Annotated in this window: 52 protein-coding genes and 2 pseudogenes (1 of these 54 running past the window's edge); 48 read left to right on the forward strand and 6 right to left on the reverse strand. The window is 40.9% G+C overall.

Annotated features, from left to right (window positions below):
- Positions 1 to 204 precede the first annotated feature (204 nt).
- Together CVD23_RS19095 and CVD23_RS19100 are read left to right on the forward strand one after the other, a co-directional pair.
- Positions 205 to 1,074: a proline iminopeptidase-family hydrolase gene (locus CVD23_RS19095; protein WP_101666868.1), complete on the forward strand. Its 870-nt coding sequence runs from the start codon at positions 205 to 207 to the stop codon at positions 1,072 to 1,074.
- A gap of 240 nt (positions 1,075 to 1,314) precedes the next feature.
- On the forward strand, positions 1,315 to 5,052 hold the full coding sequence (locus CVD23_RS19100) for an AAA domain-containing protein (RefSeq protein WP_101666869.1): 3,738 nt from the start codon (positions 1,315 to 1,317) through the stop codon (positions 5,050 to 5,052).
- Between the two features lie 165 nt (positions 5,053 to 5,217).
- Here the strand turns inward: CVD23_RS19100 and CVD23_RS19105 are convergent, their stop codons facing one another.
- A complete protein-coding gene (locus tag CVD23_RS19105) occupies positions 5,218 to 6,207 on the reverse strand; it encodes a DUF4003 family protein (protein WP_101666870.1) in 990 nt (329 codons plus the stop codon).
- A 398-nt stretch (positions 6,208 to 6,605) separates the two neighbouring features.
- Between CVD23_RS19105 and CVD23_RS19110 the strand changes: the two genes are divergently transcribed.
- Positions 6,606 to 7,457 (forward strand): DegV family protein, encoded by an 852-nt coding sequence (locus tag CVD23_RS19110; protein ID WP_101666871.1) that lies wholly within the window; start codon positions 6,606 to 6,608, stop codon positions 7,455 to 7,457.
- An 804-nt stretch (positions 7,458 to 8,261) separates the two neighbouring features.
- Here the strand turns inward: CVD23_RS19110 and lsrB are convergent.
- Genes lsrB through CVD23_RS19130 form a run of 4 tightly spaced genes read right to left on the reverse strand, consistent with a single transcriptional unit; the run spans position 8,262 to position 12,878 of the window.
- Positions 8,262 to 9,338 carry an autoinducer 2 ABC transporter substrate-binding protein LsrB gene (gene lsrB / locus CVD23_RS19115; protein ID WP_101579340.1) on the reverse strand — a complete coding sequence of 359 codons (1,077 nt, stop codon included), beginning with the start codon at positions 9,336 to 9,338 and terminating at the stop codon, positions 8,262 to 8,264.
- 18 nt (positions 9,339 to 9,356) lie between these two features.
- Positions 9,357 to 10,346, reverse strand: a complete 990-nt coding sequence (locus tag CVD23_RS19120; protein WP_374702651.1) for an ABC transporter permease — start codon at positions 10,344 to 10,346, stop codon at positions 9,357 to 9,359.
- Positions 10,330 to 11,364, reverse strand: coding sequence for an ABC transporter permease subunit (locus CVD23_RS19125; protein ID WP_101666872.1), 1,035 nt, complete (start codon positions 11,362 to 11,364; stop codon positions 10,330 to 10,332). The genes CVD23_RS19120 and CVD23_RS19125 overlap by 17 nt, the downstream gene beginning before the upstream one ends.
- Positions 11,364 to 12,878, reverse strand: a complete 1,515-nt coding sequence (locus CVD23_RS19130) for a sugar ABC transporter ATP-binding protein (protein ID WP_101666873.1) — start codon at positions 12,876 to 12,878, stop codon at positions 11,364 to 11,366. The genes CVD23_RS19125 and CVD23_RS19130 overlap by 1 nt, the downstream gene beginning before the upstream one ends.
- A 260-nt stretch (positions 12,879 to 13,138) precedes the next feature.
- Here CVD23_RS19130 and CVD23_RS19135 point away from each other — a divergent pair, with 260 nt between their 5' ends.
- From CVD23_RS19135 to CVD23_RS19155, 5 genes are all read left to right on the forward strand, one after another.
- Complete coding sequence (locus CVD23_RS19135; protein ID WP_101666874.1) at positions 13,139 to 14,104, forward strand: sugar-binding transcriptional regulator; 966 nt, start codon at positions 13,139 to 13,141, stop codon at positions 14,102 to 14,104.
- Positions 14,082 to 15,644: an autoinducer-2 kinase gene (lsrK, locus tag CVD23_RS19140; protein WP_101666875.1), complete on the forward strand. Its 1,563-nt coding sequence runs from the start codon at positions 14,082 to 14,084 to the stop codon at positions 15,642 to 15,644. The genes CVD23_RS19135 and lsrK overlap by 23 nt, the downstream gene beginning before the upstream one ends.
- A 19-nt stretch (positions 15,645 to 15,663) precedes the next feature.
- Positions 15,664 to 16,020 carry a cupin domain-containing protein gene (locus tag CVD23_RS19145; RefSeq protein ID WP_101579345.1) on the forward strand — a complete coding sequence of 119 codons (357 nt, stop codon included), beginning with the start codon at positions 15,664 to 15,666 and terminating at the stop codon, positions 16,018 to 16,020.
- A gap of 16 nt (positions 16,021 to 16,036) precedes the next feature.
- Positions 16,037 to 16,828, forward strand: coding sequence for a 3-hydroxy-5-phosphonooxypentane-2,4-dione thiolase (gene lsrF / locus CVD23_RS19150; RefSeq protein ID WP_101666922.1), 792 nt, complete (start codon positions 16,037 to 16,039; stop codon positions 16,826 to 16,828).
- 781 nt (positions 16,829 to 17,609) lie between these two features.
- On the forward strand, positions 17,610 to 19,388 hold the full coding sequence (locus CVD23_RS19155) for an adenine deaminase C-terminal domain-containing protein (protein WP_101666876.1): 1,779 nt from the start codon (positions 17,610 to 17,612) through the stop codon (positions 19,386 to 19,388).
- 100 nt (positions 19,389 to 19,488) lie between these two features.
- On the opposite strand, the gene CVD23_RS19160 is transcribed toward CVD23_RS19155, so the two are convergent.
- Complete coding sequence (locus CVD23_RS19160) at positions 19,489 to 20,466, reverse strand: MBL fold metallo-hydrolase (RefSeq protein WP_101666877.1); 978 nt, start codon at positions 20,464 to 20,466, stop codon at positions 19,489 to 19,491.
- A gap of 418 nt (positions 20,467 to 20,884) precedes the next feature.
- Between CVD23_RS19160 and CVD23_RS19165 the strand changes: the two genes are divergently transcribed.
- The 40 genes and pseudogenes from CVD23_RS19165 to CVD23_RS19355 form a co-directional block, all read left to right on the forward strand.
- A complete protein-coding gene (locus tag CVD23_RS19165) occupies positions 20,885 to 21,679 on the forward strand; it encodes an enoyl-CoA hydratase/isomerase family protein (RefSeq protein ID WP_101666878.1) in 795 nt (264 codons plus the stop codon).
- A 123-nt stretch (positions 21,680 to 21,802) separates the two neighbouring features.
- On the forward strand, positions 21,803 to 22,252 hold the full coding sequence (locus CVD23_RS19170) for an acyl-CoA thioesterase (protein ID WP_101666879.1): 450 nt from the start codon (positions 21,803 to 21,805) through the stop codon (positions 22,250 to 22,252).
- Positions 22,253 to 22,330: 78 nt separating this feature from the next.
- Positions 22,331 to 23,209 (forward strand): PaaX family transcriptional regulator, encoded by an 879-nt coding sequence (locus CVD23_RS19175; protein WP_101666880.1) that lies wholly within the window; start codon positions 22,331 to 22,333, stop codon positions 23,207 to 23,209.
- A 186-nt stretch (positions 23,210 to 23,395) separates the two neighbouring features.
- Positions 23,396 to 24,172 (forward strand): enoyl-CoA hydratase-related protein, encoded by a 777-nt coding sequence (locus tag CVD23_RS19180; RefSeq protein ID WP_101666881.1) that lies wholly within the window; start codon positions 23,396 to 23,398, stop codon positions 24,170 to 24,172.
- Between the two features lie 54 nt (positions 24,173 to 24,226).
- The gene (locus CVD23_RS19185; protein WP_101666882.1) at positions 24,227 to 25,192 is read left to right on the forward strand and encodes an MBL fold metallo-hydrolase; all 966 of its coding nucleotides are present in this window, start codon (positions 24,227 to 24,229) and stop codon (positions 25,190 to 25,192) included.
- Between the two features lie 224 nt (positions 25,193 to 25,416).
- Positions 25,417 to 26,355 (forward strand): Phenylacetic acid catabolic protein, encoded by a 939-nt coding sequence (locus CVD23_RS19190; protein WP_101666883.1) that lies wholly within the window; start codon positions 25,417 to 25,419, stop codon positions 26,353 to 26,355.
- Positions 26,356 to 26,691, forward strand: a complete 336-nt coding sequence (locus tag CVD23_RS19195; protein WP_257988608.1) for a metal-sulfur cluster assembly factor — start codon at positions 26,356 to 26,358, stop codon at positions 26,689 to 26,691.
- Positions 26,688 to 26,921, forward strand: coding sequence for a hypothetical protein (locus CVD23_RS19200; RefSeq protein WP_101666884.1), 234 nt, complete (start codon positions 26,688 to 26,690; stop codon positions 26,919 to 26,921). The genes CVD23_RS19195 and CVD23_RS19200 overlap by 4 nt, the downstream gene beginning before the upstream one ends.
- A complete protein-coding gene (locus CVD23_RS19205) occupies positions 26,922 to 27,560 on the forward strand; it encodes a Phenylacetic acid catabolic protein (protein ID WP_101666885.1) in 639 nt (212 codons plus the stop codon).
- Positions 27,553 to 27,717 carry a PaaD-like zinc ribbon domain-containing protein gene (locus tag CVD23_RS23005; protein ID WP_441296845.1) on the forward strand — a complete coding sequence of 55 codons (165 nt, stop codon included), beginning with the start codon at positions 27,553 to 27,555 and terminating at the stop codon, positions 27,715 to 27,717. The genes CVD23_RS19205 and CVD23_RS23005 overlap by 8 nt, the downstream gene beginning before the upstream one ends.
- 24 nt (positions 27,718 to 27,741) lie before the next feature.
- Positions 27,742 to 28,605: a 3-hydroxyacyl-CoA dehydrogenase NAD-binding domain-containing protein gene (locus tag CVD23_RS19210; protein ID WP_101666886.1), complete on the forward strand. Its 864-nt coding sequence runs from the start codon at positions 27,742 to 27,744 to the stop codon at positions 28,603 to 28,605.
- On the forward strand, positions 28,592 to 29,338 hold the full coding sequence (locus CVD23_RS19215; protein WP_257988609.1) for a 3-hydroxyacyl-CoA dehydrogenase family protein: 747 nt from the start codon (positions 28,592 to 28,594) through the stop codon (positions 29,336 to 29,338). The genes CVD23_RS19210 and CVD23_RS19215 overlap by 14 nt, the downstream gene beginning before the upstream one ends.
- A 5-nt stretch (positions 29,339 to 29,343) precedes the next feature.
- A complete protein-coding gene (locus CVD23_RS19220) occupies positions 29,344 to 30,543 on the forward strand; it encodes a thiolase family protein (RefSeq protein ID WP_101666887.1) in 1,200 nt (399 codons plus the stop codon).
- A gap of 15 nt (positions 30,544 to 30,558) precedes the next feature.
- Positions 30,559 to 32,067 carry an aldehyde dehydrogenase family protein gene (locus CVD23_RS19225; RefSeq protein ID WP_101666888.1) on the forward strand — a complete coding sequence of 503 codons (1,509 nt, stop codon included), beginning with the start codon at positions 30,559 to 30,561 and terminating at the stop codon, positions 32,065 to 32,067.
- Between the two features lie 62 nt (positions 32,068 to 32,129).
- On the forward strand, positions 32,130 to 32,927 hold the full coding sequence (locus CVD23_RS19230) for an enoyl-CoA hydratase/isomerase family protein (protein ID WP_101666889.1): 798 nt from the start codon (positions 32,130 to 32,132) through the stop codon (positions 32,925 to 32,927).
- Positions 32,928 to 32,992: 65 nt separating this feature from the next.
- Positions 32,993 to 34,573, forward strand: coding sequence for a benzoate-CoA ligase family protein (locus tag CVD23_RS19235; protein ID WP_101666890.1), 1,581 nt, complete (start codon positions 32,993 to 32,995; stop codon positions 34,571 to 34,573).
- A gap of 468 nt (positions 34,574 to 35,041) precedes the next feature.
- On the forward strand, positions 35,042 to 36,253 hold the full coding sequence (locus tag CVD23_RS19240; protein ID WP_101666891.1) for an ABC transporter substrate-binding protein: 1,212 nt from the start codon (positions 35,042 to 35,044) through the stop codon (positions 36,251 to 36,253).
- Positions 36,254 to 36,337: 84 nt separating this feature from the next.
- Positions 36,338 to 37,201, forward strand: a complete 864-nt coding sequence (locus tag CVD23_RS19245; protein ID WP_101666892.1) for a branched-chain amino acid ABC transporter permease — start codon at positions 36,338 to 36,340, stop codon at positions 37,199 to 37,201.
- Positions 37,202 to 38,200 (forward strand): branched-chain amino acid ABC transporter permease, encoded by a 999-nt coding sequence (locus tag CVD23_RS19250; RefSeq protein ID WP_101666893.1) that lies wholly within the window; start codon positions 37,202 to 37,204, stop codon positions 38,198 to 38,200. It begins immediately after the preceding gene.
- A 4-nt stretch (positions 38,201 to 38,204) separates the two neighbouring features.
- A complete protein-coding gene (locus tag CVD23_RS19255; protein WP_308314951.1) occupies positions 38,205 to 38,981 on the forward strand; it encodes an ABC transporter ATP-binding protein in 777 nt (258 codons plus the stop codon).
- A complete protein-coding gene (locus tag CVD23_RS19260; RefSeq protein ID WP_101666894.1) occupies positions 38,974 to 39,672 on the forward strand; it encodes an ABC transporter ATP-binding protein in 699 nt (232 codons plus the stop codon). The genes CVD23_RS19255 and CVD23_RS19260 overlap by 8 nt, the downstream gene beginning before the upstream one ends.
- Positions 39,673 to 39,799: 127 nt before the next feature.
- Positions 39,800 to 40,183, forward strand: a complete 384-nt coding sequence (locus CVD23_RS19265; protein WP_101666895.1) for a PaaI family thioesterase — start codon at positions 39,800 to 39,802, stop codon at positions 40,181 to 40,183.
- A 26-nt stretch (positions 40,184 to 40,209) separates the two neighbouring features.
- Positions 40,210 to 40,353, forward strand: a pseudogene (locus tag CVD23_RS19270) (histidinol dehydrogenase); the annotation flags it as partial.
- Positions 40,354 to 40,367: 14 nt separating this feature from the next.
- A complete protein-coding gene (locus CVD23_RS19275) occupies positions 40,368 to 40,667 on the forward strand; it encodes a fumarylacetoacetate hydrolase family protein (protein WP_101666897.1) in 300 nt (99 codons plus the stop codon).
- A gap of 49 nt (positions 40,668 to 40,716) precedes the next feature.
- Positions 40,717 to 40,881 (forward strand): annotated as a pseudogene (locus tag CVD23_RS19280) (tautomerase family protein); the annotation flags it as partial.
- Positions 40,882 to 41,684: 803 nt separating this feature from the next.
- Entirely contained in the window at positions 41,685 to 42,608 is a 924-nt protein-coding gene (locus CVD23_RS19285; RefSeq protein ID WP_180955732.1) for an ABC transporter permease, read from the forward strand.
- A gap of 13 nt (positions 42,609 to 42,621) precedes the next feature.
- The gene (locus tag CVD23_RS19290; protein ID WP_101577635.1) at positions 42,622 to 43,461 is read left to right on the forward strand and encodes an ABC transporter permease; all 840 of its coding nucleotides are present in this window, start codon (positions 42,622 to 42,624) and stop codon (positions 43,459 to 43,461) included.
- A 51-nt stretch (positions 43,462 to 43,512) separates the two neighbouring features.
- Positions 43,513 to 44,499, forward strand: a complete 987-nt coding sequence (locus CVD23_RS19295; protein ID WP_180955733.1) for a succinylglutamate desuccinylase/aspartoacylase family protein — start codon at positions 43,513 to 43,515, stop codon at positions 44,497 to 44,499.
- A gap of 75 nt (positions 44,500 to 44,574) precedes the next feature.
- Complete coding sequence (locus tag CVD23_RS19300) at positions 44,575 to 46,131, forward strand: ABC transporter substrate-binding protein (RefSeq protein WP_101577637.1); 1,557 nt, start codon at positions 44,575 to 44,577, stop codon at positions 46,129 to 46,131.
- 123 nt (positions 46,132 to 46,254) lie between these two features.
- Positions 46,255 to 47,217, forward strand: a complete 963-nt coding sequence (locus CVD23_RS19305) for a succinylglutamate desuccinylase/aspartoacylase family protein (RefSeq protein WP_101666899.1) — start codon at positions 46,255 to 46,257, stop codon at positions 47,215 to 47,217.
- A gap of 102 nt (positions 47,218 to 47,319) precedes the next feature.
- Positions 47,320 to 48,294: a succinylglutamate desuccinylase/aspartoacylase family protein gene (locus CVD23_RS19310; RefSeq protein ID WP_180955734.1), complete on the forward strand. Its 975-nt coding sequence runs from the start codon at positions 47,320 to 47,322 to the stop codon at positions 48,292 to 48,294.
- Positions 48,295 to 48,335: 41 nt separating this feature from the next.
- Positions 48,336 to 49,328: a succinylglutamate desuccinylase/aspartoacylase family protein gene (locus CVD23_RS19315; RefSeq protein ID WP_101577640.1), complete on the forward strand. Its 993-nt coding sequence runs from the start codon at positions 48,336 to 48,338 to the stop codon at positions 49,326 to 49,328.
- Positions 49,325 to 50,335, forward strand: a complete 1,011-nt coding sequence (locus tag CVD23_RS19320; RefSeq protein WP_101577641.1) for an ABC transporter ATP-binding protein — start codon at positions 49,325 to 49,327, stop codon at positions 50,333 to 50,335. The genes CVD23_RS19315 and CVD23_RS19320 overlap by 4 nt, the downstream gene beginning before the upstream one ends.
- Entirely contained in the window at positions 50,319 to 51,320 is a 1,002-nt protein-coding gene (locus CVD23_RS19325; protein ID WP_308314952.1) for an ABC transporter ATP-binding protein, read from the forward strand. Before CVD23_RS19320 ends, CVD23_RS19325 begins: the two co-directional genes overlap by 17 nt.
- 279 nt (positions 51,321 to 51,599) lie before the next feature.
- A complete protein-coding gene (locus tag CVD23_RS19330; protein ID WP_101577643.1) occupies positions 51,600 to 52,229 on the forward strand; it encodes a helix-turn-helix domain-containing protein in 630 nt (209 codons plus the stop codon).
- Positions 52,230 to 52,537: 308 nt separating this feature from the next.
- Positions 52,538 to 53,107, forward strand: a complete 570-nt coding sequence (locus CVD23_RS19335; RefSeq protein WP_101577644.1) for a helix-turn-helix domain-containing protein — start codon at positions 52,538 to 52,540, stop codon at positions 53,105 to 53,107.
- A gap of 557 nt (positions 53,108 to 53,664) precedes the next feature.
- Positions 53,665 to 54,888, forward strand: coding sequence for an ROK family protein (locus CVD23_RS19340; protein WP_101666901.1), 1,224 nt, complete (start codon positions 53,665 to 53,667; stop codon positions 54,886 to 54,888).
- Positions 54,889 to 54,942: 54 nt separating this feature from the next.
- A complete protein-coding gene (locus CVD23_RS19345) occupies positions 54,943 to 56,460 on the forward strand; it encodes a sugar ABC transporter ATP-binding protein (RefSeq protein ID WP_101666902.1) in 1,518 nt (505 codons plus the stop codon).
- A gap of 2 nt (positions 56,461 to 56,462) precedes the next feature.
- Positions 56,463 to 57,497, forward strand: coding sequence for an ABC transporter permease (locus tag CVD23_RS19350; protein WP_101666903.1), 1,035 nt, complete (start codon positions 56,463 to 56,465; stop codon positions 57,495 to 57,497).
- Positions 57,498 to 57,590: 93 nt separating this feature from the next.
- Positions 57,591 to 57,671, forward strand: the 5' portion of a protein-coding gene (locus tag CVD23_RS19355; protein ID WP_101666904.1) for a substrate-binding domain-containing protein. It continues 978 nt past the right edge of the window; the window shows 81 of its 1,059 coding nt (coding positions 1-81); it begins with the start codon at positions 57,591 to 57,593; the stop codon falls past the right edge of the window.

Raw genomic sequence — 57,671 nt, forward strand, 5'->3', positions numbered from 1 at the left:
GGCTACGCCATTATCTGGATGAGAAGGGAAATAATTCTCCTACAAACATTTTACTCATACTATAGGTACTATATTTACCTAAAGTTTAGAATTAGTCCATTTTCTCTACCGCATTGGGTAAGCCAGTAAAGAATAGTTAAACTTAATTAATCAGTAATACATGCAATACAATCAATTAATTATATAAAATGAGGGTGAATTAAAATGTACGAACAAGGCTATGTAAATGTAAACGGGGGAAAGGTTTGGTACGAAATACATAATAAAGATGCGAGCGGTACCCCTGTGATTGTTCTCCACGGCGGCCCAGGTTCATCAAGCTATTCACTTCAAGGATTGAAGGAGCTTAGTAAAGACCGTCCTGTCATTTTGTATGACCAGCTTGGCTGCGGGAGATCTGATCGTCCAGAGGATGAGTCACTATGGAGAATTAATCGCTTTGTGGAGGAACTTGCTCAGATAAGAGAAGCGCTAAATCTGGATGAAGCCCATATTCTCGGTCATTCATGGGGTACCACACTTGCTGCTGCTTATGCTTTAACTCAGCCGGCTGGGATTAAAAGTGTGATCTTTTCAAGTCCATGCCTTAGCGCGCCACTATGGGAACAAGACCAAAAAAGGAATATTGAAAAACTGCCATTAAAGATTCAAGAAACGATTAAACGTTGTGAAGAAAATGGGACAACTGATTCAGAAGAATTTAAAGAGGCAATTGGCGAGTTTAATAAGAGATTTGTCTGCCGCTTGGACCCTTATCCACAATGGCTGAAAGAAGGCGCTCACTTTAAGAATCCAGAGGTATACCAGATCATGTGGGGTCCTTCTGAATTTTCAGTGATGGGGAATTTAAAAACCTTTGATTGTACATCTCAATTAAAGGAAATAACCTGTCCCACTATATTTACATGTGGCCGGTTTGATGAGGCTACTCCCGCATCAACTGAGTATTTTAGCAGCCTTGCTTCCAATTCAAGTTTTCATGTGTTTGAAAACAGTGCGCACCTGCCATATGTGGAGGAACCCGAGGAGTATTTGGAAGTCATTTATGAGTTTCTAAAAAGTGTCGATCAATGACCCAAAAATTAATAAGATTTTCCCAAACACGCCATATAGTAAAAGGCGTGTTTTCTTATTGGGCAACAAAAGTAGATATTAGGGGTAAAAATCTTTTTTTATTTTACCTATTGTCTAATATTGTTGAATGATGGAAAATAAATGTAAAGAACGGTAAAGGACGATACTACGAACCAGGTGTTGTATATTTAGTTCTAAATACCATCAATAGCGTTTTGACAAAAAGAAAGAGGGCTTAACATGAGAGTAAAGTTAATACATATGAGGGACAAATTGAACGACATCAGTCGACGTAATCGATCAATTCGATTATTAAAACTTTATAATAAGTGGAGTTTTGATTTAACAGAGCTAGATAAGTTATCTAGAGAAAATTCTAGTAAATCAATTGTAGAAAAAATTATTAAACAATCTAAAAGTGATATTACATTGCTGAAACCAACAGTCGATAATGAAGAATCGATCATTATCTCAAAGAAATTGACGGATTTATCAAGGAATTTAAAAGGGATTGAAGAAGAAACTGGGCTTCGTGATTTCTATCTAGGTTTTCCTTTTTTAACGGGAACTTTATCAGACGGCACATTTTTTCAGGCCCCCTTATTCCTATATCCAATAAAGTTAGAGAAGAACAACGTAAATAGCCAAAAATGGTTTTTAACTGTGGATGAGGGTGGACCGCAAATTAACCGAACCTTATTTTTAGCTTTTAAAAAATTGAATAACCTATTCTTTACTGAAGAATTTTTTGAAAAAGCAAGCGAGGTTGCATCAAAATACAGCTATACCGACTGGTTGTCTTTTCTAAAGGAATATGAAATGAATGTATCGTATAATCCTGCCGGTGTTGTAAAATTCAAAGAATATAAAAAAGAAGATATACCTGAGGTAGCAAGTCTTACTTTATTAGAATATGCCGTAATCGGGAACTTTCCACAAGGAAATTCTGCCTTAGTAAAGGATTACGAAGCTCTTATCGAACTTTCAGAGGAAGACAATCTTTCTTTAGTAGGCGAAATGATCGAACCACAAGATGTTGATTCAAATCAAGATGCCGTAGAATCAGATATTAGGGATGATCGGGAAAAAGAAGATCCTGAAATTTTAAATCTTCTAGAAGCAGATGGATCTCAAGAAGAGATCTTAAAGGAAGCTCGATATAAAAAAGGGATAGTAGTTCATGGCCCTCCTGGGACTGGAAAATCTCAAGTAATAGTTAATTTGGTTACGGATGCCTTGAAACAAGCTAAAAAGGTATTGGTAGTTTGTCAAAAACGGGCAGCTTTAGATGTTGTATATCAACGTCTTGACAGCATTGGTTTAAGCAATCATATAGCGCTTGTACATGATGAAAAACAAGACCGAAAAAAGCTCTATACAAAAATTGAGTCAGTACTTAGTCAAGATAATGAAATAAATCAACAGGCAGAAATAGTGTTATCTTCAACTACCAAGAAATTGTTAGCACAGGAGGAATTACTAAATAGCATCGCTAAAGCATTATACGAGTACCAAGAGTTTGGATATAGGCTTTATGATTTATATGGAGCTTCTAAACCAATACAAGATGTTCAAAAAATCATAGATATGAATGATATTCTAAATGAAATAGATAAAGACCTTCTTGAAGATACATTAGAAAAGTTATATACCTATGCTGAATGGTACAGAAATTTTGGGGAATCTGAATACCCATTAAAAGACCGTAAATCGTTTGCCCACTTAGAAATGAAAGATAAAATAGAGACAATTGAGCTTCTAAATGACTTGATTTTAAAGGCAAAAAATTCAGTGGATTTTCTAAATTCCCTAGATCAGAGTAAAATTACCCCAGCTTATACCTGGTTGGTGGAAAATAAATTGGATAGAATTTACCCAGACTTAGCCGAAGAAAATAAAAAAACCCTGCAAGGCCTAAGGCTTTGGTGGTGGACATCCGTAACGGGGAAACCTATTATAGAAGAATTAATCGAAGGGAACAAATTTAAGGGGACTAATTCGACAGAGTGGTTAAAAATTAAAAAGGCTCTTAAAACCATGCATCAGTTAGGTAAAGAAACCAAAATGATGGCACATGAAATTGAAAAGCTAAAAAAATTCTTTGTTGATGAAAAGGTTGATGAATACAGGACTCGTATTTCAGAAGGGGATATTCCTTTAAGTGATCTGGAAAAAGTAGCTGAATTTATCCATAGGGACTTTGAAGAATTACAACAAATGGATTCATTTTGGAATTCATGTTCTGATTTAGTTAAAAAGATTATTAATAAATTACAAGAAAAATCAATAGATGAAACAGAGTCTTTGCCGGAGCTTTGGGTTGACATAGTAAGAAATTCAACATTCGTCCATTGGATAGACAAAACCGAAAGGAAATACCCTCAGGTGCAAAAAGTTTCTACTAATGAATTTTCCAGGCTTCGAAAGTCGTTCTCGATATTAATAGAGGAAAAAAGAAAAGTAGCTGCCGAATATTTAATTTCATCACTCACAAAAAATGTTGAAAGGGTTAAAAGTTCAAATTTTAAGAATATCAAAGAACTTAAACATCAAGTTGGTAAGAAGAGAATGGTTTGGCCATTAAGGAAATTAGTAAATAGGTATGCAGGAGAAGGTCTTGTTGATATTATGCCAGTTTGGCTTGCTTCTCCCGAAACAGTATCTTCCATATTTCCATTAGAAGAAGGTCTGTTCGATCTAGTTATTTTTGATGAAGCATCACAGTGCACTGTAGAAAGTGGAATTCCATCTGTTTATCGTGCTAAACATCTGATTGTCGCTGGAGACGAAAAACAGCTGCCTCCTTTTAACGTGTTTCAGTCATCAATATCAGTTGACGAAGAGGATGAGGAACAATTCGATACTGAGGACTCAATCAGCCTTTTAAATCTAGCAAAAAGAAGGTTTCCTGAAAAAATTCTTCAATGGCATTACCGCTCTAAATATGAAGAACTTATTAATTTTTCCAATCATGCATTTTATAATGGAACCGTTCAAATAGCTCCAAACGTTATTCCTTTTAAAAGCCCCCCAGCCATCACTTGGAAAAAGATTGAAGGAAAATGGATTAATCAAGCGAATGAAGTTGAAGCTATAGAAGTGGTTAATACCCTAAGAGACGCTCTTATTCAATATCCTAATAAAACTATTGGGATTATAACATTTAATGCAAAACAACAGACTAAAATCTTGGATATGATTGATAAAAGGTCAAGTTATGATGAGGAATTTAATTCCGTTTATAATCAAATGATGTCCAGAGAACTAGATGAAAGAATCTTTGTTAAAAATATTGAAAATGTACAAGGTGATGAAAGGGATATCATTATTTTTTCAATCGGGTATGCAAAAAATGAGGAAGGAAGAGTATATAATCGATTTGGTATGCTTAATCAAAAAGGAGGCGAGAACCGCCTCAATGTTGCCGTGAGTCGAGCAAAAGAAGGTATTATAGTTGTATCAAGTCTCGAACCTGAAGAGCTGAATGTTGCAGGTACAGCACAATTAGGACCCAAATTATTAAAGTCTTACCTTAAGTATGTCAGAGCGGTTTCAAGTTCCCAACTTGAGAATATAAATGCGGTAGTTCAGGAAATAAATGAAAATGTAAGTACACATGTGCAAAAAACTTCATTGCATTTTGACTCACCGTTTGAAGAACAAGTATATCGTCAATTAAGTAATCTAGGATATGAAGTTGTAACACAAGTTGGTATGTCAGGCTATAGAATAGACATGGCAGTTATTCATCCTAAGGATTCTTCGAGATACCTACTTGGAATAGAGTGTGACGGGGCTATGTATCATAGTTCTGCCAATGCAAAAGAAAGAGATGTGTATCGTCAAAGATTCCTTGAAAATAGAGGATGGGTCATCGAACGAATATGGAGTAGGAACTGGTGGAAAAATCAATCCTCTGAAATTGAAAGAATTGATCAAAGAATAAGGGAAATATTGAGAACTGAAAACATACACTAAGAAGAGAAGGTATGGCACTGGATTAAACAGAGTCATACCTTTTTATGCTTAAAAAGAGTTTTGTGATTAAATTTCAAAGTCTTTCTCACACTATATTGTTTACTGAATGAGGAGAAGCAAAGCCGTTTTCTTTTTATAGGAAAACGGCTTTTCTATGAGAAAAGATCAGCTGTCACCAGAGGAGCTGCTCGCTGCAGCTGTAGCGGCTGTAATGCTTGCAGTCATTGCCGCTTGTTGAGCTTGTATCAGGATTTCGATGGTCGTGTTTAAACCAGCTCTTGCGGCATCACCCAATAGCGTTTTTTGGCTCATTAAAAATAATACGCTTAACATAAAATTAACATCCTTATTCCATTTAAATCGTTTATCATTGTTCAAATTCTCGTAGATCTCATTGAGGTTTTCGATTTCACTTTCGATGTTTTCCAAATAGGACAGCATTCCAATATAGGGATAATAGACCCTTTTTGATTTAAAATTTGCCTTTTCGAGCTGGTTTCTAATTTCCAGGCATCTTACCGCGCTTTCAACAGGCTTCTGGTTTGTATTTAATGCGAGGATGTGGCTTAAAAACTGCAGGTCATTCCCAATTGAAAAGCCTTTTTCGTTTAGGGCCTTGTAATGATCCTCTACATTGACAATGATTTCATCTTTATTTTTTTCGGATTGAGCAAGGATGGCCGCCAGCGTGTAATCACCAGAGTTCGTTAGGAAAGGATGATGATCTTTCATCCCATTATATACATCTACTGTTTTCTGAACATATTCTTCGATCCGACTTGGTTCCACTTTTAAAAGAGTTCCCGCTGCAATATAGGAATAAACGACTCGGCTATAGCCATTCTCGATAAGTTTTTCGTAGATGTTGATAAAATGATGAAAACTGTCTTTTGGGTCACCCGTTGTTGAATCTAATGTGGCCGCTGTGGTAAAACGGTGCGCAGATTTTAAATGTGAAAACATCCCAACTTCGTTCTTTATATAGTCGGCAAGTTCCAAAAAGCGTTTTAAATGAAAGTCCTTTGAGTTTGTCACATACATGACGGCAATCAGCATCAGGAACCGTTTATCCGTTTTCCATTTTAATGATGAATACAGCTGTGAATAGATATCCTTAAAAAGGGCCATTCTTTCCTTTAAAGTTTGCTCAAGCATAAGAAAAGTCCCACCTCTCTCAGTTTTCCTAATATTGTATACGAGAAAAAGTTTTATTAGGTTTCATTTAACTGTATGGGGGAGTTTCTAACGATCTAGTTTATTGCAAAAATGAAGCAACCAACGTATTGATTGCTATTATTGATAGGTTATCATAACTGAAATTAAGAAAACGGTAATGGTACCATTCCAAAACTGGGGGAGGTACCTTTCTTGTATTATCTTTTGGATTAAGATTATTATTGCAATTACTATTATAAATGAAATAATCGGCAAGGAATTTTTATCAAAGGCGTGATCATGTCGTTTTTAATGCCCTTTTTCATGTATAGTAGAGTAGAACGGAAAAACGCAGAACGAAGAATTACGGCTTTTTTTTATAGAAGTGGAGGCTATTTATGAGAAGACTTATTTTGTCGACAGAGAGTGGTGCGGATTTACCAGAAGAATTAGCTGACAAACATAATGTTCAAGTGGTCCCGATGCACGTCATCATGGATGGGCAGGATTTTTTAGACGGTTCGTTACCTGTAACGGATATTTATGATTATTATGAGCGGACAAAAAAAATACCCTCTACAACGTCCACGAATTCTCATGAATATCATGAATTTTTCACGAAGATAAAAATTGATTTTCCTGATTGCATCATCATACATATTGGGTATACCTCAAAGGCATCCTCTTCCTTCCAAAATGCTATAATCGCATCGGAAGAATTGGATGATATTTTTCTAATTGACGCTTTGAATGTTACTGGTGGATTAACTGCTCTTGTGATGTATGCGGTTTCCTTGTTAGAGAATGAACCTACGATTGACCCTGTTCGCTTAGTAGAGAAGATTGAATCAAAGGTTCCTAAATCAAGACTGGCTTTCGTTCCCGGAAGTTTAGAGTTTTTAAGAGCAGGTGGACGTGTAAGCAATCTAGCTTATCTTGGAGGGGCTTTGTTAAAAATAAAGCCGCGTATTGAACTAATTGATGGAAATCTTGTTTCAACAAAAAAATATCGTGGGAAAATGGATGGAGTATCAGAAAAACTGATGCGAGATTATTTAAATCAATACGATATTGATAGAGAACAACTTTATCTTATTTACTCAGTCGGACTTGATGAAAGGATCAAGCAGCGGATGGATGAAATCGCAAAAGAAACTGGTTTCAAAAATGTTAAATGGATGCAAGCAGGGGCTATGATATCTACTCACGCTGGACCTGGTGGCTTCGGAATCGCAGGGTTGGAAGTTTAGGAACGGGTCAAAAAACCGGTGAAAAAGACTCCTTATTATAATGGCAACAAGGGATTATGCACAGTCCCCTCCATTTTCCATTTTAATGATGAATACAGCTTTGAAAAGATATCCTTGAAAAGGGTCATTCTTTCCTAGAGTTTGCTCGAGCATAAGAAAAGTCCCACCATTCACCGATTTCCTAATATTATATACGAGAAAAAGTTTAATTAAGTTTCATTTTAACAGTATTAGAAGAAGTATGTATTACTAACAAAACTCACCAACAAACCGTGTTATGTATGCATTCTCTGTGGAGATGTGTATAAGCTGCGAATTTTAAAACACCAAAAAACAAACATACGTTCTTAAAATTCTTAACTATATGGTATAATAAGAGAACAATAGAATAGGTTTTCTCAAAGGTGGTCGGCACGCTCCCATTAGAAAGGGGGTGATGCTATATGACAGTTTTCGAATCATTAATGATTATGGTTGCTTTCGCAAGGGTTGCTTTCGCAAGCCTGTTCGTGGCAATTCTGTCATTTAACCAAAAAAAATAATCCACCCTTGAGTTAACGGCTCAGGTGGATTATTCCCCGTATTTAGTCGATCCCCTTTGTGGGAACCTACTATTGTTTGACCGGACATGTGTTACATGTCTGGTCTTTTTTATTCTATGTTGTTTCTTAGTTCTATTATACCGTAATCTCGTTCAAAGTGAAACAAAAGAGCAGTCAAAGATGTTCTTGGTTTTAGCGAACAGTGACAGTCATTGTTCGCTTTTTACAACTATATCAAACAAAACGGGGCCGTTTTCTTATTCTAAAAATCAAAATCATCAATGTTATCCTTTGTGAATACAACCCGGTCTGGCAGCAGGATGATGCCACTGCGATCGTCTGTGTAGTCATAGCCCTGAATGGTATTAGGTTCGATTTTAACTTTGCCTACGTTTGGCACTTCAAATTCATCGCCTACTTTGAGGTCTTTGCCTTCGACTGTCATTAAGTACGCGACATATGCGGCAAGGGCACCTTGCTTCTTGACATCCCATAAACCGAATTGCTTGACGGTATCGCGTTTCACATAATCTCTCATGACATTAGGAGTGGAGAATCCGGTAATAACGACCTTGCCGGCTTTACCAAGGTTTTCAGCAGCCTGGGCCATCGCCGGTAGGGCAGTGGCGTCGGGACAGATTACGGCATTGATGTCAGGATATGTCTGTAGGATACTTTCACCAACGGAAAGCGATTTTTGCGCGTCATTCTCTCCGTATTGGGTGGTGACGATTTCCCAGCCGGGATATTTATCAGCAATGATTTCCTTTGCTTTTTCTACCCATTGGTTTTGGTCGGTAACGGTTGGGCTGGAGTAGAAGAAGGCGACCTTTCCTTTGTCACCGATTTGATCAGAAGTCATTTTGATCAGGAGCTCAGCCAATTGATCCGGTGTTCCCTGGTTAATGTAGAAGGAACGGTCCTTAGGATTGACGTCGGAATCCCATGTTAAGATTTTTACGCCGCGGTCCTTGGCGCGTTTTAATGCCTGGCTTAGCCCGTCAACGGAGACGGATGAAATCATTAATGCTTTATATCCTTGATTCACGAAGTTATTAATGTATTTGACCTGGCCGGATACGGAGGCTTCACTAGGCCCATCGTATTTCAATTCAACATCCAGGGAATCTGCCATCTCCTTGGCGCCCTGGCCTCCAGATGTGAAGAAGCCGACACCAGTGAGCTTAGGTATGAAGGCAAGTTTCACGTCTTTCTTATCTGTCTTTCCTCCGCTATTTTTATCATCAGTACTGTTTTTTGTTCCGCTGCTGCAAGCAAGTAAAGATCCGGCCAACAAGAGAATTAACATCATCAACAAAATAGGTTTAAACTTCTTCATCAAGTATTTCCCCCTTATTCATTCTCGGTTAAATGATTGATTCCTTGCTCCAAAAATGCTTTTGAATGCCTGCCATTTTGTATTGCGCAGTAAAACTGCAAGAATTAACATAACACCAATAACGACACTGGTTTGTTCGCTGGTCATACTGGCCATTTGCAGTCCGTATTGCATCATACCGATCACAATACTAGCCACTGCCGTGCCAAGGACGCTGCCCTTTCCGCCAAAAATACTCGTTCCACCCAAGACGACAGCGGTGATAACAGGCAGGACTGCATCAGCACCAAGGTCTGATCTTGCGGAGCTAAAGTATGATGTAAGGATGATGCCGCTAATACCACCTCCGAAGCCGGATAACATATAGGTACTTAAAACCGTCCACTTTGTACGGATTCCGCTGTACCTTGCAGCTTTTATATTGATCCCCACTAAATATACGTTACGCCCATATCGAGTGAAGTGGAGCAACCCACCGAATAAACAGATAGACAACAGCAAAATCCAAATAGGATTGGGAATGCTTAGGAATAAACCATTGGCGATATTGACAAATGCATCAGGAAAACCGCTAATTCCTTCATAGCCGGAAGCACTGGATCCCCCTGATAAAACAAGGGCTATTCCCGAAAAAAGGAACATACCTCCCAAAGTGACAACTAGTGGCTGTACTGTTGTGAAAGCGACTAAAAGACCGTTGATCAACCCTGTAAAAACGGCCAGCAGAATGGTAATAAGCAGGGCCATCCAAATATTCATGCCATCCTTCCAGAGAACTCCGACGAGGATGGAGGAGAGTCCCATGATCGACCCGACTGAGACATCTATCCCGCCAGTAATAATCACAAACGTCATTGGAATGGCTGCAAGGGCAATATAAGCAAAATCATTCATGCTGTATAGAAGATTGTTCATGTTCAGAAATCCGGGAATGATATGCCCGAACATGATGAGTTCCAGCAGGAGGAACAATACAAGGACCGCTTCCCATTTAAGTAGAAGCGTTATTTTCGTTTTCAAGACCGGTACCTCCTTTTATGGAGATCGTCGCATTTTTCTTTTTGCTGGAAAAAGCCTGTTTTCTTAAATATAGCTGAAATTTGGAATCTCCAACTACAATTAATAGTAAAAGCAGCCCCGATATGGCATTGTTCCAGTAGGCCGGGATTTTCAAGTAAATGAGTGAAGTATTGATTACAGTAAAGAAAACGGCACCTAGACTTGCGCCGACAACGCTTCCTAGTCCACCTGTCAAACTGACACCTCCGAGAACAGCTGCTGCAATGACCTGGAGCTCGAGACCGCCGCCAGTCTGGTTTGGTACAAAACCGATGTTCATGACGAACACCATTCCGGCTATGGCTGCAGAAATACCAGAAAGCATAAAGGCGAGCAGCTGAACTCTTTCAACCGGGATTCCTACCTGTCGTGCTCCATCGCGGTTATCTCCAACTGCGTAAAAATAGCGGCCAAATTTAATTTTTGTCAAGAATAGATGGGTAAAGATGACCAGAATCACGGCAATCCAAACCGGAAAATTCAAGCCGAGAAGCTTTACCCCCGCCAATTTTTTATAAAAATTTGGGATATCCTCAATCCACATCCCTTCCGTATAAATCAGCATGCATCCCCGAATAATTCCAAGCATCCCAAGCGTCATGATGATAGACGGAACCTTTAAAAAGGCAACACCTACTCCGTTGATCAGGCCGATGATGGCTCCTGCGGTCAATACAATTGCCGTTACAGCCCAAATATTATAGCCCGATGTTAACAAGACTCCGCAGATGGCAGCCGACAGCCCCATGATGGAACCAACTGATACATCTATGTTCGAGGTGAAAAGGACAAACGATTGGCCGATCGCCATGACGAGCAGGATGACACTTGCTTTGATCAGGAGGGAAATCGTATCTCCCGTGACAAACTCGTGATTAAAGGCACCGACCAGGATAATGTAAGCAAACATTAACAAGAGGATCGAAAGTTCCCTTGCTTTGACCAATCGAACGAAAAGGGAAGGCATTACATAATCACCTCTTTATTCACACCAAACGCCCATTTAGTAATGGTATCTGAGTTGATTTCGGACTTGGTGAGGGTTTTGACAAGCTTTCCTTCATGCATGACCAGCACCCTGTCACTGAGTTTTTCGATTTCTTCAATATCAGAGGAAATCAGAAGTACAGCTAAGCCTTTGGATTTTAACTCATGAATGATCTTGTATATGTCATTGCGGGCGTTGGCATCGATTCCGCGTGTGGGCTCATCGAAAATGATCACCCTCGGGGTTGCTGCCAGGTATTTGGCAAGCACCACTTTTTGCTGGTTTCCTCCTGATAAATCCTTCAGTTCCTGATCCATGCTTGACGATTTCACCTTTAAGTCCTCTACGTATTTGGAGGCGATTTTCTTTTCCTGTTTGAATGGAAGAAAAAATCCTTTAAGGCGATATAGAATCGTTGAGGTGACATTTTTCTCAATCGTTGTAATCGAGAAAACACCGTGTGAATGGCGATCCTCCGGGACGTAGACCATGCCTTTGTTGATTCGCCTTCTTGCAGTCAATCCGTTCAATTCCAGACCGCCCATTTGAATGCTTCCTTGCTCAATCGGTATCAATCCAAAGATGGCTTCCGCCAGTTCTGTCCTACCAGCGCCAACTACCCCTGCAATTCCTACAACTTCTCCCTGATGAAGGGTGAAACTGATTGAGCTGAATCTTTTTCCGGAAAGCTCCTCAACGGAAAGAGCAGGATGATCAAAAACGGGAGCATCTGTCTCTCGTAGGACGTGTTTTTCCGGGTGAACAATGTTTTTACTCGCACCTCCAGGCATCAAGCCTTCGAGAATGCCTTCATAGGAGAAATTTGTGACAGGTCCCTGCGCTGAAACAACACCATCACGTAAAACGGATACGGAATGGGCGAGCGTAAAGATTTCGGTAATGCGATGTGTGATATAAAAAACGCCAAGTCCTTCCGCAGTCAGGTTCTTGATTGTCTTAAATAAAGACGCAATTTCTCCAAACGTCAGGGTGGAAGTCGGTTCATCAAGTATAAGAATCTCAGCTTCTCTCACTAATCCTCTAATAACTTCGACCAATTGCTGCTCGGCAATTGAAAGGGATAAAGCACTTTGGTTCAAATCGAGATTCCAGCCCAATCTTCGAATGATTTTTTGAACCTTTTCCTTCAAGACAGGCTTCTTCCCCGGCAATCCAATCAAGATGTTTTCTTCGACTGACATATTTGGAAAAATAAGCGGCTCCTGAGGGACGAGATACACTCCGTGCTGATGGGCCTCATTTGTGTTTGAGAAAGCGGCCTGCACTCCTTTTATGAAAATGGATCCGCTGTCGGCTTTGTATAATCCAGTAATGATTTTCATCAATGTTGATTTGCCGGCACCGTTCCCACCTACAATGGCATGAACTTCTCCCTTTTGCAGGGAAAGAGAGACACCGCGCAGGACGGGTACACCGGAAAATTGCTTAAAGACTTTTTCTACTTGAAGCAATGCCGCTGTTTCATTTTCCATCGAACATTTGTCACCACCCCTATAAGAAAGTGCAGTAAACGCTTACATAAAAAATAAAGATTTACAAGAGCGAAATTTCACATTGCTGTGCGAAAAGCTTGTTAATACATACACGGAAAGTAAACAAAATATGACCATTGAAAATAAAAAATGCTGAATACTCTGAAATTGTTCTTTTTCAGTCATTACGAGGATATATATTTTTTAGGAGTGTGAACAAAAAATTGCAGGGTGGACTTTTGTAGGGAGTGTAGCAGCAGATGAGCCATGACCTTTATATAGAAAATATGCTGATTAAAGTTGCCTGGTATTACTATAAGGAAAATATGACACAAAACGAGATAGCGGACTTGCTGGATTTGTCGCGTGCGAAGGTAGTCCGGCTGCTAGACAGGGCAAGGGCTGAAGGTGTTGTCCAATTCGAGGTTAAGGGGTTTGGCAAAAACGGGTTAAGTATCGAGAAGGAATTCAAAGAAGCCTTTTCGCTGCCAAACGCTTTCATCATTCCAACCCAGCAAAACCCTGATGCCTTGACCGATTCCTTATCAAAGGCTGCTGCGCAGTATCTTCAAAGCAAGCTTCAGCCAAACGATATGGTCGGGCTGGGCTGGGGCAGGGCGGTATCGAAAACGATTGATTACTTGTCGCTTGTGCCAGAAAGCAATATTTCCGTTGTTACTCTGACAGGTGGAGTCAATTACTATCTGCATAATCGGCGCCAAAAAGAAGGTGGCATGGAGAAATTCCAGGATATCCATGTAATACCCGCACCGTTTCTTGCTTCTACAGATGAGATGGCAGAAAGCTTTTTAACTGAACCTTCTATTAAAGAAATTCTCGATCTTGCCATGATTGCTAAATATATCATCATCGGGATTGGAGGAATTTATCCAGAAGCCACGATCATTCAAGAAGAGAAAATGACGATGAATGAATTGACTTTTATTAAGCATCAAAAGGCTGTTGGGGATATACTTGGCCAATTTTTTGACCGAAACGGAGAAATTCTCGAGCTCCCGCATCATAAACGTCTAATAGGAACAGAATTGTCGGTGTTAAAGGGGAAAAATGTTTTTGCCGTGGCAGGAGGAGAGAAGAAGGTGAAAGCTATTTACGGCGCTTTAAAAGGAGGATACATCCACACTCTTGTCACGGATGAGGCTACCGCGGTTGCTTTATTAAATATGGGGGTGAAGCATAAAAATGGAATGCATTCTGGCCATTGATGCCGGTACTGGGAGTATTCGGGCGGTTCTCTTTGATATAAAGGGAAACCAGCTCGGAGTATCCCAGGTGGAATGGAGTCATGTAACAGATGAACAGTACCCTGGCTCAATGGAATTTGATTGTGAAACGAACTGGACTTCAGCAGCAGGCTGTATCCGGGATGTCTTAAGTGTATCGGGAATCGAGCCAAAGGAAATCAAAGCAATTAGCGCAACGAGCATGAGGGAAGGGATTGTTCTATACGACAAGGAAGGCAGGGAAATATGGGCATGTGCGAATGTCGATTCGAGGGCCTCAGCAGAAGTTAAAGCATTGAAGGAAATCGATTCTGGAATAGAAGAAAGAATGTATCAGCTATCGGGGCAGACGTTTGCTTTAGGGGCTCTGCCAAGGCTTTTGTGGCTGAAAAATCATATGGCTGCCGCTTATGAAAAGGCCACAGTGATGACGATGATCAACGACTGGATTCTCTACAAGCTATCGGGAGTCCTGCAAGTGGATCCATCGAATGGATGCACGACAGGTATTTTTAACTTGAAGAAACGTGTATGGGAGAAAACAGCCGCCGAAGCTTGCGGAATAAAAAGCAATCTTCTCCCGCCAGTCAATGAAGCAGGGGTGGTTATTGGGTATGTGACCGAGGAAGCAGCATGCGTAACTGGGCTGGAAAAAGGAACACCAGTTGTTTCCGGCGGAGGTGATGCCCAAATGGCATCGGTTGGCGTTGGTGCAGTAGAGGAAGGGCAAACCGTTGTTTCAGGGGGTTCGTTCTGGCAGCAGGAAGTCAACGTGAAGCAGCCGCTTACTGATCCAGAGGGCAGGATAAGGGTAAATTGCCATGCGGTTCCCGAGTTATGGCAAATAGAAATGATTGCTTTTTTTCCAGGCCTTGTAATGAGATGGTTCCGCGATGTGTTCTGTGACCAGGAAAAAGAAGAAGGATTGGCTGCCGGGCGTGACCCTTATGAAATTTTAGAAGAAAAAGCAAAGGATGTTCCAGTCGGCTCGAACGGTATAATGCCGGTTTTCTCAGATACGATGAACTACCGATCCTGGCGGCATGCATCACCATCCTTGATTAATCTCACACTGGATCCGAAAAAAACAGGCAAAAAGGAAATATTCAAATCCCTCCAGGAAAACGCTGCGATCATCACTCTGGGAAACTTAAAACTCATTCAAACTGTGACAGGATTTTATCCTGAAGAAGTTATTTTTGCCGGTGGAGCATCAAAAGGAAAGCTGTGGAGCCAGACGCTTGCTGATGTTCTCGGAGTTCCTGTGAAAATTCCGGTTATTAAAGAGGCTGCTGCATTAGGGACTGCTTTGTTTGCTGGTATTGGAGCAGGTGTTTATAAAAATATCCACCAGGCTGTAAACTCGACTGTTAAGTGGGAACGCAAGCATATGCCAAACATGGAAAATCACGCTCTCTATCAAGTGATTTTTGAGAATTGGAGAAAGGTTTACAACGAGCAGCTCCGGATAGCCGACAGTGGATTAACCACCCATATGTGGAAAGCACCTGGACTTGATTAGCTTGAAAGGAGGTGGCGGAATGAAGAAAGTCAATGAGAAGGACTTTGCATACCGTTTTGGGGACAATGGACCAAAATACTTATCTAAAGGACCGAATGTTGATCTAGGTGTTGTTGTATTGAAGCCGGGACAGGACTTTCAAAACCATTATCATACTGTGTGCGAAGAAATCTTTTACATTCTTGAAGGTGAAATCGATTTTTATATTAATGGGGATAAAGTTCCTGCTAAGCCTGGTGATATGATTCAATGCCGGCCAGGTGACACTCATTACCTCATTAATCAATCTCAACAAAGCTTTAAATCCGTCTTCATCAAATCACCGCATATAACCGAAAGAGATTCTGTCAATGTGGAAAATCCAATTATTAAATAAGGGGAGTGGAAATGATATGAGCTGGGGATTTCAAAACCGATTAAATAAAATTTTGCCAAATAGAAGAGCGGTTATGCTTGCAATTGACCATGGTTATTTTTTAGGCCCGATTCGTGGCTTGGAAAAGCCCGGAGAAACAGTCAAGGATTTATTGGCTTATACGGATTCCTTGTATTTAACTAGAGGAGTGCTTGCGGCTTCGATCCCGGAAAATACGGAAAAACCAATGATTCTTAGGGTATCGGGTGGACCAACGACCGTCGGTAAAGACCTGGCTAATGAAACTATTGTTACATCTGTGAAGGAAGCGATTCGCCATAATGTGGTTGGAGTCGGCGTTTCCGTTTTTGTTGGATCAGACTATGAAACTCAGACAGTAACAAACCTAGCACATGTAGTAACTGAGGCACATGATTATGGGATCCCGGTATTGGGAATTACGGCCGTTGGAAAGGAACTGGAGAAGAGAGATGCGCGGTTCCTTGCATTAGCATCAAGAGTGGTTGCTGAAATGGGTGCGGATATTGTAAAAACCTATTACTGTGAAAACTTTGGGCAAGTTACAAGCAAGTGCCCGGTTCCGATCGTGATAGCGGGAGGGCCGAAATTCGATACGATACGCGAAGCGCTTGAGATTACTTATAATGCGATGGTTCAGGGAGCAGCAGGAGTAGATATGGGCCGAAATATCTGGCAATCCGAGCATCCTGCCGCCATGATTCAAGCAATCGAGTCGATTGTCCATAATAATTACAACGTTAACGAAGCCGTGGAATTATATGAATCGAATGCAAAGGTGAAGGCTTAACTAGAATAGTTTTTTTAGAAGACGATGATTGTAAAAGTTCATTATGAACAAAAGGAATATCAAGATAATGGTGTCCGTTCGAAACTGTAACAGTTTTCGAGTCAATAATGATTATGGTTGCTGCTTTCGCAATTCTAATCGTGGCAATTCTGTCATTAACGAACGAAAAGTGCAAGCGCCCTATTTAGCCCCGACAAGCAAATGTTTTTCGACAAAAAAGTCTGCTCTTTGATTTTATTGCCGAAGGTTATTTGACCTCGAGGGGCTGGGCGCTGGAGCTAGACAGTAATCCCAATTCAACGATATAGATTTTGGCAGTACAAAAAATAATCCACCCTTGAGTTAACGACTCAGGTGGATTATTCCCCATTTTTAGTCGATCCCCTTTGTGGGAACCTTCTATTGTTTGACCGGACATGCTCTAACATGTCTGGTCTTTTTTATTTTATGCTGTTTTATTGGTTAATTGTACATGACGCTCTTGAAAAAGAAACAAATTAGAACGTTGAAACAATAATACATATGGCTGTGACTATAAATTTGTTATATGAATTTTATTGACATATAAATTACTGCTGAATTAGTATTATGTTATACAAACGAAATTTGATAAAACGTAATAGGTTTTTATCAAGGGAACATCGTAAATGATGAATAGCATTTAATGAATAATCAAGTTCAAAATTTTTGAGAGTTAGAAAGTTTGCATCACATCAAAACATAAAGTCCATACATAAATCCTGTTTTGTAAAATTTATGACCTTGATGGGAGAGAAGGAAAGTGGAAATTAAAGCCCAGAGAATTGAATTGGTGGAAGTAGCAAAAGGGCAGCGTCCAGCTGATATTTTTATTAAAGGTGGAACAGTAATTAACGTTTATTCTGGAGAATTCTTGAAACAAAATGTGGCTGTGTATAAGGACTCAATTGCTTATATTGGTGAAAGTGAAGCTTCTATTGGTGAGGATACTAAAGTTATTGATGCAGAAGGAAAATTTATATCACCTGGTTTTATTGAAGCGCATGCTCATCCATGGGTTGTTTATAATCCGTTAAGTGTTACGAGTAAAATTTTGCCACTAGGCACGACTACAACCGTGAATGATAATCTATTCTTTTATCTGCATATGGGAGCCAGGGGCTTCAAGGACATGTTAACAGATTTAAAGCAATTACCCGGCAATTTTTTTTGGCTGGTGAGGTTAGTTTCACAGGCGGATTACCCTGGAGAAAGAGATTGGTATAATCAAAAAGATATCCAGGAACTTCTTCAGCTTGATGATGTTCTGGGTACTGCAGAAGTAACTCGTTGGCCATTATTATATCATGCTGATCCTTTTTTAATGGATACAATGGATTTTGTCAAGAAGTTAGGGAAAGTTTCAGATGGTCATACGGCGGGATGTTCCTATGATAAATTAAATGCTGTTGTGGCATCCGGGGTAAGTGCGTGTCATGAAGCGATAACAGCGAAAGAAGCATTTGACCGGCTAAGATTAGGAATGTGGACAACACTCCGAAATAGTTCGTTGCGCCCGGATTTGCCGGAGATTGTAAAGCTCATTACTGATGGCAATGTGAGCACAAACCGGATCATTATGACAACCGACGGTCCCCATCCTGCATTTATCGAAAAGGAAGGATTTGTAGATGGTCTGATTAGACAAGCTGTAGAACTTGGTGTTCCTGTGATGACTGCAATACAGATGGTAACGATTAATGCTGCAACATATCTTAAGCTTGATGATTATATTGGTGGCATTGCTCCTGGAAGACGTGCGGATATAAATATCCTTCCAAATCTTATTAATTTCCGGCCGGATACTGTTATTGCAAGCGGCGAAGTAGTAGCGGAAAGTGGAAAATTATCTGCTTCGCTGCCTGAAATAGACTGGAATAAATATATTGTTAGAGAACCATTTGCTTTTTCGAAATCTGTTTTGGAACAGCCTGACCTTTATCGCTATCCGCATTCTTCACAAAATGATCCTGTTCCCGTGATATACTTCCGCAGTAATGTGATTACTCAGAGAAAAGATACGGAACTACCTTCAAGAAATGGATTCGCTGATCTTTCAGGACATCAAGGTCTGTTACAGGCAGCATTAATTGATCGAAGCGGTGAGTGGGTCGCCAAAGGTATTTTAGAGAAATTTGCCTTAAATTTAGATGGGATGGCGTCCACCTACAACACAACAACAGAACTACTCGTCGTTGGAAGAAATCCTGATGCCATGGCAAAAGCAGCGTCACTCGTTCATGGCATGGGTGGAGGTGTTGCCATAGTTGATGGGAATGAAGCAGTCTTGGAAATTCCACTGCAGCTAACAGGTATGATGACAACTGATATATCTTTTGAAGCCGCAGTGGATTATCACAATAGGCTGCTATCAGTGTTGCAGGAACGTGGATTTCCATTCCATGACATCCTTTATACATTGCTATTTTTGACATGTGATTTTCTGCCTGGTCTTCGTTTAGTACCATACGGGCTCTATGAAGTTAAGACAGACGAGCTGCTGCTGCCTGCTGCTCCATTTAAAAACCTTGTAGTTAAATGAAAATAATAGCTTGATATTCCTGATTTGATATAGAGAAGAGTACGACTGACGATAAAACAAAAGAGCTGTTACTCACCAAATTGACAGCTCTTTGTTCTTTCTATTTCTTGCCAACGGAATAATGCCATACCCCATTTATTGATTCTTTCACTATCCGGCCATTCATTTCTAAATAATCTAAATGACCAATAATCTCTGACATCACAAGCGAAAATTGCTGAGAATATTTTTCTTTATAGTAGACTTGTGCAAGTTTACTGCCTGTCGATATGCCGGACTCTATTAAGGCAGCAAACTTAGCTGCTTTCGATTCAATGCCATCCAGTCTTTTTTTAATTAACTGCTGGGGATTCCTGATAAGTGTGCCGTGTCCGGGGAAAACGTGATCTATGTCTAAAGATAAACAATTGTCTAATGACTTTCTATGCTGGCTTAATGTCATCAGTCTTTTGCCATTTTCGTCAGGTTCCACCAGGGCATTGCTTGAAATGTGCTCTATTAATAGGTCTCCTGCAAATAGCCATTTTCTCTCTTTTTCAAAAAATGTAATTTGATCTGGTGCATGTCCCGGAACCTCAATGATTTCGAAATTCATCCATTGTTTTCCTGTTATTTCAAAAATTGGGCCTTCAATTTTATGCATCTTATTTTTGTTGATTGATGCTCTTAAATAGGCTGATTGTTTATGGCCTGCATCACCGCATCCCATCTCCTTATATAGCTGAGAAAAAAAGTCAGCTCTCATATTTAAAAAATCACTATCCCTTTTTAAACGGGGCTTAGATGCTCGATGAGCATACACTGGAACTTGAGTTTTTGAAACAATTCGGTTTACTAAGCCGACATGATCAATATGATGATGAGTTAAGATGATTTGCGATATGTCTTTTAGTGTGAACCCATTTTGCGCTAGAGCAAGCTCTAAAGCCTGCCAACATTCCTCATTATTGAGTCCTGCATCGATCAATATTAGGGTTTGATCCTTTCTGAATAAGAAAAAGTTAATACTATTCAAAGAGGATAAAACAGGAACAATAATAGGGAAAACTTCACATTTAGTGTCTTTCAATGAAATCAATTTTTATGCTCCTTTCACTTATTAAGAATAAATAAAAAAGGGTAGTAACCAGGACCGCATCAATACTGTTAACATATTATTTTTACGATAGTAATTAAAAGATAACACAATATCATGGGGAAAAGCTGATATTTTTACTCTGCTTAAATAAACCATTTATTAAAGAGACATATAGAAGCATTGAACAACGCTGAAGGGTGAACTTATCACTTATACAGTCGAAAATCTTACGATCGTTTTAAAAAAACAAAATAATTAGAAAAATGAAGATATTTAAAGAAAATGCAAGCATTAATATTATTTACCTTCTAAAAACGGTAAATTTCGAGGTTTGATAATAGTGAGAATATTATATATATTATGTTATAAGAACGAAAGAACTATTTTCGTAATAAACAACTATTGGGAGGTTTTTATTTTGACAACAGCATTAGATACTAAAACGCTTACAGTAACAAAAAACGGAGAAGTTGCTGAGGTTCATATTCACGTAAATAAAACGAATGCGTATGACTTGGAATATTACAAAGCCTTAAATGCTGCTATCGATGATATCCGCTTTGACAGTGACATTAAAGTTGCAGTATTAATGAGCGATATGCCAAAATTCTTCTCATCTGGTGCAAATATTAATTTCCTAAAAGCTGCAGAACCTCGCTTTAAAACACAATTCTGCCTGTTCTGTAATGAGACATTAGATAAAATAGCACGCTCACCGCAAATCTGGATTGCGTGTCTTGAAGGACATACGGTTGGCGGCGGCTTAGAAATGGCTTTAGCGTGCGACCTTCGGTTCATGGGTGACCAGGCAGGGAAAATCGGCCTTCCTGAAATTACACTCGGTGTACTTGCAGGTACGGGTGGAACTCAGCGTCTAGCTCGTCAAGTAGGCCATTCAAAAGCTTTGGACTTAAACTTAACTGGAGAAACCCTTACACCTCAAGAAGCATTAGGGATAAAATTAGTTGATCGTGTATTCCCTCAAGAGGAAACAAGAGCAAAAACGTTGGAATATGCGCATAAAGTTGCAAGCAGTGCTACATACGCTGCATCAAATATCAAACTATCAATCATGAATGGCAAGGAAATGCCTCTAAATGTTGCAATTCGTTACGAAGGAGAACTTCAAAATCTCTTATTCCGTTCACAGGACGCTCAAGAGGGATTAAGTGCTTTTATCGAAAAACGCGAGGCTAACTGGACAGGAAAGTAATCAAAAATGATAAATGGCGATATCGGATCTCGATATCGCCATTTTAAACAATAAATACCGGAAAGATGATTTTGATGAGTGTAAATTTTAAAAAACCAGTGAGGAAGAAACTGAGGGACAAACATGAGATCAAACGAAATTGAAGTTCTGGTAAATTGGGGAGATACAGATAAAGCTGGAATCGTTTATTATCCTAACTATTTTAAGTGGTTTGACATTGCAGGCCATCAATTTTTTCGAAGCTGTAAATTATCACCTCAAACACTGGAAAGAGAACGAAATATTATTCTTCCTATGCTTGATGTAAGATGTACTTTTGAAAAACCTTTATTATATGACGATATTATTACCGTTCACACAATAGTGGAGGATATTAATCAGAAAACGATCAAATTAAATCATCAAGTGTTTAAAGGGGAAATGCGCACAGGTTTTGGGTATGAGTTGAGAGGATGGGTAAAACAGACTCCGGCTGGAATTAAAGCCGTTACGATACCTGAAGATGTGAGAGAGATTCTTAAGGAAAATACTCATACAAATGAAAAAGAAAAAAGATCTAGGTTTAATGCATAACTTCTCACTATCCTCTATAATTAAAGTTACTCTTAAATCATGAATGTTATATCAAACGCATATTGGATGGTGAAAACTGTGAAACCAAGGTCATCAATGTTTACTTTGTATGGGGAGTATATTCAATATTATGGAGGAGAAATCTGGGTAGGTAGTTTAATACAGCTAATGAGCCAATTTGGGGTTTCTGAATCGTCTGTACGTGGAGCGATCTTGCGGATGGTGCAAAACAATTTACTTCAAGTAAGAAAGATAGGAAATAAAAGCTACTACTCTGTAACTCCGCAGGGTGGAAGAAGAGTGGAAGATGGTGTAAAAAGGGTATATGCTTCACCAAGCCAAACCTGGGATGGCCAGTGGAGGATTTTAACGTATTCTTTTCCAGAAGAAAAACGTGAACTGCGAAATGAAATCCGGAAAGAGTTAAACTGGACAGGGTTCGGTATGATTTCCAATAGTACATGGGTGAGTCCAAATCCATTGGAAGAACAAGTACTCGGTATGATACAAACTTATCAAATTGAAAAATATACGATGCTATTTAGTTCTTCCTCAGTTGTGTCACATGATAATCAAAGTGTAATTGACAAGGGATGGGACCTCCAAAGGATTTCTGATGAATATGGCATATTTATTGCAAAATATTTGCCCAAATTTGATGAATTGCGTGAAAAGGCCCTTAGCAATTCATTAACCGATAAAGAATGTTTTATTGAAAGAACTCAAATAGTTCATGAATACCGTAAATTCCTCTTTCAAGACCCGGGGTTTCCAAGAGATTTATTGCCGAAAGAATGGTCAGGTGCTAAGGCCAGAGAATTATTTTGGAATATCCATCAGTTGATTTCAATCCCTGCTGTAAGGTTTTTTGAATCAATCTATGAACCTGCACCGGATACAGACTTTGTTCCGAAACGTCACAAAGCGAGTAACCCATTTGAAGAGGTATATGTATAGAAAATGGCATATAGCATTTACCAAATAACCACAGGAATGGGCTCATTCAGCCCTTTTCCGCTGTAGTTCGATCTACTGTAGCAGGAGCACGGGTTGTATTGTGTGTAAAGAGAATGCTAATTAATGGTTAATAATCTTTTCAAATGACTGAAAATTCAAATCATTCGTGTTGATGAGGGATAACTTATGAAAAAAGTTGATTTGCAAGTGAAAGATTTATTGGCGATTATCACCATTAATCGTCCTGACCAATTAAATTGTTTTGATTATGAAACACTTAACCAGTTAGATCAAGTGGTTGAAGAAATAAAGTTAGATAAGAACATCCGTGCTGTTATTATCACTGGTGCCGGTGAAAAAGCGTTTAGTGCAGGGGCAGATCTTAAAGAAAGACGTACGTTGAACGAAAGAGAAGTACGGCGGAATGTAAATAAAATTCGCAGTGTGTTTAATAGGATCGAAGAGCTGCCACAGCCGACAATCGCCGCCATAAATGGCTATGCACTCGGCGGTGGGTTTGAGCTTGCATTAGTTTGTGATTTTCGTTTTGCTGTCGAAGAGGCTAAATTAGGATTGACTGAGGTAAGCTGGGCTATAATTCCGGGCGCCGGTGGAACCCAGCGGTTGAGCCGATTAATTGGTACTTCAAGAGCAAAGGAGTTAATACTCACTGCAAGAAGAATTACTGCGAACGACGCTTACGAACTAGGAGTCATCAACAAGGTAGTAAATAGGGAACAGTTAATGAGCAGTGCCATAGAACTGGCAGAAGAAATCATGAAAAATGGTCCATTGGCCGTAGCGCAGGCTAAATATGCAATTAATTACGGAAGCAATGTTGATTTGCAAACAGGGCTGGCAATTGAATCGAAAGCTTATGAAGTGATTATCCCTACTAAAGATAGAGTCGAAGCCTTGGAGGCTTTTAACGAAAAACGCCCGCCTCAGTTTACAGGGGAATAAAGCCCATCAGATGATCCCAATAAAGTAAATAGATATTAGTAAGGAGCTGGAAGTATGAACATAGAAAAAGTTGATTTCGGTGGTTATCGAATCGGTATTCCGGTCCCTTTTCCGATGAAGTATGTTTATTGTTACCTTTATCCGCATAAGGACCACTATATTTTAATAGATGCTGGGTTCAACTATAAAGAAGCCAGATCTGCGTGGCAAGAGGTACTTAAGGAGCTTGGCATTTCTCCAAGAGAAATCCAGACTATCTATTTGACGCATTTTCATCCTGATCATTCTGGGCTTGCCGGCTGGATGCAGCAATACACAGGTGCTGAGGTTTATATGCACGAGATTGATTTGCAAATGATGGAGCGAGTATGGGGAGAAGGAAGTTTACAAACGCAGCGTATTGAAGAAATGAACCTTAATCATGGAGTCCCACCGCAATTGAGTACAGATATATCCAGTCATATGGAACTGCTCGGCAATCACGTACTTCCGCTGCCAGAGGTAAAACCTATTAAAGGTGCAATGGTCGAATTCGGAGGGGAAACTTGGGAAATCATTCATACACCGGGGCATAGCAACGGCCACATTTGTTTTTATCTGGAAGAGGAGAAGCTTTTAATATCTGGCGATCATATTCTTGATAAAATCACTCCAAATATAAGCTTATGGCCGGGAGCAAGTCAAACGCCTTTACATGACTATGTTGCCTCTCTTTATAAGGTGAAGGCACTTCAAGTAAAGAGAGCATTATCTGCTCATGGGATCATCATCAATAAAGTAAATGAGCGTATCGATGAATTGATTCAGCATCATGAGCATAGATTGACCGAAATGGAAAAGCTTGCACAAGGACGAACAGCCTATCAGGTCGCAAATGATATATTTGCACATAAACATCTGTCTCCACATCAATGGCGTTTTGCCATTGCTGAAACGATGGCTCACTTGGAGTATTTAGCACGCGAAAATAGAGTCAAAAAAGAAGACACATATCCAGTCGTGTATGAAAAAATAAATTAATGATCTAGGCGCCTATATCAAAGGCGTCTTTTTTTAGCTAATCAACTGGATATATTGCTGAGAATATCCTTCCTATGCCCATAACTACCTATTTTTTCGATTCTTTAATAATTTTTATTATTGTTCGTCAAAAAAACATAATATACTCTTGACAGATAATTTAGAATATTTTATATTACTTAATATAGACGAAAATATAAAAAACGTAATGAAGAGGTGGAAGAATGAATCGGGCTGAAATCTTGATGGATAAAGTTAATAAAGGATTTATGGTGGAAAGACCAGAGGATATGAATGAGGAGTATATAAAAGCGTTAATACAAACACTTGTAATTGTTGGTGATACAGAGCTATTAAGTGTTCCTCCTCTACTAACTGTTTACAATGAGGCACCTAATCTAAATTATAAAATCACCGCTTTAGCGGTAATGCAGGATGAAATTGGTCACGCCCATATTGCGTACCGTTTGTTAGAGGACTTAGGGCAAGACATCGACGAGCTTTTATATAACCGTCCCGCCAACCGTTGGAAAAACCCTTATGCATTTGATTTCAAACTTAATAACTGGATTGAGCTTGGTGTGTTTAATGGATTATTCGATCGTGCAGGATACACGCTGTTAGGGGATTCACATGAAAACACTTCATATGGACCTTGGAAACGGGCGCTGGTGAAGGTTGATAAAGAAGAATTGTTCCACTTGCGCAACGGGGAAATTATTATGAAGGCCGGAATGAAAAATCCGGAAACTGCCAAGCAGGTGCAAGAAGCTGTCGATTGGATGTTCTTGATGGCATTAGAGTTTTTTGGAGTCGCAGATAATCTAAAAAGCCGGTCAGCACAGCTTGACTACAAATTAAAGGGCAGAACAAATGATGAATTGCGGCAAAAGTGGCTATCAACAGCTGTTCCGTTCTGTGAATCAATCGGGATTAAAGTACCGGCTCATCTTGATGAAGAAACTGGAAAGTATGTGATTGATGTTCCGTTCCCGTGTAAATTTGACCTTGAAAATAAAAAATGGCTAACAGACCAGCCGGATACATGGGAAGGTGTTATCGAACGTTTTAAAAAGCGTGGACCGCAGAATATACAGTTTGTTAATCGGATTCAGCAGGGAGCGCATCAGTTTGAGGCAATGAGAGCAGAGGAGGTAAGTTAAATGTTAAATGAACAAATGCTCGAATTAGACACTTCGAAATACTGGAATGCTTTAAAAGAAGTGTCCGATCCTGAATTTCCTATAAGTGTTGTGGATATGGGTTTAATTTATGAGATTAATAAAGTTGAAGATAGCAAGCTTGAGGTGAAAATGACCTACACTTCAACAGGGTGTGCATGCATGGAATGGATTGAAAGTGATATTAAGAATCGATTACTTGCAGAAGATGAAATAGCTGAGGTCGATATACAAGTTGTGTGGAGTCCGCCTTGGACAGTAAATAACTTAAGCGAAGAAGGCAAGAAAAAATTAAAGCACTGGGGGGTAAGCTCGTGACAAAAAAAGACGAACAAAAAAGGGAATACCTTCTTTTCACAAGAATTAAAAGAGGAGATGACTTGGTGCATGTCGGATCTTTCAAAGCTGGAAGCGATGATCTTGCAAGAACATATGCCCAATATATTTATGATGAAGAAGATTGGGTGGAGATGCATGTAGTACCCAAATCGGCGGTAATTGCGGTACGGCTTCCGGAAGCGTTATTTCCTCAGCAAGGAGTGGTCTAAATGGCTCAAGAGAAAAACATTTCATTGATAGAGTTAGCCGAAACAATTGCTGACAATAAATTTATTTTAGGTGACCGCCTGGTAGAGATAGGCATCAGCGGACCGGATTTGGAAGCAACGCTTTCATCGATTGCGATGGCGCAGGCAGAACTTGGCCATGCAAGACTAATTTATAAATGGTCGTTTGAATTGAAGGGCTTAAATAGCAGCAAGGTTGATATCAAACATCAAACAGGGAAAGCTTTTCAAAATGGAGTAGATATAAGTGATTGGATTTCCTTGATTGCAGGGCAGTATACGATCAACCTGGCTGTAGATCTAGTAATGAAGGCGATTATTGAAGCAGACAACACAGCGTATAACCCGCCATTTAGCAAGCTGCTTAAAGAGCAAGACGAGCATCTTACTTATTCCAGAAGCTGGTGTGAGCAGCTTCTGAATGAAAAGGGTTCCATTCCGAAAAGATTTGAACATCAGCTTGAGAAAGCGGCACTTGAAGCTGAGCAATGGTTAACAAAGGTTGAGGCAGACTATCTATTACTCTCTGAGAAAATAATTGCAGAAAATAATAGGCTAACAACTAAATTTAAGAACAAAATTAAAGAATTAACTATGGATGAGGTTGTTTCCAATGTCTGAAGAGAATAAATCCATTCAATGTTCTTTTTGCTCCTCAGAGAATGTAAAAAAAATTTCTTCATTCGGTACTGCCCAGTTAGTTAGGCAGTATTATTGCAACGGTTGCCGCAGTGTCTTTGAATATGTTCGCTGGCAGGATTCAAAGGTGAATGGATGAAAAATTGAAAGGTGAACACAACTTATGGAGGAAATTAAGACGGTTGGAATAGTCGGTTCTGGTACCATGGGTGCAGGAATTGCTCAGCTTATTGCACAGAGCGGATTTACGGGAATACTTTTCGATATCGACGAAGAAACAGTAAAGCGTGCAAAAACTTCGATTGAATCAGGATTAGATCGATTGGCAGAAAAAAAGAAAGCCAGTATAGAAGAAATACAGCAAGCAAAGGGACGGCTACATACCACTAGTAATTTGCAGGATTTTAAGGACTGCCAATTAGTAATCGAAGCTGTTCCGGAGAAAATCGATATAAAGCGTTCCATCTTTCAACAGTTAGAGGAGATATGTTCTCCAGATACCATTCTCTCAACGAACACATCTTCTCTTTCCATTACAGAAATATCAGGGCTGATTCAAAATCCAAAACGGGTAGCGGGCTGCCACTTCTTTAATCCAGCACCTGTAATGCCTTTGGTTGAAGTGATTCAGGGTTTAAAAACATCGCAAGAAACGATTGAGGCTTTAGTGGATTTTGCAAAAAAATTAAGCAAAAGCCCTGTTGTATGTAAAGATACACCAGGATTTATCGTGAATCGTGTCGCTCGTCCTTTTTATAATGAAGCAATAAGAATTATGAATGACCATGTGGCCACAGTGGAACAAATTGATCGGATTATGAAACAGGCAGGCAAGTTTAAAATGGGTCCATTTGAGCTTCAGGACTTAATTGGAATCGATATTAACTTTGCAACAACAAAATCCGTATACAGCAGCTTTCATGGCGAAAGCAGATTTCGTCCACATTATTATCAGGAAAGAATGGTCCAATCCGGCAGTTTAGGAAGGAAAACGAAGGGAGGGTTCTTTAGTTATGATAGCAACTAAAGGAATTCTTGTTGCAGGGGGAAATATGCTTGCTAAGGAACTCTTTCATTCTATTCAAACACATAGATCTGATCAGGTCTCTTTTAACGACTTTTCTGTCATTTCGAACATTGATGCAGTCTTTGAAACTGAAAATCTGGACTTAGAACAAAAGAAGAAGAATCTTCAGGAAATAGAATCAAATGTAACACCTTCAACACTTATATTAACGACTACTCTTGGGGTTACCGCTACAGAAGCAGCCTCATGGTTAAGCTATCCCGAAAGAGTTGTTGGATTTGGAACCTTTACAGGCTTCACTGAAGGAAAATTAATAGAAGTCGCGCCATCCCTGCAAGCTGATCCTCACTACTTAAAAAAGGCAAAAGAGGCATTTTTGACGATTGGCCAGGAAATCGAAATAGTGGACGATGAAGTCGGGCTCATATTTCCCCGAATTCTATCAATGATTATTAATGAAGCAGCGTTTGCCATGATCGAAGGTACTGCTTCTGTTGAGGATATTGATGAAGCAATGAAAAAAGGAACTAATTATCCTTTAGGGCCTTTAGAATGGGCGGAGAAAATCGGCTTGGAAGATGTCTACTCTGTATTGAAAGGTTTGTACCGCCAGTTTGGAGAAGAGAGATATCGTCCTGCTCCACTTATTCGAAAACTGATCCATGCAGGCTGGGTCGGTGGTGAGAAAGAAAAAGGCTTCTATCACTATCAAAAAAGTAAAGAAAGGGAGTAATCGGTATGAAGGAAGCCGTGATTATGGATGCCGTCCGCACTCCCATTGGCAAATTAAATGGTTCTTTAACCAGTGTTCGTGCTGACGACTTAGCGGGCCACGTTATTAAAGAATTAGCGGCAAGAGTAAAGGTTGATCCAACATTAATAGAAGATGTTTACTTTGGGTGTACGAATCAGGCAGGGGAAGATAATCGGAATGTTGCAAGAATGGGCTTGCTCCTTGCTGGTCTTCCGGATACAGTACCAGGTGTTACTGTCAATCGGTTGTGCGGATCTGGACTCGAAGCTGTGAACCAGGCTGCTTCAGCAATAAAGGCAGGATTAGGAGATGTTTTTATTGCTGGCGGAACCGAAAATATGACACGCGCACCATACGTAATGATGAAGCCTAATTTAGCAAATGTACGTGCCAATCAGACTCTATTTGATACTACTATTGGCTGGAGGCTCATTAACCCAAAATTAGCGGAGCATTACCCACCCATTAGTCTTGGGGAAACGGCAGAAAATGTAGCTGAGAAGTATAACATTAGCAGAGAAGAGCAGGATGAATTTGCTCTAAACAGTCAGCGCAAAGCTGCGGCTGCCATTGAAAGCCGCCGCTTTGAGAATGAAATTGTTTCGATTAATATTCCTCAAAGAAAGGGACAATCTATCACCTTTCGTACAGACGAACATCTTCGGCCTTCGACAACAATGGAAGCGTTAGCAAAACTTTTTCCAGCATTTAAAGAGGGTGGAACGGTCACAGCGGGTAATTCTTCTGGCATAAATGACGGCGCAAGTGCCCTTTTAATTATGGAGAGGGAACTCGCTGAAAAGCTAGGTCTAAAACCTCTTGCACGTATTATTACATCAGCTGTAGCTGGCGTTGATCCAGCATATATGGGCGTTGGACCGATCCCAGCGACAAGAAAAGCTCTTGCTCGTGCAGGTTTATCAGTAAACGACCTTGATTTAATTGAATTAAATGAAGCGTTTGCTGCTCAGTCGCTTGCGTGTGTTAAAGAACTTGGTCTTCCGCTGGAAAAAGTCAATGTAAATGGAGGGGCAATTGCGTTAGGCCATCCTCTCGGATGCAGCGGTGCACGAATTTTAACAACTCTTGTTCATGAAATGCAAAAACGCGACAGCCGCTACGGGTTAGCCTCCATGTGTATTGGGGTTGGCCAGGGAATATCAACGATTATTGAGAAATTATGAGGAGGGCAAGTTAATATGATACAAGAAAAGACGATAAGTGAAAAAAAAATCAAAGATACGTACCAATTGTTTATTAACGGTGAATACACAAATAGCAGCAATGAGCAATTTTTTGAAACATATAATCCGGCTACAGGAGAGGTACTGGCAAAAGTTGCAAAAGCAACTAAGGAGGATGTTGATCGTACCGTTCAAGCAGCCCGGAGAGCCTTTGAATCAGGAAAGTGGCCAAAACAAACAGCTGCAAAACGTGCGCGAATGTTAAATAAAATTGCTTTAATTATGAGGGAACGATTTAACGACCTTGTTGAAGCGGAAGTATTAAACAGTGGAAAAACGGTTGGGGCTGCACAAGGCCAGATTACTCAAGCTATTGAAGATTTTGAATTTTACGCAGGCGCAATTACAACTTTTGCCGGGCGCACAAACCCTGTGCCTAATGGATTTTTTAACTATACCCTTAAAGAGCCAGTTGGTGTATGTGCTCAAATAATTCCCTGGAACTATCCATTAATGATGGCTGTTTGGAAAATAGCACCTGCTTTAGCTGCCGGATGTACAGTTATATTGAAGCCTGCTAGTTATACTCCGATTACAGCCTATATGCTTGCTGATATTTGTCAAGAAGCAGGAGTTCCAGAAGGCGTATTGAATATTTTAACAGGCAGCGGTTCAGAAATCGGCCCATACTTAACAGAGCATCCTGGTGTAGACAAAGTTGCATTTACAGGTGAGACAGAAACAGGAAAAGACATTATGGCAAGAGCCTCTGAAACGTTGAAACGTGTAACACTCGAACTGGGAGGGAAATCAGCAAATATTGTGTTCGATGATTGCGATATAGATGGTGCAGTTTCAGGATCTATATACGGAATTTTCTATAATACAGGACAATCCTGTGAAGCGAGATCCAGGCTTTTCGTACATGAAAACATTTACGATGAGTTTGTAGAAAAGTTTATAGATAAAGCAAAGAAATTGAATGTTGGGGATCCATTTAATAAAGAAACCCATATGGGAGCTTTAATCTCTCAAAGCCATGAAAATGTGGTAGAGGGATATGTGAAAATAGCTGTTGAAGAAGGCGGAGAAATCCTTTATGGAGGCAAGCGTCCTGAAGGTCCAGAGTACGAAAAGGGATATTGGTACATGCCAACAATCATTGGAAATGTGACAAATGATATGAGGATTTCACAAGAAGAAGTATTCGGTCCAGTTGTCGTAGTTATGAAATTTAAAAATGAAAAAGAAGTATTAGAGCAAGCAAACGATTCGATTTTTGGATTGGGATCTGCTGTTTGGACAAAGGACCATGGCAAAGCACACCGTGTTGCAGCAGGATTAAGAGCCGGAATTGTAATGGTGAACAGCCCAATTTCTGCATTCCCTGGAACACCTTTCGGTGGCTATAAGCAATCAGGTTTCGGAAGAGAGCTATGCATTGAAACACTAGATTTATATACAGAAACGAAGAGCGTTGTTTCATACATTGGTGAAAGACCTTTAAATCTTTTCGGAATCTAATTTTTTTTAAATAGTTTTCCCTATACTCACTATATAAATCTTAAAAAAGAAGGAGAGTTAACATGACAACAACTCAAGCAGCAACTAAAAATCTAACAGTTAAAAAGGAAAACGGAATCGCAGAGGTACACATCCATGTAAATAAAACAAACGCTTATGATCTTGAATATTATAAAGAATTAAATGCGGCAATTGATGATATCCGTTTTGACAGTGATGTTAAAGTCGTAGTTCTAATGAGTGATATGCCTAAATTCTTCTCAGCCGGTGCAAACATTAACTTCCTTAAAGCAGCAGAACCGCGCTTTAAAACACAATTTTGCCTATTCTGTAATGAGACTTTAGATAAAATCGCACGTTCCCCGCAAATTTGGATTGCGTGCCTAGAAGGGCATACAGTTGGCGGCGGGTTAGAGATGGCTTTAGCTTGCGACTTACGTTTCATGGGTGACCAGGCTGGAAGAATCGGCCTACCTGAAATTACACTTGGAGTATTAGCAGGAACAGGCGGAACGCAGCGGCTTGCACGCCAGGTGGGCCACTCAAAAGCGCTGGACCTAAACTTAACTGGTGAAACTTTAACACCGAAAGAAGCGTTAGAGATCAAATTAGTTGATCGTGTGTTCCCTCAAGAAGAAACAAGAGCAAAGACTCTTGAATATGCACAAAAAGTAGCAAGCAGTGCTACATACGCTGCTTCAAATATCAAACTATCAATTATGAATGGTAAAGAAATGCCTTTAAATGTCGCCATTCGTTACGAGGGCGAGCTTCAAAATCTTCTATTCCGTTCTCAAGATGCTCAAGAAGGATTAAGTGCTTTTATTGAAAAACGCGGAGCTGACTGGAAAGGGATCTAATTAATAAAGTGGATTTCCGGTTCAAAAGAACCGGAAGTCCACAATTTTTAGATAGGAGGCTAATAATGATTGAGTCAGTTTATCGATATAAAGGAATAAAGGAACAGTATAACGCTTCCTTTCGTTTCGTCGAAGAACATGTTCAAAAGGGCTTAGGGAACAAAGTGGCTATTTATTATGATGATACTGAAGTGACTTACCTAGAACTCCTTTTTAAAATGAATCAATTTGGAAACGCTCTCAAAAATATCGGCGTAGAGCCTGAAAACCGAATGATATTGCTTACATATGACTCCCCGGAATTTGTGGTTTCATTTTTTGGAGCAATGAAAATAGGGGCCATTCCTGTTCCAATCAATACTATGATGACGCCGGATGATTATGAATATTTTCTGAACAATAGCAGAGCGAAAGTATTGGTCGTCCATGAAGAGCTATGGGAGAAAGTAAAGGCTCATAGAGACCGCTTTTTATTTCTAAAACATGTAATAATTGTAGGAGAAAACGAGCCGGCAGATATAGATGAATCTATTGATTTTAGCACGTTTATTAAAGGCGCTTCTACTAAGTTAACTGCAGAAAGAACCTCTCTTAAAGACCCTGCCTTCTGGCTTTACAGCTCTGGAAGCACTGGGGAACCAAAAGGAGTAGTGCATCTTCAAAGAAGTATGGAAACTGCGTTTAATAATTATGCCAAGCAAGTGTTGAAAATAAACGAGAATGACCGTACATTTTCAGCTTCCAAGCTTTTCTTTGCATATGGACTTGGCAATGGTATGTATTTCCCGTTAGGGGCAGGGGGTTCGACTGTTCTATTAAAAGCTCGTCCTACACCTGAAAAAGTATATGAAACAATTGTACAGCAAAAACCGACCATTTTCTTTGGCGTCCCAACGCTTTATGGGGCGATGATTAATTATGTTGAGAAAACAGGTGTCATTCCTGATTTGTCGTCCATCAGAATTTGTGTTTCTGCCGGGGAAGCGCTTCCGGCAACATTTATCCGCAAGTGGAAAGAACTGTTTAATCTTGATATTTTAGATGGTATCGGTCTAACTGAAGCTTTACATATTTTCCTATCCAATACTATTGGGGAGATCAAAGCTGGAAGCACAGGAAGGGTTGTGCCTGGTTATAAAGCTAAAATAGTCAATGAGAACCTTCAGGAAGTTGCACCGAATGAAATTGGTGATCTAGTTATTAACGGGGAGAGTCTCACCTCTGGTTACTGGTGTAATATTGAGGAAAATCAGCGGAAATTCCATGGAGAATGGATGTATACCGGAGATAAATATTATCAGGATGAGGAAGGTTATTTTTGGTACTGCGGACGTTCTGATGATATGTTGAAAGTCGGCGGTATATGGGTATCACCTATTGAAATCGAAACGGCGCTATTCCAGCATGAATATGTTATGGAGGCTGCAATTGTTGGCGCTAAAAATGAAAATAATCTCGTATATCCGAAAGCGTATATTGTATTAAGAGAAGGTGTTGCACCGACCGAAAGTGTAAAGGAAGAACTAAAGCTTTATGTTAAACAAAATTTGGCCCCATATAAATATCCTAGAGAAATCGAATTTATTCAAGAACTGCCTAAGACTGCAACGGGTAAAGTCCAGCGATTCAGGTTAAAACTCACATAAATAAGGTTCAATTGTTTATATGGAAGCTAGTTTTTTAACTGGCTATTTTTTGCCTATTTAATTTCTTCTTATAAAATTTACGAAAGACCAAAAAACATATTGTAATTTTCAAAAAGTAAATAGAGTAATCATAAAGTGGTTTACAAATATATAAGGAGATCGACAAACGAACATTTATCATTTTTTATAAACGGAAAACCGTTAGTAACATCGTAATAAGAGGGAAACGCATAGTTGTATTTTTTTCTTTTAATTTTGTTAATCGACAATCCTCAAAAATATAATAACTATATAACTATAACAAACCCTCTTTTTTTCTTGTGTTTGCATTATGTTTTATATATGAAAGATAAAAATAAGTATTGAGTATTAGCAATATATTAATTATAATAATATTTGAAATATTCAAAACTATAAGAGGGGATTTATTTTGGTGAAAGCGCTATCAATACGAATGGGGAGGTCCTTATGAAAAGTGTTAAAAAAAATTGGTTCATTTTGATTGTTTTGGTTTTTGTTCTTTCAGCATGCAGCTCAGGAGCAATTAGCACTACAAGCAGTTCGAAGGATAGCAAGAAGGAAAAAAATGAAACGATAAAAATTGGTGCGTTGTTGCCTTCTACAGGCGTATATGCCTCTTTAGGAGAAAATGTCTTAAATGGTATGAATCTTTACTTTGAAGAAAGGAACTGGGAGGTTGGCGGCTCTAAGATAGAGATCATCCATGAAGACTCAGAAGCTGATCCTCAAGTATCACTTCGAAAACTTAGAAAGCTTATGGAGCAAGATAAAATCGATATCTTAACTGGGCCAATCAGCACAGCAGTTGCTTATGCGATCCGGGATGAGGTTGATAAAAATAAACTCCCATTCCTTGTTTCACATGCTGGTGGAAACGACTTAACAAGAAGCAAGAGAAGCGACTACATTTGGCGTTCTTCTTTCAGTTCATGGCAAATCGGAAATTCCATGGGAGATTGGGCTTATAAAAATGTAGGGAAAAGAATTTATTTAACAGCTGCTGATTATGCTTTTGGCCATGAGGTCGTCGAAGCCTTTAAGGAATCTTATAAAAAAGCTGGGGGAGAAATTGTTGATGAAGTTTATCCGCCGCTAGGAAACAATGACTTCTCCTCCTATCTGGGAAAAATGAATCGTGACGATATTGACGGGATTTATGCATTCTTTGCTGGAAGTGACGCTGTAAGGTTTGTTCAGCAATATGAGCAATATGGTCTAAAAGGAAAAATTCCATTAATCGGTTCTGGTTGGCTGGTTGCTGAAGACGTTCGTCCACAGCAAGGGAAATCACCGGAGGGAATTAAGTCCTCTATTTTCTGGGATTACAGTTTGGATACAAAAGAAAATAAAAGGTTTGTAGCTGCATACGAAAAAAAATATAATACACGGCCAAGTATTGAGTCTGCTGAGGGTTATGATGCAGCAATGATAATGGCTGAGGCAATTGAAAAATTAAATGGAGATGTCTCAGATCCTGAAAAGCTTCTTGAAGCAATAGCTTCAGTGGAAATTACCAGCCCAAGAGGACCAATCAAGTTTGACAAAGAGACACACCATGTTATTCAAAATATGTATATTGTTGAAACAGGTGTTGTAAATGGCGCTACGGAAAACAAGGTAATTGATACAATTCCCAATGTCCAGGATCCTGGACAATAAGTTAATTTAAATTTTTGGAGAGAGGCAATATGCAGATTGCCTCTTTCTTTTAAAACATTCATTAACAATAAAAGGAGGGTAATCATGGGTACTTTATTTCTGCAAATCATGAATGCTTTAAGCTATGGATTTCTCCTTTTTTTTATCACAAGTGGAATTACCATCGTATTTGGCATTCTAGGCGTTCTGAATTTGGCTCATGGATCATTGTATATTCTTGGTTCTTATATTGGATACTCGTTGATCATGAAGGCAGGGTTGCCATTCTGGGTAGCGTTGGTGGCAGTTCCTATCATCATTGCTGTAATCGGATTAATCGTTGAAATCGTTTTGCTCAGGCCGACATACAAGCTGGGACATCTCTCACAAGTATTATTAACCTTCGGGCTGGCTTATATTTTACACGATATTTTTGCGATTATGTGGGGTAAGAATATACTTGCTGTAAATCCACCAGAAGCGCTCAGCCACTCAGTTGAAATCATTGGTTATTCCATTCCTGCTTATCGGCTCGCATTAATTGCAATTGGCTGTGTCTTAGGTATTTCACTTTGGTATATCCAGGAAAAGACAAAGTGGGGAGCAGTTATACGGGCTGGTTTAACAGATAAAGAAATGACGGGAGGACTAGGAATTAACATTAATCTTGTGTTTACCTCCGTATTTTTCTTTGGAAGTTTACTAGCCGGTTTAGGAGGGGTGCTGGGTTCACCTGTTCTAGGTGTTTATCCGGGAATGGAGTTTCAAATTCTGATTATATCCCTTGTAGTTTTAGTAGTTGGAGGGCTTGGTTCAGTAACTGGTACCTTTTTTGCAAGTTTGTTAGTAGGGTTTGTTGAAACCTTTAGCCGCTACCTTGTACCGGAATTAAGCTTAATCATTACGTTTGCACTTATGGCAGTAGTACTAGTCATTCGTCCGCAAGGATTGATTGGAAGGAGGGCATAAATGAGAAAATCAATTCAAGTCAGCCTGTTGTTTATTGTAATGGCCATCGTACCGTTCTTTTTATCTTTGTATTATGTGAATATATTTACCGAAATTTTAATTCTTGGAGTGTTTGCGGTAAGCTTAAATATTCTGGTCGGACAGACCGGACTTGTGTCTTTAGGCCATGCTGCTTTCTTCGGTGCAGGAGCGTATGCTTCAGGTCTAGCTGCAGCAAATGTCAGTTCAAATGTTTTTATTATGCTGGCAATCGGCATGCTTGTCACTTTTCTTCTTTCTCTATTGATTGGCTTTGTTTCTACTAAAGCTCACGGCTTTTACTTCTTAATGCTTACACTTGCCTGTTCACAAATGTTCTACTCCATTGTCTATCAGTGGACAGATGTAACAGGGGGTTCAAATGGATTATCGGGCATTCCATCACCCGTTTTATTTGGAAATACCGCCTTATCCAATCAAGTTTTAATCTACTACTTTACTCTCGTAGTTTTTTCAGTCCTTATGGTCTTGATCAGTAAACTTCTGCATTCACCGTTAGGTTATGTTTTCATAGGCATTAAAGAAAATGATGAGAGAATGAAATCGATCGGCTATAACACAGCGTTTTATAAAAATTTAAGTTTTTTAATAGCAGGAACCCTTGGCGGACTTGCTGGCGGTTTATATGTAATATTTAACGGCTTTATTTCGCCGACAGATGTGCACTGGACAATGTCTGGGTCCGTATTGATTATGGTTCTGATCGGAGGGGCCGGGACATTATGGGGCCCGGTTATTGGAGCGGCATTTATCGTAATCTTGGAAACAATCATTAGTTCATACACAGAAAACTGGATGATGATTATTGGTGTAGCTTTTATTTTATTTACCATTTTTGCACCCGAAGGAATTGCCGGCCTTATGAAAAAATTCCAGGGAGCATTAAATAAAAGCAAAAGTGAAGCTCTTGAAGATTCTATCTTAAAGCCAATTAAGCGGCAGACTAAAATGGAGGGATAGGTGAATGCAAATGGAGAGTGAAAAAATTCTATCACTTAAAGGCCTTTCAAAGAGGTTTGGCGGCTTAAAAGTTATCGAAGATATTACCTTAGAAGTCACTGTCGGAGAAAGGGTAGGGCTTATTGGGCCAAACGGAGCAGGCAAAACAACTTTGTTTAATATGATAGCTGGAGACCTGACCCCTTCAGGAGGATTGATTACCTATTATAGCGAAATGATCAATAGTGTTCCAAATTATAAACGGACAGAAAAAGGAATAGTGCGTACCTTCCAAAAAAATAATTTGATGATGGGTTTAACAGTGCATGAAAATTTGCAGCTTGTCTTGCAGAAAATGAGTAAAAAGCACACCCAATGGTGGAAACGGGCCAACACGAAAAATTACTCAGCATTATTTGAAGAGGGAGTAAAAATTCTTAAAGAATGGGGTCTGCATGAGTATGGTCACCTAAAGGTCAAAAACCTCTCATATGGTGTTCAAAGGCAAATCGAAATTATTATGGCAATAGCAGGAAAACCAAAGCTGCTTCTGCTGGATGAACCTACAGCGGGAATGTCCCAATTAGAAACAGATCAGATCATCGGGTTAATAAATAAATTATCTTCAAAAGTGACTGTTATCATGATAGAGCATGATATCGAGGTTTTATTCGGAAACACAGATCGTGTCATAGTCCTGCACGCAGGAAGGCTGATTGCCGATGGACTGCCTGAAGATGTCCGTGAAAATCCGGAGGTTAAGGAAATCTATATGGGAAAGGGGGATATTGTCCATGCTTAGTTTGAAAGGACTTCACTGTTTTTATGGATCAAGCCATGTTCTTCATGGAGTCAATCTTGAGGTTCAGAAAGGGCAGGTCGTAACCTTGCTTGGCAGGAACGGAATGGGGAAAACGACGACGATCCATTCCATAATTGGATTCGTAAAGAAAAAGCAGGGTGAAATATATTTGGATGGCGAAAATATTGTCCAGCTTAAAAGCCATCAAATTGCAAATAAAGGTATTGGAATTGTACCTCAAGGAAGAAGGATTTTCCCAAACTTGACGGTTACGGAAAATTTAACTGTTTTTGCGGACCGTTCTAACGGTGATTGGACATTGGAAGGAATCTTCGACCTATTTCCCCGATTAAAGGAAAGGGAAAAAAACCAAGCTGGAAATTTGAGTGGCGGGGAACAATCCATGCTCTCAATTGGCAGGGCATTAATGAGAAATCCCAAGATCCTTCTCCTTGACGAACCGACTGAAGGCCTTTCTCCACTAATGGTAGGAGAAGTTATGGATGTTCTTTTAAAATTGAAACAAGCAGGTATGTCGATGTTATTCGTAGAGCAAAACATTGCAACTGCCCTAAGTATTGCTGATGATGTATACATTTTAAATAAAGGTAAAGTGGTATATCACGATCATCCGGATGAATTAAAGCAAAATATGAATATAGCCTACCAGCATTTAGCATTAAGCAGCTGAGAACGCTATTGTCTAAATAATTCACAATTCTAAAGAAAAAACATTCAGAATTTTCAATCGGAATAGCGATTTAGCGGTTATAATGGGCTTATCAGGATTATGATGATTTTAAGAGAGGATGACTGAAATGGACAATAGTGTGAAAATATTAACTACCCTTGGCATAGAGATACTTGAGAAATCTCCCGACAAAGTAGTTGCTACCATGCCTGTTCATGGCCCTACACGTCAACCTTTTGGAATTCTTCATGGAGGGGCATCGGTCATTCTTGCAGAAACGGTAGCCAGCCTTGGCACATGGGAATGTATTGATATGGAAATACAATATGGAGTGGGTTTAGGGATTAATGCCAACCATCTTCGTAGAAAGAAAGAGGGAACTGTAAAGGCTATTGCCACTCCAATTCATAAAGATGAATGTAGTGTGATTTGGGAAATAAACATTACGGATGAAGAGGGAGAGCTGGTTTGTATATCAAAATGCACGATGGCAGTGGTTACCAAAAAATAGATTCCTAGGTTTGTTATTGTAAATACATATCTAAATATGGTGCCTTGTTTCTGGGAAAGGAAATAAATGTTATCTTCGGAGATAAGGTTATTGGAACAAATCACACTCTGCCAACAAAGTGTGGGGCACGGTACACTGGCGGATTATGGGTAGGGCAGTTTTTGAAAACTTAAGGAAGTGCCTAGTGTTTTTGGTTTCGAAGCAAACGTATACTCCTCATCAATATCAATGGGAAAAAATACGGGTCGTAATGAAGTCAAACGGCAAGATTGTTCAAACAGGTGAAGGATCGGCTGTAATGGGAAATCCTGTACGGTCAGTGGTAGAACTGGTTCACATGTTGCACCTTACTGGACGTTGTATCGAACCTGGAATGATCGTCCTTACTGGAGGAATCACGGAAGCGATTCATGTGAAAAGTGGAGATTTGATTACATTAGAATTTGATGAACTGACTACATTGAGTTTGAAGGTAAGTCTGTAATATAGGAGGGACCATGATGCCAATTATTCAAGTTTAACTACTAGAGGGCAGATCTGCAGAATTGAAACGACAATTGATTTCTGATGTAACGGAAGCAGTCAGCAGGACATTAGGAAATCCTCCAGAAACAATTAGAGTGTTACTGCATGAAGTGCCCGAAGAGAACTGGGGAGTTGGCAGGGTTCCGATTATTGATAGGAAGAAAAATAGATAAAATCCTGCTCAACAACCTTAAATTATTTCGGGCTTTATTCACATGGCCAATCGAAAGAAATAGCATTATTAAAAAAGTTCAAAGCAATCGCCTTGAACTTTTTTTGTTTATTACTTTTGCGAGCCTGGTCGTTGCAATTCTGTCATACAACTAAAAATACAATGAAAAAAAATAATTTACCCTTGAGTGAATGGCTCAGGTGGATTATCTCTCTTAAATCGATGAGCCCTTAGAGGGAACCGTTTATTGTTTGACCAGACATCCTTCTCGCATGTCTGGTCTTTTTTTATCTATGTTGTTATTTGTTTTTACTATACCTGACAAACTTTAAATAGATAACAAATTTGAACATAACTTAATTGTATAAAAAAAGTGAAATTATACTTAACAAAAGTATTGATTACCACCTTAGGATAAGTTATTATAATTAATAATTATTAATATTCTAAATATTCATTAATTAAATCATATTTAACTGAAGAGCTCAAAAAGGCTGAAAAAAAGTCAATTAATGACTTATTTTTATACATAATAGCCAGAAATTAAAATATAGTTAATGAACTGGACTAGCGTAGAATCTGGCAGGATTAAATATAATTAAAGAATTTTGGTTTCATTAATCCAATATAAGTTAACTCTAATTTAATTTATGAAGATTTCGTTTAAAACGGAAAAAGGTAAAGCAGAGTGAGTGACATTTACTGTAACCATCAATTATGAGGAGGTGATCGCGGTACATATAAAATGTTGATTTAATTGATGCAGATACCAGCTCGTCATGGAAATTTAGGGGAGGTGAAATGATGGGAAGATTTCTTTTAAACCGTTTTTTCCAGGCGATGATTGTACTTGTGGGTGCATCGGGAATTGCTTTCTTCATCCTTAGAGTTATTCCAGGCGATCCTGCGACCCTCATGTTACCTGAAAATGCCACTGAAGAGGAAGTTAATCAAATGAGAGAATCCATGGGGTTGAATCTTCCTCTTTGGACACAGTACATCGTTTATTTTAAACAAATGCTTGTATTGGATTTTGGAGACAGTTTAAACCGTGGATTGCCATCCATGCAGCTGATTGTTGATCACTTGCCGGCAACGGCCATCCTGGTATTCTGGGCGATGGTGATTGCCATTGTCATTGCGATTCCACTTGGAATGTTAGCAGCGGTAAAGAAGAATAGTTTATCCGATTACGCGGTAAGTATTTTGGCGATGCTTGGCCAATCGGTTCCGAGCTATTGGCTGGGGATGATGCTGATTTTGCTGGTGGCGGTACGATGGGATCTTCTTCCGACATCCGGCTTTGGCAGCTGGAGCCATCTGGTTTTGCCAGCCTTTACTTTAGCGGTTTATCAGCTGGCTTTGATCGCGCGGTTGATGAGGTCGAGTATGCTTGATGTCATGCACAACGATTATGTCAGGACAGCGCGCGCCAAAGGCTTGCCAGAGAGAATTGTTCTTTTCAAGCACGTATTTAAAAATGCATTGATTCCGACGATCACGATGATCGGGCTCCAGACGGGTCAGCTGCTAGGCGGGGCCATCATTACGGAATACATTTTTTCCTGGCCGGGACTTGGATTCCTTACCGTTCAGTCAATTCAATTCCGTGACTATCCGATGATTCAATCGCTAGTAATTATATCTGCATTGGTCTTTGTCATCATCAACCTTATTGTTGATATTTTATATGCCGTTATCGATCGCCGAATCGTTGTGGATTCCTAAGGAGGATGAAAATATGTACTCTACCCTTCAGCGGGTTAGCCAAAGAAAAATTGCGGCTGTTGGACTCTTTCTTCTATTGATTGTCATCATCATCGCCGTCATAGCGCCGTTGATTGTTCCAATGAATCCAGAGGAGCAGAACATTGTAGAGAGGCTGCAGCCTCCTGGTTGGACAGATGAAGAAGGGGTAAAGCACTGGCTCGGTACTGACCAGTTAGGCCGCGACGTATTAAGCAGGGTTATCGTCGGCTCCCGGGTTTCGATTATGGTTGCTGCAGGTGCCGTCATCATTGGCGGAACGATTGGTCTTATTGTTGGTCTTGTTTCCGGATATTCCGGCGGATGGATCGACAGCGTGTTAATGCGGATCGTCGATATGCAATTGGCCTTTCCTTTCTTATTGCTGGCTCTTACGATGGTCACGATTCTCGGGCCAAGTGTGATGAATGTCGTGCTCGTCCTTTCTGTCACAAGCTGGATTTCTTATGCCAAAGTCGTAAGAAGCTCGGTTCTATCCATCAAGCATTTAGAATTCATAGAGGCGACAAGGGCAATAGGGGCGTCCAGATTCACGATCCTGTTCCGTCACATTCTTCCGAACATCATATCTCCCTTTATTGTCGTCGCCAGTTTTCAAGTGGCTACCTTAATTATTGCCGAATCCTCCCTTAGCTTTCTCGGTCTTGGCGTTCCCGCCAGCCAGCCAACGTGGGGGGGAATGCTGGCCGATGGAAGAGAGTATATGTCTGATGCATGGTGGATTGCTGTTTTTCCAGGAATGATGCTGATGGTTGTAGCGATGAGTGCCAACCTTTTTGGGGATGGCCTGCGTGATGCGCTTGATCCGCGCTAATTATACCTCAAGCTTCTATTAATCTTTTTGACAGAGGAGTTGAATAAGAGATTGTCAGAAATCACAACCATTCATAGTTTAGAAGAATTAGAGCACAAGACCGGCGAGGTCCATGCCGCACGACTTCCAATTGGAAGCCTTCCTGATTGTACCGAATTCTCCATTCCCGTTCTTGTTGGGGAAGGAAGCGAACCAGGACCGACTTTACTCTTAACTGCCCTGATCCATGGTGTTGAAATTGGTGGCTACGATGTAATAAGACGTTTGATCCGGGAAGAAATTGATTTTAAAAAGGTCCGTGGGCGCGTAGTGGCAGTACCTATCGTCAACCCATTTGCCCTTGCAGTATCCAACCGCTTCACCCCGCAGGATTCTGCGGATCTGAATCGGGTTTTTCCGGGTAGTGCGAACGGAACTCTTAGTCATCGGATTGCCCATACTTTGGTCGAAAAAATTGTAAAGCACGCTGATTATGTTGTTGATTATCATTCTTGTAATCCGCCTTCCTGTGTCTTTACGATTGTGGACGCTGAAGGAAGCGCAGAAGTACAGGGAAAGTCAATGGGAATGGCGCAGGCATTCGGTGCCATAACGGTTGCCCCTTCTGACAAAACTCAGGGAACCTTTAGCGGATACTTATCCTCCGTTGGGAAACCAGTGATCACACCGGAGCTCGTCTTCTCCCGCCGGTTTGATCAGTTGAGTTCTGACGCTGGAGTAATAGGAACTCTGAATGTCATGAAATACCTAGGTATGATCGATGGCCAGCCACAAGAGTTGCTGGGAACCCCACCGTTTAAACGGGGTTTACGTTACACTGCTCTTTTTGCGAAAACAGGCGGCTTCATCTACTTCAGTAAGAAAGTAACAGACCATGTTGAAAAGGATGAAGTAATTGCGACCATCCGTAACCCATGGGGTGAAGTGGTGGAAGAAGTAAGGGCTCCCGTTACCGGGATGATTATTGCGTACCCGATGGCGGGGAACCAGGCTTTGACGACAGGGGATAAGATCGCGTATTTTACCTCGGATTTTTAGTATCAGCATTTTGATAAGGGGTTTCATGCATTAAAAGGATAGATTGAATCAACTATTAATGAGGGGGTTGTGAATGTGTTTAAGAGATTCCGAGTATCTGCATTGCTGCTGGTTATGATTTTTTTACTAGGTGCGTGTTCTGCCGTTAATTCAACATCAACGAAGGATAAGGAAGATGGAAAGGAACCTCAAAAAGCGGAAAAGAAGGAGCTCGCGATTGCTACTGGTTCGGATCCGATCAGCCTTGATCCCCGCAAAACATGGTCAGGACCCGGCTACAGCATGAACTCTCATATTTTTGAACCTCTCGTTTTCCGTACCATTGAAGGTGGCAAGGTGAAGATTGAGGGCGTACTTGCAGAGAAATTTGAGAACGTCGATGATCTAACCTGGAAGTTTACCCTTCGCCAGGGCGTTAAATTTCACAACGGAGCGCCTCTTACTGCCAATTCTGTTAAATTTACAATTGACTCGATCAACGATCCTAATTTCAATACCCCGCTTAAAACATGGCTGAGAGACGTTGCAGAAGTAACAACGGAAGGAGATTCTGTCGTTATTATTAAAACGAAAACACCAACAAGGGGATTAATCAGTTCTCTTGCCCAGGTGCCAATTGTAGAACAGGGTGCCGTAGAACAACTGGGTGAAGAATATAATACAAAGCCTGTTGGGACCGGCCCGTATAAGGTCGTTAAGTATACCCCTAACAATGAATTGCAATTAGAACGATATGATGGCTACTGGGGTAAGGCCGGAGTTAGTGATACGATCCGATTCAAAATTATGCCTGAAAATGCGGTTCGCTTGGCAGCACTTCAACGTGGTGATGTCCAGATCGCTGAAACGATGTCGACAGACAAAATTAACACGATCAAGAACGATCCGGAGCTGGATGTTTCCATTACAAAAACACTTCGCGTTGACTTCTTAGTTTTAGAGTTTAAAAACAAATGGATGGCCAATCAAAAATTCCGCGATGCACTTTCACTGGCTGTGGACCGAAAAGGTTTAGTGGATAATGTTCTAGGCGGTACAACGATTCCTGCTTCCTCCGTATCTCCTCCGGGAACAATCGGTTTTAACGAGGATCTGCCAGTTTATGAATTTAACCTGGATGAAGCGAAGAAGCTCCTTAAGGAATCTGGTTACGATGGATCTCCTATCAAGATGGGTGCTCCGATCGGCCGCTACGCCATGGACAAACAAATTGGTGAAGCGATCGCCGGTATGCTTAAGAAGGCAGGAGTTAACATCCAACTGGAATCCTTGGAGTGGAGCTCCTATGTACCGAAAACGGATGAAGATGCTTACGACATCTGGTTTATCGGTGCAACAGACTTTACGATCAATCCAAGCAAGCACTGGGATGGTTACTTCTATTCCAAAACATCTGAAAACAACTATGCAAATCCTGAAATTGACAAGTTGATGGATCAAGCCATCCAGACCATTGATAACGATCAAGCGGCCGGGCTTTATATGAAAATCCAGGAGATCCTTCATAAGGATAAGCCTACACTTCCGCTTTACTACGAGCCGCAGATTATCGGTGTAAGAAAAGGCCTTAACAACTTTGCTCCAAGACTTGACGAGTATGTAAACGTTTCTGGAGCCGAGTTTACGAAGTAATAAATTATCCCGCATTAGCGGGCAGTATGACCCCCACCTCAAGAAGTTGAGGAAATCGAGTATTCTAGGTGGGGGTAAACTATTTCAATTTATCGAAAAACTGTTTGAAAAGGAGGCTATTTATTGAAGACGATTGGAACAGCCGAAGTCATCCGGGGTGAGAAAACGAAAGGTTATTTACAGGTAGGAACCGATACAGATGGATCTCCATTTCAGGTACCAGTACTGATTGCGGCAGGGGAAAACGATGGACCGACCGTTTGGGTCCAGGGAGGCATTCACGGCGATGAATACGGAGGCACAGCATCCATCATCCGATTTTTTCAGGAGCTGGACACCAGCCAGCTCCGCGGCAACTTTGTCGGATTGCCAGTAGTAAATCTGCCTTCTTTCAAGGCCCGCTACCGGACTTCCCCGGTGGACGGCGCAAACCTGAACCGAATTTTCCCTGGGGATCCGAAAGGAACTTATAGCCAGCGGCTAGCACACGCATTATTGGAGTCTGTCAAAGAAAATGCGGATTATGTGCTTGACCTTCACTCTGGTGGTATCGGACTCCATGTCGATTACTTCATGATTTGCAGATACGCAGAAACGGAAGCCTCTAAGAAATCAATGTGGCTCGCCGAGCGTATGGGTGCAGAAGTCATTTGGCGGGTTGAAGGAGAATCAGCTACAAGCGGTGTTGGTACGGATCACATCACGAAAAGCGGTATTCCTGCTGTAACCATCGAGGTTGGAGGAGGAAATGTGTCAGAGAATCATGAACGCCTCTATAAAGAATCGATTGAGAATGCCTTTAAGGCACTCGACATGCTCCCGGGTGAAGCACCTGTTCAAAAGGAATATGCCGTTTATAAAGAGGGTGACTTCATTTTTGCGGGCCAGGGCGGATTGTTTGTTCCCGCTTGTAAGGTAGGTTCCATTTTAAACAAGGGCGATTTGATCGGTTCGATTATCAACCTTTATGGAGAGGTCACAGAGGAGCTGCGCTGTTCTTCGGATAACGCTTACCTTGCAGCGACGGGGCACCGCTACTGGCCTTTACATCCTGGACAGCTGGTTGCTGAAACTTATACGGCCTGAACAAAAAGTGCCTTCCAGGAGTAAAAGTTTTACCCTGGAGGCTCCTTTTTACAGAAATAAGAGCTAAATATTCGTTTTATAAACATGGAGGAGGAAAACGATTTGAAAACCATTGGAACAGCACAAGTAATCCAAGGTGAAAAAACTAGAGGATACTTACAGGTTGGGAGCGATACAGATGGATCAGCTTTTCAAATACCGGTATTAGTGGCTTCCGGGAAGGAAGATGGGCCAACCATTTGGGTCCAAGGCTGTATTCATGGTGAAGAATATGGCGGAGCGGCCTCGATCATCCGATTCTTTCAGGAATTGGATCTCAGCCAGGTACGGGGTACCTTTGTTGGCGTTCCGGTTACCAATCCACCTTCGTTTAAAGCAAGGAGCCGAATTTCTCCTCTTGATGGCGCCAACCTGAACCGTATTTTCCCGGGGGATCCGAAGGGTACGTACAGTCAGCGATTAGCCCACGTATTGCTTACAACGGTCCAAGAGAATGCTGATTACGTGATCGATTTACATTCCGGCGGTATTGGGGCTGAAGTGCCTTTCTATATGATCTGTAAATACGACGAATCAGCAGCGGCAAAGAAGTCGTTTTGGCTGGCAGAGCGTATGGGTTCAGATGTTATTTGGCGTTCTGCAGGGGAAGCAGGGACAGGTGGAACGGGAACGGCCCACACAGTCAAAAGTGGCATTCCTACTGTTACCGTCGAGTGCGGAGGAGGAAATGTGACGGAGGAACATGAACGTCTTTTTAAATTCTCCATTAAGAATGCTATGAAAGCGCTCGACATGCTCCCAGGTGAAGCTCCTGTACAAAAGGAATATACCGTAATCAATAAAGCGGATTTCCTTTTTACTGGAGAAGGCGGATTGTTTGTTCCGGCTTGTAAGGTCGGCGATGTTTTAAATAAAGGAGACCTGATCGGCTCGATTATGAACCTTTATGGTGATATCACTGAGGAAATCCACTGTCCTTTAGACAATGCCTACATCGCTGCAACTGGCCACCGTTATTGGCCGACTGAACCAGGGCAGCTGATTGCTGAAGCAATCCCAGTAGAAAGTAAAAAGTAGTCAGAATTTTAATATTGATAAAAATTAAGGGAGGCTATTCCATGAAGACAGTTGGTACAGCGGAGGTTATTCCGGAAAAAAAAACAAAAGGTTATTTACACGCTGGAACAGATACGGATGGTTCTCCTTTCCAGCTTCCCGTTTTGGTTGCGGCGGGGAAGGAGGAAGGGCCAACGATTTGGGTCCAGGGTTGTATCCACGGTGACGAATATGGGGGAGCTGCCTCGATCATCCGATTCTTTCAGGAATTGGACCTAAGCAAGCTTCGCGGGACCTTTGTGGGCGTCCCGGTTACGAATCTACCTTCCTTCAAGGCACGATACCGGACTTCGCCGCTTGACGGTGCCAATTTGAACAGGATATTCCCTGGTGACCCGAAAGGAACATATAGCCAGCGTTTGGCTCATACATTGATTTCCACTATTTCAGAGACAGCCGATTATGTGATTGATTTGCACTCTGGCGGCAATGGTGCGTACGTGCCATTTTACGTTATCTGTGATTACAACGACACCGAGGCGGGCAAGAAATCGTTGTGGCTCGCTGAGCGTATGGGAGCAGATGTCATCTGGCGTTCTGAAGCAGAAACAGATATTACAGGTACCGGAACGGCCCAGCTTGTAAAGAACGGCATTCCTGCAGTCACGGTCGAATGTGGCGGTGGAAATGTCACGGAAGATCATGAACGCCTCTTTAAAGAATCCATTGAAAATGCGATGAAAGCTCTTGAGATGCTGCCGGGCCTGGCACCTATTCAAAATGAATATACTGTGATCAATGGGGCGGATTTCTTTTTTACAGGCCAAGGGGGTTTGTTTGTTCCGGCTTGCAATGTCGGTGATGTTTTGAATAAAGGAGATCTGCTCGGGTCGGTTATGAACCTTTATGGTGACACTACAGAAGAGCTGCACTGTCCTTCCGATGATGCCTACATTGCGGCTATTGGCCACCGATACTGGCCGGTTCACCCTGGCCAGCTGATAGCCGAAGCTATTCCGGTAATAGAACGGTTTTCAAAGGAAAAAGGGTCATGAAACCGCCTATTCTGGAGGTTCATGACTTAGCTGTCAGTTTCCATGGGAAACAGGGAGTTGTACCAGCCGTTGACGGTGTATCTTTCGAGATACAACCGTCCGAGACGGTCTGTATTGTCGGCGAGTCTGGTTCAGGCAAGAGTGTAACCTCGCTTGCGATCATGGGGCTTTTATCCAAACCGGCGGGCAGAGTAGATCAGGGTCATATTTTATTAGAAGGTGAAGATTTACTTAAAAAGAGTCCGAAGGAAATGCGTAAAGTGCGTGGAAATGATATTGCGATGATCTTTCAGGAGCCGATGACTTCGTTAAATCCTGTGTTTACCGTCGGTGACCAAATCGCCGAGGCCCTTCGTTACCACAAAGGATTGAGCAAAAAAGAGGCCATGAAAAAGTCGGTGGAATTCCTGCGATTAGTAGGTATTCCTTCCCCGGAACAACGAGTGCACGAATATCCCCATCAGCTTTCTGGGGGAATGAGGCAGAGGGTCATGATTGCCATGGCTTTGACTTGCGATCCTAAGCTGCTCATTGCGGATGAACCTACAACGGCACTGGACGTAACGATTCAAGCCCAGGTGCTGGAATTAATGAAGGGACTGAAAGAGAAGCTCGGTATGTCCATCCTGCTCATCACTCATGATTTGGGTGTTGTGGCCGACATGGCTGACAGGGTCGTGGTCATGTATGCCGGAAAGGTAGTCGAAGAAGGGAGTGTCTGGGAAATCTTCGAGCGCCCTAATCATCCTTATACATTAGGCTTGCTAGAAGCTATGCCTTCCCTTGAAGAGAAAGGGGAACGGCTGCAGACGATTAAAGGTGTCATTCCCAATCTTCTCCAGCTTCCAACCGGGTGCCGTTTTAACCCCCGTTGCCCTTTCGTGTCTGATCTGTGCCGCCAATCAGAGCCTGAGCTCGAAGAAGTAGGAGATGGTCGGCGGGTGGCTTGCTGGCATTATAATAAACTTCAGGAAGTGGAGGTGACCAAGGGTGATAGAACGGGCTGAAACTCAACCGGAAAAACCACTTCTTGATGTGAAAAATATTAAAAAGTATTACCCGGTAAGCAGTAGTTTTTTTAACCGGTCTTCGGGGTATGTGAAGGCTGTTGACGACGTATCATTTTCGGTGAAGGCTGGCGAAACTCTTGGGATTGTCGGTGAGTCTGGGTGCGGAAAGTCGACTTTGGGAAGGAACATCCTTAGATTACAGAAACCGACAGCCGGACAAATTATTTACGAGGATAAAGACATTACCAAGTATCGTGAGTCAGAGCTGCGAAAGGTTCGCAAAGAGATGCAAATTGTCTTTCAGGACCCTTACGCTTCTTTAAATCCTAAACATAAGGTCGGTGAAATCATTAGGGAGCCGCTAAGGGTGCATAGGGAAGGTTCAAAGGCCGAGCAGCTCGACAGAGTGAAATGGCTTCTTGAAAAGGTGGGGCTCGAGCATCATCATGTAATGAGATATCCTCATGAATTTTCAGGAGGGCAGCGGCAAAGGATTGGTATCGCCCGGGCACTCGCTCTGAATCCAAAATTGATCGTTTGTGATGAACCGATCTCAGCTCTTGACGTATCCGTCCAGTCACAGGTCATCAATCTCTTCCAGGATTTGCAAGATGAACTAGGGCTTACCTACCTTTTTATTTCACATGACCTTTCCGTCATCCGGCACGTCTGTAATCGGGTTGCGGTCATGTACCTCGGTAAAATCGTCGAGCTCGGCGAAACAGGGGATATCTACCATGAGCCTGCCCACCCATACACGAAGGCCCTTCTGTCGGCCATTCCGCTTCCAAATCCATTACAGCAGAGGAAAAGGGAAAGGAGCATCCTCCAGGGAGATGTACCGAATCCGATAAATCCACCGGAAGGCTGCCGGTTTCATACCCGTTGCCCAATCGCTACAGAAATCTGTAAAAAGGAAGAACCAAAGTTTGAGGAGAAGATGCCGGGCCGCTGGGTTGCTTGCCATCATCATCTGGCCTAATGAGAGGTATGAGGTTGGAGCTGGCTTTGAAAGAATTATTAGAGAGCCCCCGGGCAACAGTTCCGGGGGAATGATTGGGAAGCTCATTACGGCATTCGCGTGCAAGTTTTTTGAGGATGTATGAATCGTTTAAAGATCAACAAGAAATCTACCTTTAACAGAGAATTCACAGTGGTAACACTTTCATATATACCTCATCCAAATGAATGGGGTACAGCCGGATGGTGCCATTTTCTGCTCTCAAAGTATCTGCAACTAGCAATACGAGGAGGAATTCATTTGGAGTTCGGGAAGAAGATACGCACTATTAGAGAAGAACGGGGTATGACAGTCAAGCAGTTAGCGGAACTGGTTGAGTGTACACCAAGCTTTATAAGCCAGATTGAAAGAGAAATGGCGAATCCTTCTATCAATACATTGAAAAAAATAAGTGTCGGCTTGAAAGTATCATTAGCGGACCTGTTTGAAGAAGAATCACGTTCTAGTGATCCGGGGAAGAAATACATTGTCCGAAGAAACGAAAGAAAAAGATTCAAGAGTGAGATTGAGAACACGGATATTCAACTATTAACATCCTCTGACATTGATAGTAAAACTATTGAAATGCATTTACTGATTGTAGGTCCAGGGGGCAAGAGTGAAAAGTTATATACCAATCATTCTGAAGAAGTCGGATATGTCTTAAAAGGATCCATCACGATTCTTTTAGGCGATAATCAGTTTGAATTAAAAGAGGGAGATAGCATTTACTTTCCAGGCAATATTCCTCATGGCTGGGAAAACAACTCCGATACTGAAGCGATAACCCTTTTTTCTGCCACACCCGTATTAATCGGGAAAGGCGAAAGATTAGTTTCAGGAAATGCCCATTTTATTGTAGATCCCCTAAACAAAACATGTGATTTCTGATTGAGCACTTATTGAATTCATTTTTATGAGAAATTTTAATTTGAGAATTTATCGTACAGCTGAGTTGGCATTTTAGATAAAAATAGGAAACTATTAAATGAAATATTCACTGGATATTCATCCAAAAAAAGGGAATATGTTATAATAAATTGAGAAATGCTTCATTCCTTGAATCAGCTTGAAGGTTGTCCTTTTAGCACCTGTTATCCAATGGCAAAGAGCCTGTAAAGAGGAGGAGCACGATTTAAGGAAAAACAACAAATAAAATGTGCCATTAACCTTTAGATTAAGCTCGGGAGGAAAAAGCATTGGATATTGGACCGAAAATCAGAACACTTCGAAAAAATTTAAACATGTCAGTCCGGCAGTTGTCAGAATTATCGGAATGCACACCCAGTTTTATTAGCCAAATTGAACGAAATATAGCAAATCCATCCATCAATACTTTAAAGAAAATTGCAGATATATTAAATGTCCCTTTGATCCATTTCTTTGAAGAAAATACGAACCAAAATGAATCGGAAGATGAATATATCATAAGAAAAAAGCGAAGGAAAAAACTGAATAGTCCAGCCGAAAAAGCAGAAGTTTTTTTGCTAACTCCTACAAATAACATGAGAAATATTGAAATGCATATGATCGTCATCGAACCTGGCGGCAAGAGTGATAAGCTTTATGTCAACAGTGCCGAAGAGGTCGGTTATGTATTAAAAGGGAAATTAACCTTGTATTTAGGTGAAGAAAGATTCGAAGTGAACGAGGGAGATAGCATCTATTTTCCTGGCAACCTCCCGCATGGATGGGCAAACGAAAGTAATACTGAAGTCATTACGTTGTGGGCAGCTACTCCTCCAATAATAAGAAATAAGTCCTTTTAAGAGAATGGTTTTATAACGAACCCCAGATTTTATTGACCTGGGGTTTTGGTTTTTATAACAATGGAAAGCTTAAAATTGGAAACCCTGTCGACCTGGTTTAATATAATTACAAACGGAGAGGTGGAAACGATGTCAAAAAGTACATAAATAGTAAATTAACAAATAGGCAAGCACCACACAAATTCCTTTTTTAGGAACTATTTTTTGCCGAGCATTTAATTGGCAAACAGAAATTTTATTTTAATCACTAGCCGAATGGCAAGTGGTTATTTTTTTTCTATTTCAGTTGAAAAATGAAAGGAATTCTAATCATCTTTTTAGAATACATTCACGACTTTATTTATTCTGACTATAACTTTTCAAATTAACTATAAAAAGTTACAACACTAAATTAAAAATGAACAAGATTATAGTTGCTTTTAAAAAAGATTTTGCAAACTTTATTTACTGAATATTTATACTTTTTATAATTGACTGTAAAAAGTTATGATTTTATATTAGAAAGCAAGCAGACAGCCATTAGAAAGTAAGATTGATTCCGAAAGGAGACTCCAATATTGACTGTTCCTAAAATAACGATGAAGGTTTTACAGGCTATTCGGCGGAATAAAAAGCCCCTTTCTAAAGCAGAACTTGTCCAGATTACCGGGTTAAGCTTAGTGACAATTACCGAGCATGTTGAAACGTTAATAAGAAGTGATCTAGTCATGGATTTTGAGGTTGGACATTCAACCGGTGGCCGGAAACCAAGGCTTCTATCATTCAATGCCGAAGCGGGATATATCATTGCGATAGACCTCGAGTCGACGGATGTTCATGTCGGAATACTCGATTTAACCTGTAGCATTGTCGTATCAAGATCAAGTTTAATCGACGTAGCCCACGGACCTAAGGCCGTGCTGGAGCAAATCAAAGATTTGGTGCTTCTCTTGCTTGATGAAAGCAGGATCGACCACTCTCTCATCAAAGGAATTGGCATGGGTGTACCTGGACCGGTGGAATACAGCACAGGATTACCGGCCTCACTGCCCATTATGCCGGGCTGGGATCGCTTTCCAATCCAACGATTCTGGGATCAATACTTCGATTGCCCATGCTATGTTGATAATAATGTTTACACGATGGTGCTTGGGGAGCATATGGTAGAATCAGTTTCCGAGATTGATAACTTCATCTTTCTCAAAGTAGGAAATGGAATTGGTGCAGGGATTATCTGTAATGGAAAGATCTATCGAGGCGCTTCTGAGTATGCCGGCAATATCGGGCATAACAATATCGGCCATGATCTCTTATGCTACTGCGGAAACCGGGGCTGTTTGGAAGCGTTGGCAGGAGGGAGAGCAATTTCTCGAAAAGCGGAACTCATTGCCAGGGAAGGGAAAAGCAAATTGCTCCATGAGATTTTGCAAAGGAAAGGAAAAATCACTATGGATGATGTGAAGCTTGCTGTAAGAGAAGCGGATCCAGTAATGGTTGAGCTCATCCGCGAATGCGGTTTTCAAATCGGCAGTGTCCTGGCCGGTCTTGTCAATTTCTTCAATCCTTCGCTCGTCTGTATCGGAGGAAGCGTAACGGAAACCGGCGATGTCTTACTGGCATCGATCAGGCAGGCAGTCTATCAAAAGTCACTCCCCCTAGCAACTAGAGATTTAGTGATCCGTTCTTCCTATCAAGGGGACAAAGCAGGCATCATCGGAGCGGCGGTACTGACAGTTGATAAAATCATCGATGATTCACTTATCCGTACTAAAGAAGGAATCTATTCTTTTTCCTACAGATAAATTTTTCTCGCTAAATATGTAAGCGGTAACAAATTGGTTGGGAGGTTAACAGGAATGAGTATTTCTAGTGAAGCAGCAGCAGTCTCTGCCCCACACCTTCTCGAAATGCGTGGAATCTCAAAAAGCTATTCCGGAGTGACAGTGCTGAATAATATCAACTTGAAAATCAACGCCGGTGAGATCCTGACGCTTGTCGGGGAAAATGGGGCTGGAAAATCAACATTGATCAAAATATTAGCGGGAGTCATCCAGGCTGACAGTGGCGAAATTTTGATTAATGACAAAATCATTAAGTTTAATAGTCCACTCGAAGCAGTGAATCAAGAAGTGATTACGGTCCACCAGGAATTAAGCTTATTTCCCCATTTGTCTGTGGCCGAAAATCTATTCTATAACCAGTACCAGAAAAAAGCAGGGCTGATTGAGTGGCGTAAAATGCGCAAGGAAGCTGAAAAGTTTCTTCATGATCTCAAGTTGTATTTACCAGTCGAAAAACCTGTATTCAGTCTCAGTATTGCTGAGCAGCAAATGCTTGAAATCGCCAGAGCCTTTTATCAAAAAGCCAAGATCATGATCCTTGATGAGCCAACTGCCGTACTGGGCGGGGACGATGTCGAACAGCTTCTCGATATGATTCGTCTTTTGAAAAAGCGGGGTGTGGCGATCATCTTTATTTCGCACCGTTTAAAAGAAATTTTCGTACTAGCCGATCGTTATTTAGTTTTAAAAGATGGCGAACAAATTGATGATGGCTGGATCCGTGATACTAATCCAGACGATTTAGTTTCAAAGATGGTCGGCAGGAAGATTCAACAGGTCATACCTGAAAAACTTTATAAGGATGAGAAAGAAGAATTGCTCAGGGTCGAAGGGCTTTCAAGAACTGGAGTGTTACATGACATTAATTTCTCTCTTTATAAAGGAGAAATATTGGGGATTGCCGGTCTTCGGGGCGCAGGTCGAACAGAAGTAGCCCGGGCGATTTTTGGGGCTGACCCGATCAACTCGGGAAAAATCTTTATCAAAGGGAAGGAAATAAAGATTACTTCTCCTAAATGTGCGATTAAACAAGGGATCGGCTTAGTGCCTGAGGACCGAAAAGGGCAGGGCTTATTTAAAAACCTGTCAGCTTTACAAAATATTTCGATTGCAAAACTGTCATTTTCCAAAACAAACTGGATCCAAAGCAGGAAAGAGCGCACGATTGCGAAGGACTATGTAGAAAAACTGAAAATTAAGCTTCCTCATTTGGATGTTCTGGTCGGAAGTCTATCAGGCGGCAACCAACAAAAAGTAGTATTGGCAAAATGGTTGGAAACTGGCGCGTTTATCTTATTTTTGGATGAGCCGACCCGCGGAATCGATGTCGGCAGCAAAGCGCAAATATACAGTGTAATGCGAGAACTCTGTCAGGCAGGCATCGGAATTGTCTTAATCTCTTCAGAGTTACCTGAAATTCTCGAAAATTGTAACCGCATTCTTGTGATGCACAATGGAGAAATCAGCGGGGAACTTGACCGGGCTGATGCGACAGAAGAAAAGATAATGAAATACGCAGTGGGAGGAGTATAGGAATGAAAAACGAAAGTGTTTCGTCAATCACGCTTGAAAGAAACGTAATCGAAAATCCGGCAAGATCGGACAATGTATTTTTAAGCATTCTGCGCACCTATAAAGTTACGATCCTGCTTTTTGTCGGCATCATTGTTCTGACGGCGGTTTTAACACCCGAATTCTTCAACCTGCAAAACATTATCAATGTGACCCGGCAAGCTTCTGTCGTTGGAATCGTCGCAATTGGCATGACCTTTGTAATTCTGACAGGTGGAATTGACCTTTCAGTCGGAGCGATCCTTGCCGTCTCGGGAGTGGCATTCGCTTTAATGCTTAATGCCGGAATGGCTGTTCCAATTGCGTTATTAATCGTGATGGTTATTGGTGTGTTAATCGGAATTATCAATGGAATCGGCTCAACATTTTTCGGAATCCAGCCCTTTATTATGACACTGGCGACAATGGCTGTTGGAAATGGCGCCGCGTTACTTCTATCAAATGGAAGCCCGCAAACATTCATGGTGAACAGCCCGATTGTGGAGATGCTCGGTAATGGTGGAATTGGCATGGTTCCCGGACCAGTCATCTTGTTTATCGGAATTGCGGTTATCTCCTGGCTTGTGTTGAAATACTTGCCTTTTGGCAGATTTGTATATGGAGTTGGCGGCAGCCTTGATGCAGCGAGATTATCAGGAGTACGGACCACAAGAATCTTGATTATGGTTTACTCGATAAGCGGATTGACCGCTGCTTTGGCTGGCCTTATCAATGCTTCAAGACTATACGTCGGGCACCCGACAGCCGACAGCACGATCATGCTTGATAGTATCGCTGCCGTCGTAATTGGCGGAACGAGCTTGATGGGTGGACGGGGCGGCGTCGGCGGGACGGTCCTTGGTGCTTTGCTGCTCGCGATGGTAGCGAATCTATTAAATCTGTTGGGTGTATCTCCATACAATCAGCAAGTAGCGAAAGGTCTGATTATTGTCGCCGCAATCCTGTTTACAACACCATACCTGAAACAGCACATTAAGCAGCAGTGGACAGGGTTATGATGGTAAATAAATAGCAATCGGCAAAGGGGGAAAGCGCACAGGCAGGTTGGTAAAGACAATTATAAAGACAAGTTTTTAAAGGAGGGAAAAGGAATGCGTTCAATCAAAATGTTTACTCTGTTTTTAATGGTGCTAGCTGTCCTGCTAATGACGGCTTGCGGAAACAACTCGGCA

The organism is Bacillus sp. V33-4 (assembly GCF_002860225.1).
Lineage (GTDB): Bacteria > Bacillota > Bacilli > Bacillales > Cytobacillaceae > Bacillus_BJ > Bacillus_BJ canaveralius.

Excerpts from the sequence above, each read along its gene's own strand:
- CVD23_RS19095 (WP_101666868.1), top strand. The coding sequence starts at position 205 with ATGTACGAACAAGGCTATGTAAATGTAAACGGGGGAAAGGTTTGGTAC.
- CVD23_RS19100 (WP_101666869.1), top strand. The coding sequence starts at position 1,315 with ATGAGAGTAAAGTTAATACATATGAGGGACAAATTGAACGACATCAGT.
- CVD23_RS19105 (WP_101666870.1), bottom strand. The coding sequence starts at position 6,207 with ATGCTTGAGCAAACTTTAAAGGAAAGAATGGCCCTTTTTAAGGATATC.
- CVD23_RS19110 (WP_101666871.1), top strand. The coding sequence starts at position 6,606 with ATGAGAAGACTTATTTTGTCGACAGAGAGTGGTGCGGATTTACCAGAA.
- lsrB (WP_101579340.1), bottom strand. The coding sequence starts at position 9,338 with ATGAAGAAGTTTAAACCTATTTTGTTGATGATGTTAATTCTCTTGTTG.
- CVD23_RS19125 (WP_101666872.1), bottom strand. The coding sequence starts at position 11,364 with ATGCCTTCCCTTTTCGTTCGATTGGTCAAAGCAAGGGAACTTTCGATC.
- CVD23_RS19130 (WP_101666873.1), bottom strand. The coding sequence starts at position 12,878 with ATGGAAAATGAAACAGCGGCATTGCTTCAAGTAGAAAAAGTCTTTAAG.
- CVD23_RS19135 (WP_101666874.1), top strand. The coding sequence starts at position 13,139 with ATGAGCCATGACCTTTATATAGAAAATATGCTGATTAAAGTTGCCTGG.
- lsrK (WP_101666875.1), top strand. The coding sequence starts at position 14,082 with ATGGAATGCATTCTGGCCATTGATGCCGGTACTGGGAGTATTCGGGCG.
- CVD23_RS19145 (WP_101579345.1), top strand. The coding sequence starts at position 15,664 with ATGAAGAAAGTCAATGAGAAGGACTTTGCATACCGTTTTGGGGACAAT.
- lsrF (WP_101666922.1), top strand. The coding sequence starts at position 16,037 with ATGAGCTGGGGATTTCAAAACCGATTAAATAAAATTTTGCCAAATAGA.
- CVD23_RS19170 (WP_101666879.1), top strand. The coding sequence starts at position 21,803 with ATGAGATCAAACGAAATTGAAGTTCTGGTAAATTGGGGAGATACAGAT.
- CVD23_RS19180 (WP_101666881.1), top strand. The coding sequence starts at position 23,396 with ATGAAAAAAGTTGATTTGCAAGTGAAAGATTTATTGGCGATTATCACC.
- CVD23_RS19185 (WP_101666882.1), top strand. The coding sequence starts at position 24,227 with ATGAACATAGAAAAAGTTGATTTCGGTGGTTATCGAATCGGTATTCCG.
- CVD23_RS19190 (WP_101666883.1), top strand. The coding sequence starts at position 25,417 with ATGAATCGGGCTGAAATCTTGATGGATAAAGTTAATAAAGGATTTATG.
- CVD23_RS19195 (WP_257988608.1), top strand. The coding sequence starts at position 26,356 with ATGTTAAATGAACAAATGCTCGAATTAGACACTTCGAAATACTGGAAT.
- CVD23_RS19205 (WP_101666885.1), top strand. The coding sequence starts at position 26,922 with ATGGCTCAAGAGAAAAACATTTCATTGATAGAGTTAGCCGAAACAATT.
- CVD23_RS23005 (WP_441296845.1), top strand. The coding sequence starts at position 27,553 with ATGTCTGAAGAGAATAAATCCATTCAATGTTCTTTTTGCTCCTCAGAG.
- CVD23_RS19210 (WP_101666886.1), top strand. The coding sequence starts at position 27,742 with ATGGAGGAAATTAAGACGGTTGGAATAGTCGGTTCTGGTACCATGGGT.
- CVD23_RS19215 (WP_257988609.1), top strand. The coding sequence starts at position 28,592 with ATGATAGCAACTAAAGGAATTCTTGTTGCAGGGGGAAATATGCTTGCT.
- CVD23_RS19220 (WP_101666887.1), top strand. The coding sequence starts at position 29,344 with ATGAAGGAAGCCGTGATTATGGATGCCGTCCGCACTCCCATTGGCAAA.
- CVD23_RS19225 (WP_101666888.1), top strand. The coding sequence starts at position 30,559 with ATGATACAAGAAAAGACGATAAGTGAAAAAAAAATCAAAGATACGTAC.
- CVD23_RS19230 (WP_101666889.1), top strand. The coding sequence starts at position 32,130 with ATGACAACAACTCAAGCAGCAACTAAAAATCTAACAGTTAAAAAGGAA.
- CVD23_RS19235 (WP_101666890.1), top strand. The coding sequence starts at position 32,993 with ATGATTGAGTCAGTTTATCGATATAAAGGAATAAAGGAACAGTATAAC.
- CVD23_RS19240 (WP_101666891.1), top strand. The coding sequence starts at position 35,042 with ATGAAAAGTGTTAAAAAAAATTGGTTCATTTTGATTGTTTTGGTTTTT.
- CVD23_RS19245 (WP_101666892.1), top strand. The coding sequence starts at position 36,338 with ATGGGTACTTTATTTCTGCAAATCATGAATGCTTTAAGCTATGGATTT.
- CVD23_RS19250 (WP_101666893.1), top strand. The coding sequence starts at position 37,202 with ATGAGAAAATCAATTCAAGTCAGCCTGTTGTTTATTGTAATGGCCATC.
- CVD23_RS19255 (WP_308314951.1), top strand. The coding sequence starts at position 38,205 with ATGCAAATGGAGAGTGAAAAAATTCTATCACTTAAAGGCCTTTCAAAG.
- CVD23_RS19260 (WP_101666894.1), top strand. The coding sequence starts at position 38,974 with ATGCTTAGTTTGAAAGGACTTCACTGTTTTTATGGATCAAGCCATGTT.
- CVD23_RS19265 (WP_101666895.1), top strand. The coding sequence starts at position 39,800 with ATGGACAATAGTGTGAAAATATTAACTACCCTTGGCATAGAGATACTT.
- CVD23_RS19285 (WP_180955732.1), top strand. The coding sequence starts at position 41,685 with ATGGGAAGATTTCTTTTAAACCGTTTTTTCCAGGCGATGATTGTACTT.
- CVD23_RS19290 (WP_101577635.1), top strand. The coding sequence starts at position 42,622 with ATGTACTCTACCCTTCAGCGGGTTAGCCAAAGAAAAATTGCGGCTGTT.
- CVD23_RS19315 (WP_101577640.1), top strand. The coding sequence starts at position 48,336 with ATGAAGACAGTTGGTACAGCGGAGGTTATTCCGGAAAAAAAAACAAAA.
- CVD23_RS19320 (WP_101577641.1), top strand. The coding sequence starts at position 49,325 with ATGAAACCGCCTATTCTGGAGGTTCATGACTTAGCTGTCAGTTTCCAT.
- CVD23_RS19345 (WP_101666902.1), top strand. The coding sequence starts at position 54,943 with ATGAGTATTTCTAGTGAAGCAGCAGCAGTCTCTGCCCCACACCTTCTC.
- CVD23_RS19350 (WP_101666903.1), top strand. The coding sequence starts at position 56,463 with ATGAAAAACGAAAGTGTTTCGTCAATCACGCTTGAAAGAAACGTAATC.